Origin of the sequence: Fortiea sp. LEGE XX443 (genome assembly GCF_015206815.1) — a bacterium.
Classification (GTDB): Bacteria; Cyanobacteriota; Cyanobacteriia; order Cyanobacteriales; family Nostocaceae; genus Nostoc_B.
The window spans coordinates 57,672-103,596 of sequence record NZ_JADEXZ010000011.1; the positions used below are offsets into that span (position 1 = coordinate 57,672).

Below are 45,925 nucleotides of genomic sequence, written 5' to 3' on the forward strand. Positions count from 1 at the left end.
GTCTATTGGCTCACTTAGTTACAGAAGACCAACAAAAACAATACGCTTTAACAGAACAAAACCTGCAACGACTGATAGATTTAGGAAATCAACTAGTAACTGAACTGGGTAACAGTTTTACTGTTCGGTGGAGTATTTCGGATGCAGATTCCGTCCAGATCACAGAAGGAAGCATCCCACCATCGACAATTCCCAATTTACAGTTAATCAAAGGACTAGGTGCAGCCACAGGACGTGTAACGGCTAATGCTTATGTGATTAATGCACTACAAAAACCTGAGCAAATACCTCAAGGAGTCGTTCTTGTCGTCCCAGCGATCGCACCCGATTGGTTATCATTAATGCAACAAGTGGTAGCGATCGTCACAACCCAAGGAGGGTTGACTAGCCATGCAGCGATCCTATCCAGAGAATTAGGTATTCCCGCCGTTGTCAGTGCAAAAGATGCAACAATATTAATTCAAACTGGAGAAAAATTACTGGTGGATGGCGACAGGGGAGAAGTTTATCGCCTCAGAGAGAGCAAAGCTGGAACTGGAGAGAATCAAGAAATTAATTCCACTACATCCTTCTTACATAATCAGCTTGTTAGTCCTCACCTACCCATGATTGCTACTCAACTACTAGTTAACCTGAGTCAGCCTAGTTTAATCGAGCGATCGCAAAACTTACCTGTCGATGGCGTGGGATTGTTACGCTCAGAATTAATGTTATTAAACTTACTGCAAGGACAACATCCTCATGGTTGGCTTTTAAGCGGTCGTCGGGATGAACTTTTGGAGTTATGGTCACAGCAGATTATACAATTTGTGAGTGCTTTTAGTCCCCGACCAGTTTTCTATCGCTCTCTAGATTGGCGATTTCATGAGTTTTCATCGTTAGCACATACTCCACCATCTACGTCACATTCAATTTTGGGCGATCGCGGGACATTTAGTTATGTCAACAATCCCGCCGTTTTTGAATTGGAACTCGCAGCTTTGCTAAATGTCCAAAAAGCTGGCTACAACAATCTTCGTCTGTTATTGCCATTTGTGCGAAATGTGGCTGAGTTTACTTTTTGTCGGCATAAAGTTGAGCAAATCGGGTTAACTCAGATGTCGCAGTTTCAACTGTGGATGATGGCAGAAGTACCTAGTGTATTATTTTTACTACCAGAGTATGTGAAAGCCGGTGTAGATGGGATCTCGATTGGCACAAATGACCTCACACAACTATTGTTAGGAGTAGATCGAGAACAAGGACAGCTAACAAAAATATTTGATGAACGCCATCCGGCAGTTATGGGTGCGATCGCTCAACTCATCCAAATGGCTAAAAATGCCGGAATACCTTGCTCAATCTGCGGTCAAGCACCAGCATTGTATCCCGAAATCATTGATCAATTAGTGGAATGGGGTATTACTTCCATTTCTGTAGAACCGGAAGCAGTTAAGCGAACACATCAAGCGATCGCTCGTGCTGAACAGCGTTTGATTTTAGCAGCCGCACGCCGAACGCTTCATTGAAGAAGGCAGGAGGCAGAGGGCAGAAGGAACAATTGAACTGGAGGCAGGAGGCAGGAGGCAGAGGGCAGAAGGAACAATTGAACTGGAGGCAGGAGGCAGAGGGCAGAAGGAACAATTGAACTGGAGGCAGGAGGCAGGAGGCAGAGGGCAGAAGGAACAATTGAACTGGAGGCAGGAGGCAGGAGGCAGAGGGCAGAAGGAACAATTGAACTGGAGGCAGGAGGCAGAGGGCAGAAGGAAAGAATTTGGTGGGGGATTCAGACCCTCATCAAATAAGTACCACGGAATCATTCGCGCAAGCGTCTCTGAAAGAGAAGATTACAGTGGGGGACTCAAACCCTTGCTCCCTCTGGTCGCGGCTGTTGTAGAGGGCAGTATTCCTTGTCTACGACACGCTGCGCGATCTGCCTCCTGCCCCCTGCCCTTCCTGATAAATCATCAATTAGTCGATGCGATCGCCAAATCATGAACACCTGATGCTAAACCCCTACACTAAAAGTAGGGGTTTAAAATCCGAGGAAGGTTACTAGAGTGAACAGCAAGAATCAATTTGTCTTAGCATTAGTCTTGAAAAGCGCTCTTGTCTTTTCACCCTTGCTGCTGTCTACTGGTTTGGCTAGTGGACAAACTACACCACCCATCGCCAAAGAACAAACTGTAGCTCAAGTACTCTCTAATCAAGAGCGGGAAGAATTAACACGACTACGGGAGCGAGTTCCATCTGGTTTGAATCAGACAACTATTTTGCTCAATGTCTGGTTAGTCATATTAAGTCTATTTCCTATAGCTGTAATTGCCTTATTTTGGCTGTTAAGACGAGTAGCAATTCGGGAAATTGTTGACAGAGCAATGGGACAGCTAGAAGGGATAGAAAACTTACAAAACCAGATAACTATTGTTAAACAAGAAGCAGAAAATCTGATACAAGAAGTCAAAAAAATTAATCGCGAATTAGAGAATGAATCGGAAACTCTAAAACATAATATAAAACATGAGCAAGACAATTTATCTATTTTTGCATCTGAGATATTGCAATCAAAAAATAATATTGTGTCGGGTTTAGAAACAGAGATTAAGAGCCTACAACAAAGTCTAGAAAATTTAGAATTTGAATTTAGTAATCAATTACATCAACTCCAGCTAACTGCTCAACAAAAACGAGATACAACTTTAGAAAATATTGGCCATTTAGAATCTGAGCTTGCTTCGCAAATCTCGGAAATAAAATTAGATACTCAACAACAAAAGAATTTAACCTGGGAACAGTTAGAACACTCTAAAAATGAATTGATAGCTCAGATTGCCAATTTACAATCTGATATTCAGCAACAAAAAGATGGCTTGCTTGAGGGATTATTGCAATCACAAGCAGAATTTATATCTGAGTTAGCAGGAGTTAGAGTAGACACTGAACAACAAAAGGATAAAACACAGAGAAATATAGCAGAATTAGAACAGATCTTTAATTTGCATATATCAAGATTACACTCGGAAAGTCAGCAGCAAAAAGATACTCTGCTTGAGGAATTGGCAACAACTCAAAAAGAATTTATATCTGAGTTAGCAGGAATCAGAGTAGATGCTGAACAACAAAAAGATAAAACAATCTGCAACATAACAGAATTAGAAAACAGTATCAAAGCACAAATATCTGGTTTACAATCCCAATATGAACAACAAATATTAGAAAATCTCGAAAAATCGCAAATAGAGTCGCAACTAGATATCCAAAAGCGCAGAGATTTAATTATGGAAAATTTAGAAAAATCTGGTTTAGAGTTTGCTGCACAATTTTCAGAATTGCAATCAAATGCTCAACAACAAAAGTTATTCATTCTGGAAAAACTTGAAAAACTAGAGACAGAATTTGTGACTCAACTGTCAGAATTACAGTTAGATGCTCAACAACGCAAAGAGTTAATTCTGCAAGAAATTACAGATTCAAAAGTAAAACCAACCCAAGAACCTCAACCACAACCACTAGTATCAGCAGAGGCTGAATTGCAACAGGGTGATGATTTATTTGCCCAAAAGCAATATGAAGAGGCGATCGCCTGTTACGATCAAGCAGTCAAAATCCAGCCTGATGACGCAACTGCTTGGTTAAAGCGCGGAATAACTCTCGGAAGATTAAAGCGCTACAAAGAGGCGATCGCCTCCTATGATCAAGCAATCAAGCTGCAACCAGATTATCACCAAGCGTGGTGCGATCGGGGCGTGGCTTTCGGTAATCTTCGCCAGCACAAGCAAGCCTTTGCTTGTTTTAATAAGGCGACAAAAATCAAACCCGATGATGCAACTGCTTGGTTAAACCGTGGTCTATCTCTCATAGAATTTGAAGAATATGAAGAAGCATTAGCTTCATTTGATCAAGCATTAACATTCCAACCAGACTCTCACAAAATTTGGGATAAACGCGGTTACACTTTGGTAAGATTAGGACTGGATGATGATGCGATCGCGGCATTTAATAAAGCGTTAGAAATTAAACCAGACTATGCAATTTCTTATTACAACAAAGCAGCATGTTATGCACTCCAAAAACAAGCTGAATTAGCTATTGAATGTCTACAACAAGCAATCGAAATCAATCCTCGATATAAAGAAGATGCTGCGACAGATATAGATTTTGATGAGATTACCAATAATGAGCGCTTTCAGCAGTTGATAAGGGGCAGGGGGAACTAAAGGTACAAACCTCACCCCTTGTGTGTGAAAGCTCTCTTGCTTTTTCCCTCTGCTCTGCTCCCCTGTTCTTTCATTTCCGCTTTCCCCTCCCACTGGCGGCATAATAATCAATTCTCCTGCGGCATTCATTTCTAGATTTAAATCACGATTGGCAATACACAATTGATAAAGTTGCTCATCGGTTAAATGAGCGATCGGTTCTAGATTTAGCACAACAGTATTCATCTAAACCTCTCTTTGTGTTTTCGTTGTTACATAATCATCCTATTTGGTTTATGAAAATCCCGCTTGCTCAGATACCCGACTTCTTTGAGAAGTCGGGTATCTAAAAAATTTGCGTCTGAACTATTGACGATCGCACTTTTAACGCAGACTATTAACTATTGACTTTTGACAATTAACCAATGATAAAAATTGCAGTTATTGGGGTTGGGCGTTGGGGAGTACATTTACTGCGGAATTTTTTAGCGCATCCCCAAGTGAGTGTAGCAGCAGTACTAGATCCCAATTCAGAAAGATTAGCCGCCACCAAGCAGCAATTTAACTTAGATGACAATATATTCTTGACAACTCAGTGGGAAGATTTACAGCAAATACCAGATTTAGCAGCAGTTGCGATCGCCACACCAGCCGCTACTCACTATAATTTAATCAAAGATGCCCTGAAGCAGGGATACCATGTTTTAGCAGAAAAGCCTTTAACTTTAGACCCCAAAGAATGTGTGGAACTTTGCCAGTTGGCAGAGTTACAGCAGTTAATCTTAATGGTTGATCACACCTATTTATTTCACCCAGCGGTTGAAGCAGGACAAGCGGTAGTTCAAGCTAGTAAATTAGGTGAGTTACGCTACGGTTATGCTTCTCGCACTCATTTGGGGCCAGTCCGACAAGATGTTGATGCCCTCTGGGACTTAGCTATTCATGATATTGCAATTTTTAACAACTGGCTGGGACAAGTACCTGTGAAGGTTCAAGCCATTGGTAATGTGTGGTTGCAAAATGAAGGGAATAGCCTGCCATCTGGTTTAGCCGATTTAGTTTGGGTGACACTAACCTACCCGAATAACTTTCAAGCATATATTCATCTATGCTGGCTCAACCCTGATAAACAACGGCGATTGGTAGTTGTGGGTAGTCTTGGTAGTTTAATTTTTGATGAAATGACCGCAGCATCACCGTTAACTTTGTTACATGGTGAGTTTGAACGTCAGGAAAATCATTTTTTACCTGTTAATCAAAGCCGAGAAGTATTGGAATTAAAATCAGGGGAACCATTACAACGGGTTTGCCATCGCTTTATTCAATCCATACTCCAGAATAATCCAAACGTAGTGTCATCGGGCTGGGTAGGTACAGAGTTAGTCAAAATTCTGGCGGCTTTAACAACATCTCTCAATCAAGGCGGACAACCTGTTTTTTTGAAGAATATTTAGCATTACCAATTTTATGAAAATCTAGAGGCTCATATCCCAGATTTCTTGAAGAAGTCGGGGATCTTGTTTTTCACGAATAATTTAGGACTGCTATAGAGTGAATATATATAAACAGAAATTTTCAAATGACCATTTACTTTTACAAAGTTTGGCAGCCTTACGGTTGTTTTTCTAACTTTTCTCCCCACCCAATCCAAATCCACGGTACTTATTGGTCAACAGTTGAGCATTATTATCAAGCACAAAAGTTTGTAGGCAGCAAAGATGCGGCAATTATACCTGTTATTCATGCTGCTGCTACACCAGAAGAGGCAGCCGCTTTAGGACGCTGTAGTACACGTACACTACGTTTAGATTGGGATTTGGTGAAAACTCAAGTTATGCGTGAAGCTGTACTCAAAAAATTTGTCACTCATGCCGATATTAGGGAAATTTTACTCGCCACAGGTGATGAGACGATTGTAGAAAATTCCCCCACTGACTGTTTTTGGGGTTGTGGTCAAGATAAAACTGGTCACAACCATCTTGGCAAAATTCTGATGAGTGTGCGTGAAGAAATTCGTCGATTATGTCTTTACTCGGTAATCACTGGTGATTGTCTAACAGAATAGCTACAGATGAAGAGATAAGTAGTCATGCAAAATAAATTTTATAGTTAGGAGAGGGAACAGGGAACAGGTAAGGAATACAGACATTCTTGTTTTCAATCAATATGTACAATTAATTTTGCTTGGGTACTTATTCATGCTACGAGGGGAGTGGTATCATTCCCTAAATTAAAAATTTATACAAATTAGTTCATTGTATTTACTTAATTAATTCACTTAACAATAAAAAATTCATCAATATATATAACAATTATAGAAAAATTTTTGGAATTTGAGAATTTGCATAATTTTACCGAATACATCGTTGGATAGGAAGTATAAGATTAATTGAATATGAAAATTCTTTCTTTTAACTATTAAAAGTCAGAGATGGAAATGGCGGCTCGTATTTAGCAGGGGTTTTTAAAACAGTTTAATTATTTGTGTATAGGTTTACCCGCCAATGGCATATACTGATAACCCAAGCGGTTCGCAGCCAGTCTTTGACAAAGAAGGTTTATTGTATCGGATAACGAACCGGATTAGGCGATCGCTAGAACTACCGGAAATTTTAACAGCTACAGTTGCTGAAATCCGTTTGTTTTTGGCTACAGACCGAGTGATGATGTATCGGTTTGAGGCTGATGGTAGTGGGGAAGTTATTGCTGAATCTATAAATGAGCAGATTCTACCATCGTTATTAGGGTTGCATTTTCCGACGGCAGATATTCCACCAGAAAGTAGAAGAATGCTGCTGTTAGGACGGCAACGTGTCATTGTAGATGTATCTAACGGCAAAGTAGGATTACCGTCCCTACAGCCACGCGAAACAGAACAGCCCCTAGAAACCGAAAATATCTATGATCGACAAGTAGATCCGTGCCACATTCAATACCTAAAAGCAATGGGAGTGCAGTCTTCCCTAGTGGTGCCAATTTTGCATAGCAAAGTGCAAGGGGAATCACTAAAGCCTTTATTGTGGGGGTTGTTGGTAGCTCACCACAGTCAACCACGAGAAATTTTGCCAGAGGAATTGACATTAGTTCAGCAGGTTGTTGATCAAGTAGCGATCGCTATAGCCCAAAGTAACCTGTACACCCAAACTCTAGCTAGGCAGAAGCGTGAAGAGACAATTAATCGCGTTACTACCCTATTGCATCAATTACCAAAACTTGAATTGCAGGTAGCTTTAGAAGAAACTGTTACAGCTTTGGATGGAATCGGTGGCAGGCTTTACATCGAACAGACAGCAGAAGTTTACACTTATGGCAATCAACCACAAATTCCCTATGAGTTAGAAACTAGTATCATCGAACAACATCCTGTTTGGCAAAAATGGATGGATGAATGCAAACAAGGTCAAATTTGGGTCACTACCAACATTTATCATGAAGCACATTTGCGTGTCTTAGCATTTGCGTTTCGGTTAACCCAAATTCGGGGAATGTTAATAATGCCTTTACATTACCGACAACAATTTATCGGTGTGTTAAGTATTTTTCGCCCGGAATTCAACACCGAAATATTGTGGGCTGGACGACGTGAGCAAAATCCCCAACAACAGTTACCTCAAATTTCCTTTGATGTGTGGCGAGAGGAAAGAAAGGGACAAGCTGCTGAGTGGAAAAATGAAGAAATTTCCCTAGCGCAGGCTTTATCTTATAGCTTTTCTATGGCTATTCAGCAGCAACATATGTACCAAGAGGTACAGATGCTCAATGCCAATTTAGAACTGCGAGTACAAGAGCAAACCGCGGAACTAGAAAAATCATTATTATTTACCAAAGTAATCAAGCAAGTCTCAGAACAAATTCGCCGTTCCTTGGACTTAAAAACTACCTTACAAACCATCGTCTATGAAATTCGTTCTCTGCTAAATTCCGATCGAGTAATAATTTACCAAAAAACCAGTGAATCTCATGGTCAAGTAATTGTTGAAGAAATCAATGGTAACTGGTTATCAACATTGGGAACTACAACACCACCAGGATGTTTACCTGATGAATGTACTAGTTTTTTTCTTCAGGGTGGAGTTAAAGCAATTAACAATGTTTCGACACCTTCTTTAAATGCTTGTCACCAAAAATTTTTGCAGAGTTTGCAAGTACAAGCCAACTTAACTGTCCCAATAAATATAGGTTTACAACTTTGGGGTTTACTTATTGTTCATCAATGTGAAGCTCCCAGAAGCTGGCAAGATGGGGAAATTAATTTACTACAACAGTTAGCTGATCAAGCTGCGATCGCTATTCAACAAGCACAACTTTATGAACAAAGTTGTGTAGCTGAAACTGAAGCTAGAGCTAAAGCTACACAATTAGAACAAGCTCTATTGGAACTTCAAGAAACACAAACACAATTAATTCAAACGGAAAAAATGTCCAGTTTGGGACAGCTAGTAGCAGGTGTAGCTCACGAAATAAACAACCCCGTGAACTTTATCTACGGTAATCTGCACTATGCGAGTAAATATACCCAAGATATGTTAAAAATTATCCATCTTTATCAATTACATCATCCCCAATCCCATGATGAAATTCGGTCTATTTCTAAAGCCATTGATTTAGAATTTGTAGCACAAGATTTACCAAAAATTATTGCTTCTATGCAAGTTGGAGCCGAGCGTATCCGTTCAATTGTCTTGTCTTTACGTAATTTTTCGCGCTTAGATGAAGCGGAAAACAAACCAGTTAATTTGCATGAAGGCATAGATAACACGCTATTAATTTTGCAACACCGCCTCAAAGCAAATGCTCATTTTAATGGCATTGAAATAATCAAAGATTATGGCGATTTGCCATTGATAGAATGCTATGCGGGACAAATAAATCAAGTCTTCATGAATATTCTCACTAATGCCATTGATGCCTTAGAAGATCAAGATACATTAGAATCGAGTCAACCCAAGTTGACTGCGCCGAAGATTTGCATTTCTACTAGACTTGCTCAAGATACATCACGTATGTTGATTCGGATAGCTGACAATGGGCCGGGAATGACAGAAGCTGTGAGAAAGCGCATTTTTGATCCCTTTTTTACCACCAAGCCTGTAGGCAAAGGTACAGGATTGGGACTAGCGATTAGTTACCAGATTATTGTAGAAAAACACGGTGGTATGATGGAGTGCATTTCTGAACTAAGTAAAGGTACAGAGTTTTGGATTGAGATTCCTATTAAATTGTTACGTAAAGTTAATGCAGTAGAAAATCAAAGGGCGCTGTAACATCTCTTCATTGCTGGTTTTGAGTGGTGAAAAAGATGACATCCCTGGCTAGAATAAACAAGAAGAAAAAATAATCGCAGCCAGTAGACCCTTGGGTGTTGTTGTGTTTAGGGAAAGCAGTGTAAGCTTGTATAAAGTTAAATAAACAGTTAAATAATCAAAGACAATTAAAATAGCGCCTTATGTCAATTATTGCGCTCAGAGCATGGTACATTCAGGATTATGAGCCGATTTCAGAACTAGAAAAACGTCCACCAGATATTCGCCTTAGTAAAAAAAGCCTACTGCGATCGGCGTTGCGTGCCGATTTTTTAGAAGATAGTCATGTAGTGAAAAAATCAGTTTGGTTTGAGCGTTATCTGGAAGGGGAAAATATTGAATTTTATATTGAAGGTAGTGGCGGTTATAGTGTAGCTAACATTGACTTGATTAGTCATGAAATTTATTTTACGAAACAAGCATTATTAGCACAATTAGACCCAACAATTTTTTTATGCTACCAAACTGAGTATGGCGCAGCCAGTGATGCCTTGCGGGAAGGATTGCAAAAAAGCTTAGAAATTTTGAATATGCGATCGCGCCTTCCCTTAACATTAGTAGAATCCTATAGACCTAGCGATGGGACTCTGCGATTAAATCGGGCTATGATGCGAAAAATTCGGAAGAGTCTGTTATTTATTGCAGACACTACACCTATAACCAGTATCGACGGCAAAGAAAATCTGCAATTAATTCCCAGTCCCCATGTTTGCGTAGAAATTGGTTATGCGATACAAAGTAAACGCTCCGAGCAAATTTTGTTAGCACACATGCAGCGCCCAGAGTTAGAGGGGCAAATTCCTTTTGACTTACCTACACAACAAATTCTGCAATTCAAAAATAGTACAGAACTCAATAAAATACTCATCAAAGCATTAGAATTTCAGTTAGCACGGTTTAAATTATTTTATTGAAATTCTCTCCATCAGGCTAAAAAATCAGAAATCTTAGCGTATTTCTTGCTACCTATGATTTTGATAAATACACCAATTGTCAGAGGAAAAGTATCAGCATCAAACTTTAACTTATATACATAGTTAACTGATGTAATGTGAATCTAGAGGTCAAAATGACTCAGGAAAAAGATAAACTGATTAACTTATCAGTCCATGAATCCTCAGTTCCAAGTCTGCTAGATGTTGATAGAGATAAACAAGCCCCGGAACATATAAACGACTTGAACGATTCTGTTCCTGACAACGAAAACGTTGATGTTCCTACTCCTCAACCTTTTGATGATGTTAACAAAGAGAATTTGGGAAACAAACAAATAACTATTGCTAATTTAAGCGCTGGCTAACATACTCCAATAGTTTCGCGATGGTGTGGTTTTAACATAAACGCCATATCAGGGCCAGCAGGTACAATCCCACCAGGATTGAGCGGGAAAAGATTACCATAGTAGTCTCGCTTGACGCTTTCTAAGTCGCAAGTGCCAGCAACACTTGGTAGCTGATACAAGTCGCGTAGGTAGGCTCCCAAATTTGGATAGTCTTGAATTCGATGGCGGTTGCACTTGAACAAACCGTAATACACAATGTCAAACCGAAACAGCGTTGTGAACAAACGCACATCCGCTAAGGTGACATTATTTCCACAAAGATATCGGCTTGTATTCAGCGCTGCGTCAATCTCATCAAGAGTGTCGAATAATTCATCACAAGTTTTGTTGTAAGCTTCTTGAGTTTGGGCGAAGCCGCAGCGATATACACCATTGTTAACACTTGTGTAAATCTTTTGATTCCACCAGTCAATTTTCTCTTTGATTTCTATTGGGTAGAGATTGAGTGTGGGATTTGTGGCAAACTCATTAAATTCCGAGTTCAGCATCACAATAATTTCCGCACTCTCATTATTGACAATTGTTTTGGTTTGTTTGTCCCATAACACCGGAACTGTACTGCGCCCAGTGTAACCAGGTTGGGCAAGTTCATACAATTCGGATAAGGTTGTAAAACCTTCGTCTTCGCTGGTAAATACCCAACCCCCAGAAACCGCAGAAGGTTCAACAATAGATACTGAGATAACATTTTCTAGCCCTTTGAGCGCCCGTACAACTAGTGTGCGGTGCGCCCAAGGACAACCTAACCCAACATACAGTTTGTAACGTCCTGTTGCTGGTTGGTAAGGATTTCCTTCCGCTTGACTCACAACATTTCTAAACTGGCTGTCGGGACGAATATATTCCCCTGATTGGTTGCGGGGGGCGAGACGGGACATCATTATATGCCAAAGAGTTGTCCAAACAAGCTTACCCAAACCGATAATCAGCTTTGGTGGGAGAGACTTGGCTTTTTTCTTAGTTTTGGTATCAGTCATAGTTTACTAAACCGTTACGCCTTCCAACTCTTCATCACTCAAATCATATAACTGACGCAATTTATCTAACTTATCAGCATCAGTTTGCCAGAAACCTCGCCCATGCGCTTCTAGCATTCTGCTAACAATATTGCGGAAAGCCTCAGGGTTTGCTTGGCGTAACTTCTCCGCCATTTCTGGGTCTAAAGCGTAGGTATCAGCGGCTTGGTCATACACCCAATCATCTTTAAAATCAGCAGTACCACCCCAACCAATTAACGCTGTCATCCGTTGAGAGATTTCAAATGCACCGCCAGAACCTTGATTTGCCATTGCTTGCGCCCATTTGGGATTGAGTAATTTTGTCCGGTATTCCATCCGCAGCAAATCATCTAAATTGCGGGGTGTGGTATCTTTCGAGAAACTTTCAACAAAGCTAGTAGTTACCTTTTTACCGCCTTGTTTTTCGGCTGCTTTTTTCAAACCGCCAGTGTTAGCGTAATATTCCTGAATATCAGTTAAACCATATTCTACCGAATCGATTTCTTGGACAATGCGATCGCTCGTTTTCAACAACTGATTTAACACCTCTGGCCTAGCTTGGCCTTTATCTTGTCTCCCGTAGCTAAACACATTGCGACTTTGCCAAGTATTACCTAACTCTTCCCCGGATTCCCAATTACCATCCACCACCTGATCATTTACCAAAGAACCAAAATCACCCGCCGGATTAGAAAACAACCTCGCTGAAACATTTTCTACACCTTGCGCCTTCAAAGCCAAAGCGTGTTTTTTAATAAAATTCTGTTCTTCTGGTTCATCCGCCTCAGCCGCCCGCAAAAACAAATCATCCAACAACTCAATGATATTCACAAAACTATCGCGGAAAATTCCCGACAAATTCCCCAACACATCAATACGGGGATGTCCCACCTCAACCAAAGGTTTCAACTCATAACGAACAATTCTTCCCGTCCCTTCCTTCACAGGTTCCGCACCAACCAACTCCAGCAGAATTCCCAACGACTCACCCTTAGTTTTAATTGCATCCAAACCCCACAACAAAACCGCGATCGTCTCAGGATACTTCCCATATTCTTGTAAATGCTGGGCGATAATTTTCTGAGCAATTTCCCTACCCCTTTCATACGCCGCAGGCGAAGGCATTCGATAAGGATCTAACGCATGAATATTCCTTCCCGTTGGCAAAACCCCAGCACCATCACGCAACAAATCACCACCAGGCGCAGGTGGAATATACTCCCCATTCAACCCCCGCAACAAATTTGTTAACTCATCCGTAGTCTGTTCAAGTAGATATCTTATCCTTATCTCCTCCTCTCCGCGCCCTCTGTGCCTCTGCGGTTCGTTTCCAAAATAAGCCTCCAAATACCCCTCCATCTCCTCCTCACCCGGCGCTTCACCCAAAACATGCAGCCCAGAAGAAAACAACCGATTCTCCAAAACCTGCAAATATTCGTACAACTTCACCAAATAATCATCAAAAGCATGGGCGCTAAACATTCTGATATTTTCTGGCGTAAAAGGAATGCCCAACCTTTTCGCATCCTCAAACGGACAATCAACATCCAAACCCGTATCAACAATCTTTTTACAAATTCCTTCCTTCAGCACATAATTCTTTTTCGAGTCCTCTCGATACTCTGCAATCAAATCCCGCAACGCCACCAACTCCTTATACAAACCTGCACGACCATAAGGCGGTACATTATGCGAAATTAACACCCCATAACCGCGACGCTTTGCTAAAATTGACTCCGAAGGATTATTTGCCGCATATATATATAGATTAGGTAAATCACCTAACAAAATATCCGACCAAGAATAACCAGTATTTCCTAAAGGTGAACCCGGCAACCATTCCACTGTACCGTGCATCCCAAAGTGAACCACAGCATTAGCTTGCAATTCATGTTGCAACCATTTGTAGAAAGCTGTGTACTGGGGATGGGGAGTTAAATCTCGCTCAAACATTAACCGCATCGGATCGCCTTGAATGCCCAAAGGCGGCTGTACACCTATCCAAACATTCCCTAACTGCACACCTCCAACATGCAGTTCATCGCCATAGGTTTTAATCCCGCTACCTGTTAAAGATTTCCATTGTTTCTCAACGCGAGATGTCCGCAGATATCCTAACCATTTTTCTAATTTACGCACATTAACTGTATTAGCTGAGTCGGGAAAAGGCTTATTCTTTTCCCATCTTTCCATCTCTTCATCAGCTGCTTTAACCTGGCGAATTAATTCTTCCCCATCTTCTGGGATTTCGCCAACGTCATAACCTTGGTCTTTGAGTGCGTGAAGGAATTTGATGAGACTACGAGGTACATTCAACAATGCAGCTGTGCCGACAGCACCGTAACCAGGGGGGAAACCATATAAAATAATGGCAAGTTTGCGTTCTGATGCTGGTGTTTGCCGTAAATTAATCCAGTTTTTGACTCTACCAATTAATCGCTGTACCCGTTCTGGAACCAGATAAATATTTTCGCCTACCAAACCACCGAGGGGAACTGTATCAATTGCGCCATCAAGTTCGGGTAAAGCATATAAAACTACGCTTTGCAATCCGCCGACACCTTGACGTATCCAAGAATGAATATCTTGAATTAAAAGGGGTGCGGCGACAATGTAAGGGACATTTTTAGCAGTCAGGATGCGCTTTGCTACTTCTACTTGTCGTCCTGCTTCCATTGAACCAGCCGGGCCACCCACTAAAGGAAAGCCAATAGTGGAAACTATTGCATCAACTTTAACTGCTTCTTGGGACAGAGAGGGAGTTTCAATATTATTTAGTTGTCTTTGTTGCTGTTCATAGTCAGTCGTCATCCAATCTCGTACCGCTACATGGCCTTCTACTCCATTGATGAAGATGGGTAAGGGAATTAAACCAGCTTCTTCAAAGCAGCGAATTAGTTGGGGAATATATGGTTGTTTGGTGATGACGTGTTTGCGGTAAAGCAGTATTCCAACTACTGCCGACTGAGTATTGTTTTTCTTTCCTGTTCCCTGGTTTTGATACCAGTCTAGGTATGCTTTTGGCGATGCAAAAAACCCTTGATAGTCGGGATGGAGTAATCCCATGTTGGGGGTTTCGAGTGGCGGGGGAATGTCGCCGACTTTTAAGCCTAAGTATTTTTCTGCGAGTGTCCAGAATAAAGAAGCGACGTTTTCGGGGCCGCCAGCATTCCAGTAACCATAAATAATTAACCAGTTGCGTAAGTCTTGGACTTTCTGCACTGGAACGAATTTTAAGAGTTTCGGGCCGATTTTTAAGAAGCTGATGTAACCTGCGAGTTTGTCTTCTTCGCGTCCGTTGCTGAATTTGTCGAGGATGAATTTAACTGGTTTGGGCATTCCTTTGGGTTTGTCCCCAATGGCAAAGTCCCCCAATTTGGTTAGACTCATCAATTCTAAGGCTGATTCAAATACTAACCTGATGGGAACTTGGGTCAGGCGATCGCGCAACCACACAACTTGGTCATAATCAAATAACAAGCTGCCAAAAAATATGTCAGCGTCTTTCAGCGCTGTTTCCACTTCAGCACGTTTACTAGTAATATCGCGATCGCTATACACCCGAATCTCTAAATCAGGACAGCGAGAATTAGCCACAAAAGCCGCTTTCCTATACAAGTCAGCGTTGAACGATTCAAACCCAGCAATCAAGACGATCCGTTTCATGCCCGTAAGCTACGCAATATTTCTTTACTTAAATTCTAGTCGTGCTTTCCGGTTAATTGTTAAACATCCACGGTCAATTCCTCCCAAGTAATAGATAATCTACCTTGAGACTGATTGACGCATCATTAATAACACAAGCACAGATTTGGCATTTTGGCACATTTTCTCAGGTGTAAGTTGATATGGTGAGATCCGCGAATGTCTTTGTGCGACAATACAAACTTGCAGAATCCCTCGGCTAACCACCGGGGGTCTTTTTTATTTAACTGCCTACGGTAAAGAGTCAGTTAGTGGATGCGATCGCAAAATTGACTCATAGTTGTTACTTATAACAGCGTTTATGATGTGATTAATCTAACAACTGCTCAGTTGCAACCAATTTATACCGGAAAATTGAGTCAAAGGAAAAAAGCCGCGCCACATTCTGCACCCAGTCTCAACAGATAACTTGGCTGCATGAAGAGTGCTGAGTTGAAAGTGCTGAGTGCTGAGTTAAAAGACCACCCACTAGAAGAGAAGTGCCTTGCGGGGGTTCCCTCCGTTGTGGCAACTTCGGGGGCGGGGCTTTTACCATAGTGCTGATACCAATTCACGAAAATCTTGATACAAATTAATGGTTTTTAATTCTTTCCCTCTGCTCCCTACCCTCTGCCCCCCTGCGACCTACTTGTATCAAACTTAAAGTGAAACGGTATGAGTAGGTAAAACTGATTTGTAACAAAATCTGTAACAGCAATAGTATTTGGATTTGTACTCGATTAGATTGGTGAAAAATCTCCGGGTAAACCCTGAATATATGGGTAATGTTGCTAAAAGATATACGAGACTATCAAATTCTATTTCTTGGCTTGTTTCTGGTCTTGGGAATTGGTACAAGAGACTGGACGCTACGACCAGAATTGATTGGTGTAGCGATCGCTTCTTGTGTCTCAACGCAGTGGATTTTGTCATTTGTCACCAGTCAAGAACAAAAGATAAATCTGCGTAGTGCGTTGATTTCCGCCCTGGGACTCAGTTTACTGTTGCGGGCTGACCATTGGACAACGATGGTGTTAGCAGCAGTAAGTGCGATCGCTAGTAAATTTTTCTTCAAAGTTGGCGATAAGCATTTCTTCAACCCTGCCAATTTTGGCATCATCTCTGCCTTAATTCTGACATCCGATGCTTGGGTATCACCAGGACAGTGGGGCGAAGAGTGGTGGTATGGGTTGGTATTTGCTGGGACTGGTGGACTGATTTTGCAACAAGTTGGTCGTTGGGATACTACAGCCGCTTTTTTAGGTTCCTATTCTTTGCTAGAAGCCATCCGCAACCTCTATCTAGGTTGGACTTGGGATGTATATTGGCATCGATTAATGAGTGGTTCTTTGCTGCTGTTTGCCTTATTTATGGTGACAGATCCGCGCTCAATTCCCAACGCCAAAATCGGGCGGATAATTTGGGCAATCTGCATCGCCAGTTTAACTTTTATTCTGCGGAATTATTTCTTTATTCCCACCGCAGTTTTTTGGTCACTGTTCGCCCTAGCACCATTAACTCTACTACTTGATTGGCTCTGGTCATCTCCTAGATTTTCTTGGGTAGCAGGAAAAGGCAAGGGAGCAGGGAGCAGTGAGCAAGGGGGAGAAGAACTAATGACTATTAACTCAGCACTTTAAACAGAGGTATAACATGAAGCGATTTCGACTGATAATTTCATTATTTGTAGTACTAATAGGTGTGTTGTGCTTTGCACCAACAGCTTGGGCTTTTTGTGGATTTTATGTTGCCAAAGCTGATAGCAAATTATACAACCAAGCATCTCAGGTGATCATGGCGCGGGATGGCGATCGCACTGTTTTAACAATGGCCAATGACTTCCAAGGCGAAGTTAAAGATTTTGCAATGGTTGTACCTGTGCCAACAGTGTTGAAAAAAGAGCAAGTGCGCGTTGCTCAACCCAAAATTATCGAACGTTTAGATGCTTTTAGTGCGCCGCGCTTGGTAGAGTATTTCGACTCTAATCCTTGCGATCGAGAATATGACAGGGTATTTCAAGAATCAGCACCAGCACCAGCAGCAAGAAGAGTAGGATCGGTCAGAGGCGGTAATGCTGATTTGGGTGTCACAGTCGAAGCACGTTTTAACGTTGGTGAATACGACATTGTGATTTTGAGCGCCAAAGAATCAGGCGGACTGGAAACTTGGCTAAATCGCAATGGCTACAAAATTCCTAGAGGCGCGAGACAGTTACTTAAGCCTTATGTTCGCTCTTCGATGAAATTCTTTGTTGCTAAAGTCAACCTCGATAAATTTGAGCAATCTGGCTATCAATTTCTGCGTCCGCTACAAATTTCCTACCAATCACCCAAATTCATGCTGCCGATTCGGTTGGGTATGATAAACGCCAACTCTGATCAAGATTTGATTGTTTATGTTCTCTCACCGCAAGGACAAGCAGAAATCACTAACTACCGCACAGTGAAAGTTCCCTCCAATGCCAATATTCCTGTGTTTGTTAAAAATGAGTTTAGTGATTTCTACAAATCCATGTTCCAAACTGCTTATGTCAAAGAAGATAGAAAAGTGGCTTTCTTGGAATACGCCTGGGATATGAGTAGCTGCGATCCCTGTTCAGCAGAACCGCTCAATCCAGAAGAACTCAAACAAGCTGGTGTATTTTGGCTAAATAATAATTCCAACAATGACGCATCAGTACCACCTAATTTCCGTCGTCGGTTTCCCAGTAGTAGCGTCTTCATCACCCGCTTGCATATCCGCTACACCCGCGACAAATTCCCGGAAGATCCAATGTTTCAAGCAACCTCTAACCGCGAATCTTTCCAAGGACGATACATTTTGCAGCATCCATTTACAGGCGAACTCACCTGTCAAGCTGGTAAGGAATACAAGCGGTCTTTATCCAAGCGATTTGAACAAGAAGCTCAAACTCTGGCAAAGCTAACCAACTGGAATATTCAAGATATTCGCCGAAGAATGAAGTTGAGTGTGGGTAATTTAACTTATTCTTGGTGGGAAAATCTCATATCTTGGCTGGGGATGTAGTTGATCAGCTTAATTTTGTAGGTAAACACTGGAAGCATGTAGACCAAGACCCAATCCCCAACCCAAGAGAGGGTAAATTGCCCAGAAGTAACCAGGACTAACTACCAAATTCAACACAATTAAAAATAGATTAACCACAAGATAACTAATCAAATGTGGCTTGATTTTTTGCAGGCGGTGAGAGTTAGATGCTTGCCGCCGTTTCATTATTTCTTTCTCCTGTTGCCATTGTTGTTGAGCAGTTTGCAGAGTTATAAACGAAATACCAAGGTCTGCTGCCATTTCTTGTAACTGTTGTTCCGAAAAATTTTCTTGTTGTTTATCAGCCATTGCTCGCTGAAGAATCTGCTGCACATCTTCTGAGCCAAAGGTAGCCATAGATTTAGCCTCTTAGATTCCATTAGGGATGATGACAGAGTTACCAAGAATCTCTTTTTGGCGTTCCATCTGTCGCCATCATTGTGCAAATTGTTATAAGATTTTGTGCTTTCAGAACTTTTTCAGGACATTTCACTGGAATTAATGACTCTTTGCACTCTTTCCCTAGCAGTATCAGTGCGCTTGATGATAGGAACGGGTTTCGTTGCAGCTGCTAAACCAAAAGCTGGCATATTTCCATAAATTGCTTTGTGGTGTCCTGGTTCAATTATGTAAGTTTCATGCCAAATTCCCACACTGCCATCATTACCCACGGCTTTGTTAAAGCGTTGCCAAGCTGCTAGATGAGGATCAGAGGGATTGCGGGCAAAGTTTTCTAAATCTTCGAGCGATCGCCAATATGACAACATCAGTGTAGATATCGGCAACAGACGAAAGAAATTTTCTCCGCCCAAAAAGCCTTTTTCAGGCTGCTCTTGCAGCGTTTTCAGCATCGGAGCCATTGCTTGTACAACAGGCAACCATTTGGAAACAGACCAAAATTGATTAATCCGCATCCCAATCAAAAAAACCACAAATGGCGAGTCTATCTCAGCCGTAAAGCGTCCAGGCATTACAGTTGTCATAATCTAATTCTCCTAATCTTTGGTTTATATTCAACTTATTTACTATTCAATTAGTTGAATATAAACAATATGATATATTCACATAGTTGAATATGTCAAGAAAAAAATTATGGCTTTAGCCCATGCAATTTTGTCAGTATTGGTGAGTAGTCCTTGTAGCGGCTATGACTTAGCTAAAAAGTTTGATCAAACCGTAGAAAGTTCAGTCGGGTTTTTCTGGGAAGCCAGCTTCCAGCAAATTTATCGAGAATTAAATCGCCTAGAAGAAAAAGGCTGGTTGCAAGCTGAAAAAGTCTTGCAAGAAAACCGTCCAGATAAAAAGATTTACTCAGTCACAACCTTAGGGAAACAGCAATTGTGTGAGTGGATTGCTGAACCAGAAGAACCAACCCCATTTAAGGATGATTTACTAGTCAAGCTTTATACTGGATATTTAGTGAAGCGTGAAACTATCCTGGCAAAACTAGAAATGCACCGTCGGGAACATCAGCAAAGGCTAGTTGTTTATCAAGAAATTGAGAAAAAGTTTTTTCAAAAACCACAAGAGTTGTCAGATGAGTTGAAATTCAACTACGTCACCCTACAACGCGGAATTCACTACGAGAGGGGATGGTTAGCTTGGTGTGACGAAATGATTCCTTTTTTAAGCAGTCCAGCTAAAAACCTTTGAAAGGGGTATACAGTAGGCATTAACAAATGCTTGCCTTGACAAAATAATCTCGTCAAGAAAATCTTCTATTCATAACACAAGGTTAATATCGGAAGTGTCTTTGTAAGCAATACTTAGGATATTCTTGCTATTTTTTTGTCAAAATTGCCATGATGGAACTTGATGAAGAGCTACGCAACTTAGTTATTCAAGCTTGCGGCTATCCTCTTGGAAGTCCGCAGCGTCAGAAGCTGCTCACGCAAATCATCCGTTTAACTTCAGGTAGACTTTGGCGAGAGAGTACTCCTTATTATCAAGATGCACTACAACAAACTTGGTTATATTTCTGTCGCAACATTTGTGATGGTTTAACTGGTCAGACCTATGACCCTACCTATGGTACTGTTGTCACTTGGCTAAATGCTTATCTCAAACGCAGACTCCAAGACTTTTACATCAACCACCATCGGGAACAAGCCTTAACAATTCCTCTACAGGTGCGTCAGTCTTGGGGAAGTGGGAAGACGGACAATATCAATCTTATCGATAACTTACCTGCTACTCCCCAGACCCCTCCAATTCTCGAAAACGTAGAAATATGGGCAAAAACAGATGCAGAGGGAGAATTATCCAGTACTTACATTAAAGGTCGTCCAGATGTGAATTGTCAGGTATTGATTCTCAAACGCCTACCGCCAGAAGTTAGCTGGAAAGAATTATCAGAGGAATTCGGGCTACCCATTCCCACCTTAAGTAGTTTTTATCAGCGCCAGTGTCTGCCACGTTTGCGAAAGTTCGCGGAATCAGAAGGAATTTTATGAAGGTAGCAGATTACAAGCGAGATATCGCTTTTCAAGTCTTTACTTCATCTTTATGAATCGCTAAAAATATAGTATAAATAGTAGCAGCCATTATTTGATATTTTTCAGTTTCTCTCTAAAAAAATTAAATTTACCTTAGTGATTTTACGTAACTTAATGTACTTTATATGACTTAAATTTAATTAAAACTTGAGATGAAATTATCAACTGTGGGGAAGATCATTTTAGTTGGTTTCTATTTTGCCACTTTATGCCTAGTAAATTCCCTATACCCTGAACTTTGATTTGTAAACAAAGTTTCCCGAAGGCGTGAAATTTAATTGAATATTTGCCCAACTTCCCCTGAAAAAAGGCTGAGTTGAGCAAGGTAATGCAAATTTCCAGGTCTAAAATTGGTTTGGCTCCTGGAATTGGCATAGTTAAAAAATATGCCCTTAACGCCAGCAATGTTCCCACTACGTTCAGTAAGGATATAGTGAAACCACATGACTAACTCTCACAATCAAGAACCTCAATCCCAATCCCGCACCCGTATGCGTATGTGGTTGCTGATGTTGAGTCGTGTTGGCATTCCTTTGTTAGGTATTTTGTTAGTAGGAATTATCGTCGGTATTTGGCGGTTACAAAGTTTTGTCCAAAAAGAGTTAGCGCCGTTAGCAGAAGAAAGTATCACCAATACCATTAACCGTCCAGTGAAACTGGGAAAAGTGACAAATTTTTCCCTCACAGGTGTGCAGTTTGGGGCTTCGGAAATTCCGTCCACACCTACAGATCCAGATAAAGCAGCAGTGGCGGCGGTAGAAGTGGGTTTTAATCCGTGGCAATTAGTTTTTAATCGTCAACTCAAGCTCGATGTTACCTTAGTTAACGCCGATGTCTACATTGCACAAGACGAGCAAGGACGTTGGATTACTACCACCATCGCGCCACCAGGTCAAAGCGGATTGATTAAAACTGATTTAGATAATCTGCGACTACGTAATGCCAAGCTAATGTTACTACCCCAGAAGAAAGGAGGGGGAGTATCATCACCTGTAACATTTGCTCAACTAAACGGTTCTGCCCAACTTTTGGAGAATAACCAGCTGATTAAGTTTGATGTGGGAGGACAGGCAGAAAGCGGTGGTAATGTAGCAATTAAAGGACAGGTACGCCCGAAAACCCTAGTAGCAGATATCCAATTGCGTGGACAAGATTTACTCGCGCCTGAAATTACTAGCTTAGTTAAGTTACCACTGAACTTACAAGCAGGTAGAGTTAATGGCGACTTGCAAGTTAAATTAGCGCCAGAGCAAAAACCTTTAATATATGGCAGCGCAGATTTACAAAAAGTCACACTACAAATTCCCCGCGTACCTCAACTTTTGACCAGTACTGGAGGTGATATTTACTTCAAAGGTACAGAAATACGCCTTGACAATTTGACTACCAACTACGGCAAAATTCCCTTAATAGCCAACGGGATTATTGATAGTCAAGCAGGCTATAAGTTAACAGGACGAGTAAAAGCGGTGAGTGTCGCCAATGCTCAAACAACACTAAATGTGAAACTACCCGTACCTGTAGCTGGGCAAGCAAAAGCTGACTTGCAAATAACTGGAGCAGCAACCAACCCAATTCTTTCGGGTACAGTTGCCACAATCAACACTGCCCGGATTGATAAAGTTAATTTTAAAAGTGTTAGTAGTAAGTTCCGGTTTTCCCCCAATGCTGCCTTATTAACCTTGACCGACATTCAAGGTGAAACCACTGTTGGTGGACAAATTACAGGGGTAGGAAAAATCGCCCTAGGGAAAGCACCACTGTTGAATTTGAATTTTGCAGCTAGGGGTGTTGCGGGAGATGCGATCGCCAAAATATACGACTCCAACCCGACTTTTAAAATTGGCAAAGTCGCTGCTACAGCCCAAGTCACAGGTACTCCTACCAACGTCAAAACTTTGGTAAAGTGGCAAGTACCCCAAGCAACTTATCCCGGTACTGGTGAAACCATCGTCACAAGCGATCGCACCGTCTATTTCCAAAATGTTGCACTCAAAGTCGGTGGTGGGGTAGTCCGGGCGGCTGGTAGTTATGCTAATGAGCGTTGGCAAGCCGTCGCCACTGGTAATGGTGTAAAATTAGAACCTTTTGTCAACAAAAATCAACTGCAAAATATTTCCTTAGCTGGGGCAGAATTTAACGGTCGGTTGATCTTAGCTGGTAGTACTGCACCTTTTCAAATTGCCTCCATCCGCACCCAAGGCGCAGCAGTGCAAATTGCGGGTGGTGCGATCGCAATTAATAGTGTCCAACTTCAAGACCAAAACTTTTCGGCTGAATTAGTCGCCAATAATGTGCGTCTAGGACGCATCCTCAAACAAGCTCCCCCGGCTTTGCAAGGCTCACTAGCAGGAAAATTCCAAATTGCCGGGAACACAGAAAATATCAGCCTCAAAACTCTCCGTGGCACTGGACAAGCTAACCTCAGCGTCGCTGGTGGAACAGTTACAGCCACAAACATTCAACTGGCAAATGGCGCATATAAAGCACAACTGGTAGCAAATAATCTGGCTGTGCAGGAACTAACACCGAATACACAACAACTTCGTGGTAGATTAGCTGGTCAGTTTAATGTGGCTGGTTCTGTTGAATCCTTCCAACCGCAAACTATTCAAGCCAGTGGTCAAGCCAAGTTGACTGTCGGTGCTGGGACGATTACGGCCTCAAATATCCAAGTTAATAACGGTCGTTATCAGGCACAAGTTGTAGCTAACAACGTGCCAGTACAACGCTTGACAAAAGTACCACCACAGTTTCAAGGAGATTTAACAGGTCAATTAAATGTTGCTGGTTCGGTGACATCCTTCCAACCGCAAACCATTCAAGCTAGTGGTCAAGGAAAGTTAAATGTAGCTGGTGGGACAATTACGGCCTCAAATATTCAAGTTAATAACGGTCGTTATCAGACACAAATCCAAGCGAATAACGTACCGTTGCAAAAATTAGCAGCAGTCCCGCCACAGTTTCAAGGTGCATTAACAGGTCAATTAAATGTTACTGGTTCCGTTGCATCCTTCCAACCGCAAACTATCCAAGCCAGTGGTCAGGGACGGTTGAATGTGGTGGGTGGAACAATTACAGCCTCGAATATCCAAGTTAATAACGGTCGTTATCAAGCGGTAGTGGATGCGGCTGGTGTGCAATTAACTAAGTTGAATCAGCAATTGCGAGGTCAACTGAGTGGAAGGCTACAAGTAGCGGGGGCGCTAAATTCTGCCACATTAGCTAAGGTGAATGCCTCTGGTCAGGTGCAGTTATCCCAAGGCTTGCCAGGTTTAGAACGACCATTAACAGCTGCGATCGCCTGGAATGGTGAGAAACTAGCAATAAATCAACTCACTGCCCCTGGTTTAAATGTTAGTGGTGACATCTTAGCCAACGCCACTAAAGCAGGGATACCTGAAATTACCGCCTTAAATCTCAACGTCAAAGCCCAGGACTACAATTTGCAACAGTTACCGATTAATTTGCCTAATCAGGTGGCTGTAAAAGGCAAGGTAGATTTTGACGGCAGAGTGACAGGGAAGTTACCATTACCAAACGTCACGGGCCAAATTGCTTTGCGAGATTTGGTAGTGCAGGACATCGCTTTTGAACCATTGTTAACCGGTAATATTGATTCAGCCCAAGGACGCGGCTTGAATTTAGATTTGATAGGGAATAGCGATCGCATTGCCGTAAATTTAGATGGTAATAATCGTCCCCAATCCTTCTTGGTACAGTGGCAAAATGCCGTAGCTACAGGTCAATTTCAGGGAAATAACATCGCACTCAACGTCCAGAACTTCCCCTTACAAATCTTGAATGTGTCTGTACCACCAGCCCTCCGCTTAGGAACTGGTAAGATAGCTGGGTTAATTACTGGTGACTTGCAACTTAATCAACAAACATTTGCCGCCAATGGTAATTTAGCGATCGCCAATCCGAAACTTGGTAGAATACAAGGCGATCAGTTAACGGCTCAATTTAACTACGCCGATGGTAAAGCTACCCTTACTAGTAGCGAATTTGTCAAAGGTAGCAGTATTTACGCCTTTGCTGGCAGTTTTGGACAAACTCCTCAAGGGCCACAACTACAAGGCAAACTAAATGTTAACCAAGGTAACATCCAAGATGTCTTAACCGTAGCGCAGATATTTGACATTCAAGACTTCCAGCGTGGTACATCAGAGCCAGCTTACGGCAAAGCAGCCGATTTGACTACCTACGCCCGCGGCTTACCCAATCAACCTTTACTCGATCAATTGCGGCGATTTTACGAAATTGAGGCAGAAGTAGCACAGCAACAACAACAACGGCGTGACTCGACTCTGTTACCAGAACTAGCAGACTTGCGGGGAACCTTTAACGGGGAAGTGGCTTTAGATACTGCCACAGCCAACGGGCTATCAGTACAATTTGATATTAACGGGCAGAACTTTGCCTGGGGTAAAGAAGCAGAAAGCGATCGCTTTTACAGTGCTAAACAAATTGTTGCTCAAGGTAGTTTTGAAAATGGTGTGTTGCAGTTGCGTCCCCTACGGATTGAGTTAGATAACAGCCTACTGGCCTTTACAGGTAACATCGGCGGTAAAGACCAATCAGGTCAGTTGCGAGTTACTAATTTTCCCATCGCTTTAATTAATAACTTCGTCAAACTCCCAATTGACATCACAGGTAATCTCAACGCCACAGCAGCTTTAGCCGGCGGTATCGCCAATCCCCAAGCCCAAGGCGAATTGGAAATTACAGACGGAACCCTCAATCAAAAAGCTGTAGAGTCAGCAACAGCCAGCTTCAGCTACACCAACAGCCGCTTGAACTTTGGCAGTAACGTAACAGTTGCTGGGCCAGAACCAGTTAACATTACTGGCAGCATACCCTATCAGTTGCCTTTTGCAACTACCCCGCCAACAAGTAATGAAATTAGCCTAGATGTCAAAGTCAGAAATGAAGGATTAGCACTATTAAACCTGCTAACCGATCAGATAGCTTTTGAGAAAGGTGAGGGTGACATTGACCTCAAAGTACGTGGAACTAGACAGCGACCAGAGTTAACAGGAATTGCTAGTATCGAAGATGCCACTTTTGCCGCCCAAGCTTTACCAGGTAAGATTAGACAGGTGACAGGCAAAATACAGTTCGACTTTGACCGGATCTTAGTAGAAAGTTTGCAAGGTAAGTTTAGTCGAGGTCAAGTAGTGGCAGCTGGTGAACTTCCTGTATTTAATAATGGGGAAGTAGCGAGTAATCCCCTCAAAGTCAATCTTGATCAGCTAAATTTGAATCTCAAAGGACTGTATAAAGGAGGTGCTAGTGGCAATTTACAAATTGTTGGTTCAGCCTTGAATCCAGTAATTGGTGGTCAAATTAGTTTGTATGATGGTCAGGTTTTATTAGCAGAATCTACCGACACAAATCAAACTGTAACTAGTAATTCTCTCAAAGCCAACAAACAAAATAAAACTGAGTCCAGAAATAACCCAACGAGGTTAAATAATCTCAAACTAACATTAGGTAAAAACATCGAAATTACCCGTCCCCCTATTCTCAGTTTCCTAGCTACAGGTAATCTCATAGTTAATGGAGCTTTGACTGACCCTATCCCCGATGGTACAATCCGCCTACAAAAGGGAGGGGTGAATTTATTTACCACCCAGTTTAACTTAGTACGCGGGTATAAAAATACAGCCACATTTAGAGCAGATCAACCTCGTGACCCTATTTTAGATGTACAGCTACTTGCCAAGGTACTTGATGCAGTGCAAACTTCAGAGTTCACTAGAAGCAGTACTATAGGAGGATTGGGTTCTCTAGAAAGTGTACGAGTCGAAGCTAGAGTCCAAGGGCCTGCTAGTAAACTGAACGAAACCCTGGAACTCACCAGCAGTCCCTCACGCAGTCAGACAGAAATTGTCGCTTTGTTAGGTGGTGGATTTATAGATACTCAAGGACGTGCTGATAGCACCTTAGGCTTGATTAACATTGCAGGTTCAGCAGTATTTAACAACTTTCAGACAACTTTTAACCAAATTGCTAATTCTTTAGGGTTGAGTGAGTTCCGCGTATTTCCAACTGTCATTTCTGATAATCCCGAAGCCGGAAGAAGCAGTTCTTCATTAGAATTAGCCGCAGAGGCTGGTATTGATATTTCGACGAAGTTTTCTATTTCCAGTATTAAGATTTTAACTGCCAATGATCCCTTTCAATGGGGGCTAAATTACCGCATCAACGATGAACTGCGAGTGCGTGCTTCTACTAACTTAGAAGATGACAGCCGTGCAGTAATTGAGTATCAGACACGGTTTTAATTTGGTGTAGTACTACCTCTCTCAGTATGATGACGTAAAACTGAATTAATCAGCGCTTTATATTCGTTCGTGAGGTAAATAAAGAACTAACCGCCGATAGAAGAGGATGAAAGCAGATGAATGTAGATAAATTTTTTTCTCAGCAGATTAGGAAACGCCCAATTTTATACATAGCCATTACTAACCACGGTTTTGGTCATGCTACTCGCACAGCATCTGTGGCTGCAACTATTCAAAAGTTGTGTCCAGATGTACTGTTAATTATGGTGACAACTGCGCCACGTTGGTTACTTGAATCTTATATTGAAGGTGATTTTATCCACCGTCCCCGCGCTTTTGATTTAGGTGTGATACAGGCGGATAGTTTGACAATGGATAAAGCAGCAACTTTAGAAAAATTATTGGATATTAAAAAGCACCAGAATTCTTTAGTTGCTTCCGAGGTAAATTTTATTCGCCAAAATCGGGTTGATTTAATATTAGCTGATATACCTTTCCTCGCTCCCGTATTTGCTAAAGCAACAGATATTCCCTGTTGGATGGTGAGTAACTTTGGTTGGGATTTAATTTACAGAGATTGGGGAGGTGAATTTATAGCGATCGCCGATTGGATTAGTGAATGTTATTCTAAGTGCGATCGCTTGTTTCGTCTCCCTTTTCACGAACCTATGCAGGCTTTTAAAAATATCACAGATGTCGGTTTAACTAGTGGTTCACCTCGTTACCTTGCGGATGAATTACGTTCTATTTGGGGTATAAATACACCACAAGAAAAAACTATTTTGTTGACATTTGGTGGTTTAGGTTTACAGCAAATTCCTTACGATAACCTACAACATTTTTCAGATTGGCAATTCATTACTTTTGATAAATCTGCCCCTGATTTACCTAATTTAGTCAAAATCCAAGACAACAAATACCGTCCTGTAGATTTTATGCCAATTTGTGGACGAGTAGTTTCCAAACCCGGTTACGGTACTTTTGCAGAAGCGACACGCTGGGAAATACCAATGGTGACAATTCCACGGGAAGATTTTGCAGAAGCAAATTTTCTCTTAGAAGGAATTGCTAACTACAACCACCATCAAATTGTCACACCCACAGAATTTTTCCAAGGTAAATGGAATTTTCTGCGTGAATCACCCCAAGCACCAAAGCAAACCCAAGGAATTGCTAAGGATGGAAATGAAGCGATCGCGCAAGCTATTATTGATAAACTCACTCACAAATAAAATATAATTAACGATAGGGATACACATGGCGCATCTCAAATCGACATTGTTTCCACAGTGGTAATAACGCTTGTTTTGCTGCATTTAATTGCCCTTGAGAATAGTTAATTTTGCCATTTTCAATAATCCAAATAAACACTCGCGTGATTAAATCTGCCTTCAAACTACTTTCGTATTTACAATTATTTATCTTTACGACTTGTGTATCTAAATAATAGATAGCATCTTTAAAAGTCCAAATTTCCCATCTAAATATCTCTGCTGATGGATTTTCCCAGAGTATTTTCTGTAAATTCATTGTAATGTAATCTAAGCCTGCGATCGCAGAATCTGTATTTCGTACTAAATCTGTAAATACTTGGTAATACTGCTTCAAACATGAAGTTTCAAGGTTTTCAATGTGCATCTGTAGCCATGCTTGTATATCTCGAAGATAAGGCAACACATCTTTAATCTCATTTATCTCTTTAAGTGTTGTATTTTGACTTGGATAATTTAAGATATTTTTATTTAAGTCAAATTCTAATACTTGAAATTGCTGGGAATAATAATTAATAACTTTAGGGATATATATTTCTAATAACCAATTTTTAGTATATTTTGCTGTCCATGTTCCACGTATACCAATATCTTCTTGCCACGAATTTAAGTTACTTCTTTTTAAAGTTGCGATGTGAACATCATTTATTTCGTATAATATATCAACTTGATTATTAGAGAATACAGACCCAGAATTACTAAGCTGCGGCACAATAAAGGCATGATCTCGAATCCCACGACTCACACGAATTGAGATATTACTTTGATCAAATAAATGCCACTCTGATTTACCCTGAGCATAATTAAATTTTTTAATAAAATTGTGCATAATTTTCCATAATTTTATATCTACAGAAAATAAATGAAACCCTATTGTATTAGTAAATTTTAGAAGTTTGAAATCCCATGTTTCTAAGTAATCTTCAAATTCGATTATTGTCTTTTTATATTCTTGACAAACGGCATCTACACATAAACATAAATCGGCAACTTCTAACTCTGATAAAGTTAGCGTTGTTTGACCCAAATACACTTCAAAAGTATCTGCATCTATTTGTTTAATAAAACGACGACAACCCCATTCGGGTTTAGTATGAAGTCCTGTCATTAATTGACCTAAAATCTGTTGATGATTTAAGGTAATTGTCAAACCTCTTAAAATGACACTACTAAATTTAATTAGACAATCACCTTTACCAAATGCTTGTGGTGAATTACATTCAATTAAAACCTTCGGTTTAACAATAATTAAGCGATTACCCTCTTTAATTAAACTAGGCTCAAACTCAGCTTTTTCCAAAATATTGCCAAACGCTGCATGTCGTCTTAAATATTTCTCTATACTATTAAATTGTGGTGATTTAATATTATTAAGTATATTTTTGTTAGTTTTTGTAATGAAATTAAAATTAAGTCGCCAATAAAAATTTTCTGCTATTTCACTATTCCTCAATGTATCAATCATCAAATCAAATATAGATTCTTCTCGATGATATTGAAGATATTTAAACACTTTAATACTGTATCCATTAGTAATTATAAAAAATAAAGGTTTGAGATATCTACCATGAAATTTAGATTGAGTAATGGCTTCTTGAAAATGATGACTATTAGGTGATAGATAAATAATCATGACTAATGATGTATCTGCATTTTGCTGGATAGCATTATCAGTAGAAAAATAAATAGAAGCATTTTTTAATTGCTTTGTTGGGTTCTCTAAATCATTGTTTACTAAAGCATACTTATTTTGCCGATATGTATCTGGGTATCCTAAATGCTGAAACATCGGCAAAATAAATTTTTTTTCTACATCTTCTTCGTTTTTTAAAATCCGAATATCAAAAGCTTGTATCCACTTAATAAATAGTTGAAGCGAATTAGGAATATACATTAAAGAATCCACTGCTTGTATAATTTTGCCTTCGCCAGAATTGTGTATTAATTAGCAATTTATCAAGTCAGTTTCCAGAAAATAGTAATTGCGAATACACTGTCAGTTGCAGCAGAGATTTTAAATTTTGGCAAAAATATTAGATAAATTCTATGTGCCTTTATACAAAAATTAGGATACAAAAAAATTAGGGAACATGACTGCTCCCTTGTGCTTACTGACTATGATCGCTTAAAAAGTCAACTCTACACTACAGCAGCAACTTTCTCTAACAACCCTTGAAATAGACTTAAACCATCGCTATTACCTAGCATCGCATCCGATGCCCTTTCTGGGTGTGGCATCATTCCCAAGACATTACCTTGGCGATTACAAATCCCTGCAATGTTTCTCAGTGAACCATTGGGGTTATATCCTGCATAGCGAAATACCACCTGTCCATTGTCTTCTATTGCCGACAGAGTTGATTTATCGGCATAAAAGCGCCCCTCACCGTGGGCAATAGGCAGAGTGATGACTTCACCATTGCTGTAAGCTTGTGTCCAAGGAATATTTGCATTTTCGACTTTTAAAGGTACTCGATCGCAGATGAAATGCAAATCTCGATTTCTAGTTAATACCCCAGGTAAAAGCCCAGTTTCAGTTAATACCTGAAAACCGTTACAAATACCGATGACAAACTTACCCTTTTGGGCGTGTTCAATCACTTGCTGCATCACAGGCGAAAAGCGGGCGATCGCACCGCAGCGCAGATAATCCCCATAACTAAACCCGCCAGGGATGATAATTACATCCAAATCAGCAATATCAGTTTCTTGATGCCAAACCATGCGAGTTGGTTGGTTCAACAAATCTCTAGTGACATAAGCCACATCGCGATCGCAATTAGAGCCCGGAAAAACAATAACGCCGAATTTTGTCATTTCTCATTTATCATTTGGATACGAACAAGTAAAAAGGCAAAAGTAAAAAGGCAGAAGACTTGGTTCTTTTTACTTTTACCTTTCAACTTTTAAAACACTCCCGTCTGTGTTTCGACCTCAATTAAATCAAAACGATAGTTTTCAATTACAGGATTTGCTAACATTTGGTCACAAATGCTATTTAAGTCTCGACGCGCTCTAGTTTCATCAGGGGATATCATGGTAAGTTCTATGTACTTACCGATCCGCACTTGTTCCACAGTATCGTATCCCAGCTGCTTGAGGCCAGATTGTACAGCCACACCAGCAGGATCTAGGACTGAAGGACGAAGTGTTACGAGAATTTTGGCTAAATACTTCCGTTGCACAGGTTTTTTGCTGAATGCTGCGATCGCTATACTATAACTTTCTGTTCCAACTGAGTGAAAATAAGATTACGAAGCAGTTAAAGTTAATTTATCAGTTAGCCAGTACAACAGCTTCCACTACAGTGGCAAATATCCACAATTGTCTATGAGAGCTATACGCACCCGCAGTCAAGAGCGTATTTTAAATCTGCTGAAAAGCATCAAACAAGGCATTTCCGCCCAAGATATTTACATTGAATTGCGTAATCGCAATCTGAATATGGGTTTAGCCACAGTTTATCGCTCCTTGGAAGCTTTAAAACTTGAAGGCATGGTGCAAGTGCGGACTTTAGCAAATGGTGAAGCCCTCTATAGCCTAGCGCAGCAGGACAAACACCATCTAACTTGTCTGCAATGTGGCACATCAATTCCCATTAATCAGTGTCCCGTTCATGACCTCGAAGACCAACTACAAACCAGCCATAAATTTAAAATTTTTTATCACACTCTGGAGTTTTTTGGATTGTGTGGTAAATGCCAGGTTAGTCAATAGTCCACAGTAAAAACCATTAACAATTGACCATTGACTAATGACTATTAACTATTGCCCATTAACCTCTGGCATTTGCCTAGCAAACAACGAGTTAGAATCCCCTTGAGTATCAGAAACTATAGAGCGAATGCCTTCAAAGGTGGCAGGAATGGTGCGAGGATCCATAAACATGACCTTGCTGCTATCGCTTTTACCGATAGTCGCTCCCATATCCAGATAACCCAAAGCAAACAGCACTTCTATAGCTTTACTGGCATTAGCGTTAGTATTGATTTTCTGGGCAATAATTTCCGCCGATTCAGCAATAGCCTGGGCTTTGAGAACTTGCTGTTGACGTTCGGCTTGGGCTTTGAGAACGATCGCTTTTTGTTGAGCCTCAGCCTCTAAAACTATTGATTTTTGCCGGGCTTCTGCATCTAAAATTTGGGCTTCTGCTTTACCTCTGGCACTATTAACTGCTGCTTCCCGTTCACCCTCAGAATTTAAAATTGCTGCCCGTCTGCGTCGTTCTGCGGACATTTGCATTTCCATTGATTCTCGTACTGCTTGGGAAGGAACTAAATCTCGCAGTTCTACCCTTGTTACTTTCACACCCCAAGGATCTGTGGCAATATCTAAATCTCGTAACAAAAGTTCATTGATTTGGTTACGAGCGGTAAAGGTTTCATCTAACTCCAGTTGTCCCATTTCCGAGCGAATTTGAGTCAGTACCAAGTTTGTCATTGCCAACTGGAGATTTTCTACCTTATACCAGGCTTTTTCCATATCTACAATCCGCCAGTACACCACTGCATCTACTTCAATGCCAACATTGTCGCGGGTAATACATTTTTGTGGTGGAATATCTAAGACTTTTTCGCGGATGGTTTGTCGGTAAACAATTTTATCTAAAAAAGGTAGAACAAAATTCAGTCCTGGTTCTAGCTTTTTGTTATAGCTCCCCAATCTTTCCACCAAAGCTTCATTACCTTGATTGATAACTTTCACAGAACCTGCAACCGCAGAGCCACCAAGGGCTAAAAACACTAGTAAAAAAAACTGTTCCACTTTGAATCTCCTGGTTATTAAATATTTGAAATTTTACCCTTCATACTTCACACTTTATACTTCATATTTCAGTTAAGAATGCAAGAGGTTTTCTGGCATCACAATCAACGTAGTGCCTTCTCTTCTAACTACATAAACTCTTTGGTGAGGAGCAACATCGAGTTTGTCATCATCACATCTAGCACGCCAAGAATTGCCTTCATATATTACTCGCCCTGTTTTTCCTGCCGGAATTTCTGTTAAAGTCTCCGCTATAATGGCATCTTGAATTTTCGATTTACGTCGTCGCGGTTGTAAAAATCGCCGGGAAAGTACAATCAATGTTGCACACAGCAATAGCCAAATCGCCACTTGCAGCCATAAACTCAAACCAAATAAGGACAGTAGCGCCACTATAAAGGCACTAATGCCCATCATGAAAGCTACAAAAGCCGACGGTAAGAACAGTTCCGATAAACACAAAACCGATCCAGCTAGGAGCCAAACTAAGGTAAAACTTGGCATAGCGCCATCCTAGACACTACATTGACGAAAAGGATTTCTGAGATTAAACTTCGTCTACTTTGAGAATCGTAGTTTTTTATCGAGATGATGAGATTGCTTCCTTACGTCGCAATGACACAACAAAATAATCAAAAACTCCATATCCCAACATAGATGAGGTTTAGATCCACTCAGACGTTGATATTTTACAGAAAGCCAACCTTGGTTTTTTGAGAATTAATTTTGATTAACTTCAGCAACAAGATGTAGCCAGATGTACACAAACCCAGTCTATTCTAGGGAGCAAGTCTTTGACATCTGAATGTAATCGAAATTCACGAGTTAATTTTTTGGGAAATTTATAGTACAAGTTGACGACTGGAGCGATCGCAAAAAATCTACTAAACGCAGATGCTGAGAACTATAGTCAACCAAAGAATTTAAAAACTTAGCTGTTATTGACCGCCGATGTTGAGTAGCACGAATGATGCGATTTGATAAATCGTTGAAGCGTTTAACTACAAATTCACTAATGATTCTAATTAGCTATAGCGTAACATTAATTGCCATAGCCGCCAAGAAAACAGCGATCGCTGTTTTGCCTATTGCCCAACCATCCCCAAAAAATAGGCGATTTTGCACCAGCTAATTGGGCGATGGTTAGACAGTTTTTAGTTTCCCTGGCTCGTCAAGTTAGATTGTCGGACTATTCCCACAGCGTTAAGGCTTATGCCTAAGCTACTTCAAATGATTTTTGAGGCGCTATTTCAACACTCCAACTCCTCTTGTGGAATACCTGTGAATCCAACACTCCATAGAGAACCGTTTTTCTCTCTCAACAATTAATCCACCCTGCTCTTCCCCATCAGGGAAGGGGTTAGGTTTGAAAGAAAGTTGCACACCGCGTTACATTTATAACTTTAAACCAAAGGCAAAAGTATTTTAAATTCTGTTCCTACGCCTACCTGAGAACGGAAATTTAATTTACCGCCATGTCTGGCTGTGATAATCCGATAACTGACTCCTAGACTAGTTTCGATATCAGCCCGTTTTTCAGCAGAAAAGGATTCCATAATTTGTTTTTGAGCTTCTTCAGACATTCCAGGACTATTGTCAATAATGCTAATACAAACCCAACGAGAATCTAGTGCATTTGCTTGATTTGCTGCTTGAGAAATAACCGTTGTAGTAATTACGATTTGGGGTTGATTGGTGTTATTACCACACTCTTGATTAAATTGCTGTCGCACTGCTTCATCTAGTAAACTATCAACAGTTTGACTAAAGATATTCATTAATACTTGGTGCAATTGCCCCATAAAACAAGAAACAGGTGGAATTTTACCATATTTTTTAATAATATTAATTTCTCCTTTTAAACGGCTTTTAAGTAGTAAAACAATACCATCTATACAAGCATTAATATCTACTGGTTTGGGATAAACTTCATCAATATGACAAAAATTTTGTAAACTGGTAACGAGTTTTTTTAATCTTTCTGCACCATTACTAGCACTTGCAAGAGCTTTAGATAAATCTTCTTCTAAAAAATCAAATTCAATTTCTTCTTTAAGATGGTTAATTGCAGTTGAAGCTTGAGGTAAATCTTGAGCGTAAGCAGCAATCAGTTTGAGTAAGTCTTGACTATATTTAGATATATAAGTTAAATTGCCCCAAATAAAACCTACAGGGTCTAAAATTTCATGGGCTAGTCCATCAACTAAACGCCCTAGACGTGCCATTTTATCATTTTGAATCATTTGGGCTTGGCTACGTTCATAGCGTACTTGAGTTTCGATCCCACGAATTTGCCAAGCAGCTAAATTCAAGTCATGAATATCTAATAATCTGTAAGTATTAGCAGATGTTTGGACTACGACAGGTTCAGCAAAAATTTCTGGCGATCGCTTGAGAGTATGTTGCATCGCTGTTAAAATGGTCGTCGTCTCAGGTAGCAGCAAAATTCCTGTGCGTGTATGACTGTAAAGATCACCTAGAGTAGCTTTAGCAAATAACTCTTGTCCATAGGGACGAATGAAAAATTCCAGTAGTCGCCGCCGAGAAATCATCCCGATGTATTCCCCATGTTCTAGTAGAACCACTCCTGGTAATCGTGGGTATTTTTCTAAATAACTAGCAACTTCAGATCCAGTACAACTTGTATCTACGCAAAAGTTGTACATTGGCAGTTCTTGGAGATTCGACTCTAAACTAAGGTAGCGATCGCTAGTAACAGATAAAACTGGCGGTGATATTAGAGAAATGAATTCTTGTGTCACTGGAAACCCTGATATAAAAAAATTTAACAAGCAATCAGCTAATATTTTAGACCCTACTAATCTTGGCTTTATCAAGAGATAAACAAGTTAACCAGCTTAATTAATCAAAATATTAACTAACAATAACAGAGTTAAGAATTTATCTGATTTTTATCAAAAAATCTGTAACAATATCTGGGACTATTCTGGAGCGTGACTACAACAATATATACCAAAATAATACCAAATTGGTATTGCGGTTTCTCGATTTTTATAGTAAAGATCAACCACGGCTGATGTCCAATTTCCCGAAAACAAGATAAAACACCGATATGAGCAACTAAAAGTGATCCCCAAATGTTTAAAGACTGTAAATCCTTGATGAAAATGCGTGAAAGATAACACACTAATCAGCTAATTTATAGTAAGTATAAACATTAGGTAATTAAACGTCACCTGTCCTATGTCAACTAACCTAGAATTCGGAACTATCTCGGAAATCAGATAATCTAAACAATAGCTATCCTCAGTAAATGCACTCAGGTAAAATGAATATACTCAAACTTACGGGCGCTAAGGGGCGCTTAAGCAAGACTACGAATTTAACATGGTCTGATTGTGTCAATAATGTTTAATTGTCCATACATGATTGTGATCCCCATTTCGATAGAATGACTAGACACAACCTCAAAACTTTAAACCGCTTTTGACTGCGACACCCATGAATCAACTGAGCAATGGTTTTACGATATTTCTGAGTCTGCTAGTCGAAGCGATGCCGTTTTTGCTGCTAGGGGTTTTATTTTCTAGTTTGCTGCTGTTTTTTGTTGATGAGCGCAAATTAGTCGAAAAAATGCCCAAAAATCCACTGTTGGGTGCTTTAGTTGGTAGTCTGATCGGCTTTTTATTTCCGGTGTGTGAGTGTGGTAATGTGCCGGTAGCGCGGCGATTGCTGATTCAGGGCGTACCCACATCTGTGGCAATTGGTTTTTTACTAGCAGCACCAACTATTAACCCCATCGTGATTTGGGCAACTTGGACGGCGTTTCGCGATCAGCCAGAGATAGTAGTTTTACGCGTCGTATTTTCCCTATCAATTGCCACCATTATCGGTTTTGTTTTCAGTTTTCAACAAGATTTGAATCCTATAGTCCAGCCGGCGATCGCCCGTTATATGAAGTTTAATCCACCTGCGAAAGTGGAAACTCAACGTCGGGGAAGACGTTACCAAATTCAACAAGAGCCAACAACAACAAGCCTGTTGCAATCTGGGACATATATTTTGGGAGGTAAAGCAGGTACACCCACACGTATAGATGGAAATTTATCACCAATAGATGATGCGATCGCCAGCCCCAATAAACCACTGGCAGCTAAACTGCGTTTATTGGTGGATAATAGCATCCAAGAATTGCGGGAATTAGGAGGAGTGATGGTGATTGGGAGTGCTATTGCAGCCGCAATTCAAGTCCTCGCACCTCGTGATTTAATCCTCAGCTTAGGTGCTGGCCCTGTCAGTTCCATCATCGTGATGTTGATCTTGGCAGCAGTCGTCTCAATTTGTTCCACAGTCGATTCCTTCTTTGCACTGTCTTTTGCTTCAGCATTCAGTAGCGGCTCTTTATTGGCATTTCTGGTATTTGGCCCAATGATCGACATCAAAAGCGTTGGGTTAATGTTATCCATTTTTAAGCCCAGAACAATTTTTTACCTCTTTGCTTTAGCCGGACAATTAACATTCTTGTTCACGATTTTTATTAACTTGTACGTCTTGTAAGTAGAAAAGTGCAAATAAACCGAACTATGTAACGGAAAGTAAAGTAGCTTGAAAACCTCTTCCCTTCTGCTCTCTGCCTCCTGCCTTGTCATAACGACAATTTTTAACACCGACCTACTTAAATTAGTCAATAGTCAATAATTATTTCTTTCACCAATCAAGACTATTGATTATTGACTTTGAACTCTTCACTTGCAACCAATGACTACCCAAACTCCCAAATCTCAACGCCTAAACCTATTGTTTTCTTGGCTGGATGTTATAGCAATCACAGCTTGGGGCATTTTGATGTTGAAATACTGGCTGACTGGCAAGCTGAACCTGTTGATTCACCCAAATTACTTTGCTTTGGTATTAGTGGCGGGTATTGGCTTGATAATTGTTGGTTCCTTCAAAATGCAAGAACTTTGGCAGCATCGTCGCCGCGATATTGTGACAAATGTCCAGCACATGACTTTATTTCCCCCTGGTTGGGGTGGTGCTTTGCTCTTAACTACGGCAATTTTGGGTTTTATCATTACACCACAAGTTTTTGCCAGCGATAAAGCACTCAACCGCGGTGTAACGGATTTACTCGGAACCTCCCGCATCAAACCCCAAGCCTTTCGGTCTGCGATTCGTCCAGAGGAGCGATCGCTTGTTGACTGGGTACGCACACTCAACGTCTATCCAGAACCAGACGCATACACAGGACAAAAAGCCAAAGTTCAAGGATTTGTAATCCGCCCACAAGATTTAGGCAAAGAATATTTGTTCTTAGCAAAATTTGTCCTCTCATGCTGTGCTGCGGATGCTTACCCAATAGGATTACCCGTGAAATTGCCAGCAAATCAAGAACAATACGCCTCTGATACTTGGCTAGAAGTCGAAGGACAAATGACAACAGAAAATCTCAATGGGAAACGTCAACTAACCATTGTGGCTAACTCCATCAAAAAAATTCCGCAACCCCAGAATCCCTATAGTTATTAGTCAACCAATTTTGGAGTTTAAATTTTGGTTTTTGGATTGATATAGCAGTAGCCAAGGCAGTTAGGACATCGGCCAATGATAAAATTCATGCACTAAAAGACTTTTAACCCTGTCACATGCGGTCACTGAGCTTGCTGAAGTGTCACCTGTTCCCTGTCACCTGCTATATATTATCCAATCTAAAATTCATGGTCAAAAGTCAAAATTGCAAGCCAGCTAATAATTAAGAATTACGAATTACGAATTACGAATTATTTTGACCAATGACTAGTAAAACCCTCATTCAACCACTAGATCGCGTAGCGATCGCCATGATGCTGTTGCTGAGTTTGCTGATTGGCTTTATCATCCTCAAAGGAGATGTTGTTTCCCCGCGTATCCGCGACTTTACCTGGCAAAATCAACAAATTGGCTCAGAAGATATTGCTTTTACCCTCACCTTCAGCCGTCCAATGGACACAAAAAGCGTCGAGGATAATTTGAAGATTGAGCCGCCTCTGGCAGGTAAAATTAGCTGGGCAGGTAGGCGGATGGTTTATACATTATTAACACCTGCTCCTTACGGCACAAACTATAAGTTACAGCTACAACAAGCAAAAGATAAATTTGCTCAAGAAGAAGGTCAGATTAAAACTATACAGCCTTTTGTCGGCAATTTTCGTACCCGCGATCGCGTCATTATTTATATAGGAGCCAACCCAGAAGAACAAGGCCAATTAGTTCTTTACAACCTCACCCAAGAGCAAAAAAAGGTACTTACCCCCAAAGATATAACGGTGATGGACTTTAAACCATTTCCAGATGGGGAAAAAATCTTATTTTCGGCTCGGACTGCTAACAATGGCGATTTACTCTCAGCCCAGTTGTACACAGTGACAACCGGGATTTCTGGGAAATCAGACAGCAAACTAGAATCAGGCGGTAAAGTAGACCTAGTTTTAGATAATAAAGACTATCAAAACCTCAAATTTGACTTATCACCGGATGGAGAAACTATAGTCGTCCAACGCGGGAATAAAAATAATCCCGGTGATTTTGGCCTATGGTATTTGCCCACAACCTGGGATAAATCAGCTACAAAACCCACTCCCCAACGCTTGCAAAGTCAACCAGGGGGAGATTTTATGATCACTCCCGATAGTAAAGCCGTAGCCGTTGCCCAAGGACAGGGAGCAGCCATCTTACCACTACAAGCGGATGCCAGTAAACCCCTCGACTTTCTGCCGCAATTCGGGCTTGTGCAAGCTTTCTCGAAAGATGGCTCACAAGCAGCAATGGTCAAATTCAATACCGATTACACACGAGATTTATTTTTAGTCACCAATCAAGGCATTGAAAAACCGCTATTAAAAACCACCGGCTCGATTATCAGTTGCCAATTTGATCCAGCTTCACCCACCCTCTATTGCTTGGTTACACAGTTAATCACAAAAGCAGAATATGTAGAGCAACCTTATTTAGTTGCCATTGACCTAAAAACTGGACAACAAAAACCCCTGCTAGTGCTACCCATCGATCAGCGGAATGTACAAATGAGCTTATCACCTGATGGTTTAGGTTTGTTATTTGACCAAGTAGTACCACAACCTAATAACGTGCAAGCACCTGTAAACAGTTTAAAGACAGATGATGGCGAAGCGATCGCAACCAGCAGTGTGTGGTTAATGCCGTTATTACCTATTGCCGATGCTGCCATCACCACAATTAAACCAGAAAAGCTACCTTTGATTGGCTTCCATCCCCGTTGGTTGCCTTAATTAGGGTTTGCTGAAAAAGTTTGGGGTTTTTATAAAAGCGATCGCTCTTTTTTTGGGGGGAATCAGGCGATTGCTTTGTTCTTTGGGGAAGGAAGCGATCGCCTTTACATAGCAAAGTGCTGAGTATAAAACCAGTAACTATAAGGCTTTGAGTCATCAACACTGTCCTAAGCTCAGTGACTACGGCTATAACTAAACCGTATTAATTTTTGACTTCACACTTCATACTTCATATAGGCTTTCCCAGTCAGGAATAGCCTCACGTTGAGCAATTAGCAATTCCTGAATGCCTTTTTCGGCAAAATCTAGCAGATTATTTAACTGGCTACGAGTAAAACTGCCTTCTTCGGCTGTTCCTTGAACTTCGATAATTCCCAGGTGGTAATTCATCACGACGTTGAAATCTACTGTAGCTGCTACGTCTTCTGGATAGTTTAAATCTAAATATGGCTCTCCTTGGAGTAAACCTACAGAAACTGCTGCTACTTGTCCACATAAAGGCGATCGCTCTAATACTCCCCACTGTAATAATTGAGAAATTGCCTGAGCCAAGGCGACAAAACCGCCTGTAATTGCTGTGGTTCTGGTTCCTGCATCTGCTTGCAAAACATCAGCATCAACAGTTATGGTGCGTTCTCCTAAAGCCTCAAAATCTATTGTTGCCCTTAAGCTGCGTCCGATTAAACGTTGAATTTCTTGAGTCCTACCAGACAATTTTAACCATTCCCGTTCTTGCCGCTGTTGTGTCGCTGCGGGTAACATGCGGTACTCAGCCGTTAACCAACCTTTGCCACTTCCGGCTAAAAATCTCGGCACTCCCTCATTAACACTCACATTACAAAGTACTTGAGTATCACCGCATCTCGCCAGCACCGAACCAGGCGCAAAGCGAGTAAAGCCAGACTGAAAGCTTACAGGACGGAGTTCGTAAGGTTGTCTGCCATCAGGACGCTGCCATGCCATTGAATTTGCCTCAAAGGTTTCTTAAAAAAAGTATGAAGTAAGAAGTGTGAAGTATGAAGTCTGAAGTCTGAAATTTTATCTTCTGACTCAGCACTCAGCACTTAAAAGCAGGTTGAGGATATTTTGCTCCACCATTTCGGGTATTTGATCACCGTTGATTGTCAACAGTCGGCGGCGACGGTCGTAATATTCTAGGATGGGGATGGTGCGATCGTAAAATATTTCAACTCTACGCTGGACAATTTCGGGTTGGTCATCTGGTAAGGAACGCCCTAAGGAACGGCTCACCATGACGGCTTGTGGTACTTGTAAATAAATTGCCCAGTCTAGCTTCTGCCCCAAAATATCCAATAAAAAATCCAGTTCTTCCGATTGAAAGGCTGTGCGGGGATAACCTTCCAAAATCCAACCACAAACGACATCAGGCTTTTTGAGTCGCTGGTGAATTAATTCAATCATCATTTCATCCGGGACTAGCTCGCCTCTAGCTACGTAGGGTTGTGCGTAAAGTCCAAGTTCGCTATAGTTAGCGATCGCTTCTCGTAAAATTTCACCTGTAAAAATTTGAGGAATATCAAAGTGTCTGCCAAGCCTTTGCGCTTGAGTGCTTTTACCTGATCCTGAACCTCCCAGAATCACTAATTTCACTATAATTCACTCCCCATCTGGTAAAATTCATAACACTCTACTCTGTTGTGTCCAAATACAGAGTCTAGGTAACACTTGGCTATTTTCATCTGTTGCTCCCGGATTTTGCGATCGTGTTGCGACTAGTTTCATCTAAAAAACGAAAATGTCAATATCTAATCAAAGAGATTGTTGTAGTGACCCTTGCTACGAAGCGGTATATTTTGACCAAGGTTGAGACGGTCTACTACTTGACTCAACATACAAGGTTGGGTTGAGGAACGTAGCTTGCTTCCCGTAGAGTAACCCAACACCTCAAAGTCTTGTATTTGTTGAGTTTCACTTCGTTATACCCAACCTACTCATCTGTTTCATTTTTTTCTGGAATAATCATAAAATCAACACATTCTTGACCGGGATTGTGGTGTTTACTATTGCTATTTCATCTAGATATCTGTAGTATCTATTACTAAACAGCTAAATACTAAATTTAGATAAACTAACTGTAGATTAAGCAAAGGAGCCTGAGGTCAGTATGTGGATGGATATCTGGAATCAATGGAAACGCACTTCTTTAAAAAGCTTTGTTTCGTTGTTTTTGGTAGGACTGATTTTGAGTGTGGCGATCGCAGCCTGTGGCGGTGACAGCGAAAATGCTGCATCTACCAAAAACCCAGAAGCCAGTCCAGTTGCAGCCAACAAGCAAGATGTGGAACTGACTTTAGTCTCCTTTGCTGTGACAAAAGCAGCTCATGAGGCAATCATTCCCAAATTTACCCAAAAGTGGCAGCAAGAACATAACCAAAACGTCAAATTCAAGCAAAGTTACGGTGGCTCTGGTTCTCAAACCCGTGCAGTGATTGATGGTTTAGACGCTGATATTGTCCATTTGGCTTTGGCTTTAGATGTGAGCCGAATTGAGAAAGCTGGATTAATTCAACCAGGATGGGAAAAAGAAGTCCCTAACAATGGCATTGTTTCTAAATCAGTAGCAGCCTTAATCACCCGTCCAGGCAACCCCAAAAATCTTAACACCTGGGAAGATTTAGGGAAAGATGGTGTGCAAATAATTACTGCCGATCCCAAAACTTCTGGAATTGCGCGTTGGAACTTTCTCGCATTTTGGAATGCAGCAATTAAATCCGGTGGTGGAGAAGAAAAAGCCTTGGATCTTGTGACCAAAATTTACACAAAAAACGTACCATTGTTAACAAAAGATGCTCGTGAAGCAACGGATGCTTTCTTCAAGCAAGGTCAAGGTGATGCGTTAGTTAACTATGAAAACGAAATTATCTTGGCAGAACAAAAGGGTGAAAAAGTTAACTACATTATTCCTGAAGTGAATATTTCGATTGATAACCCCATAGCAGTAGTTGATAAAAACGTTGATAAGCATGGCACGCGCGAAGTAGCACAAGCTTTTGTAGAATATCTGTTTACCCCTGAAGCTCAAGCAGAATTTGCCAAAGTGGGATTCCGTCCAGTGGATGAAACAGCCGCACAAACCAAGGAACTGGCAGCAAAATATCCCAAAGTCAAAACTTTAGGTTCAGTAGCAGATTACGGTGGTTGGAATGCTGTGCAGAAGAAATTTTTTGATGATGAGGCTGTTTTTGACCAAATTCAATCTCAAAAAAGGTAATTGAAGGAGATAGTGCAGAAAGCAGGAGGATAAAACTTCCTGCGTTTTCTTTCTCTAGTTTCTAACTAATCCCTTCCATTGCCCAATACTTAATTTCCGAAATAGTTATGGCTGTATCAACACAATCACAACCAAGTCATCCCCACCATAAACCTAAGCCTCAGTCACTACTAGAAACTTTATCTGTGATTCCCTGGACATGGGTAGTGACTTACGTATACCTAAGCATCATGTTGTTAGTACCAATACTGGCCATGTTTGCTAAAGCTGGTACTCAACCACCAGGAGAAATTTGGAGAATTGCCACTAGCCCTATAGCTTTAGCAACTTATGATGTAACTTTTGTGACAGCAGTGTTGAGTGCTTTACTCAATGGAGTCTTTGGTACGATTCTGGCTTGGGTTCTAGTTCGTTATGAGTTTAATTTGTCAATAGGCAGATTGACGTTACCAATTAAAAATATCATTGATGCTTCTATCGATTTGCCCTTTGCCCTACCGACAGCAGTTGCAGGTTTAACCTTAGCAACAGTCTACAGTGACAATGGCTGGATTGGCTCTTGGTTTGCACCCCTGGGTATCAAAATATCTTTTACTCGTTTAGGGGTAGCGATCGCTATGACATTTATCTCCTTACCATTTGTTGTCCGCACAGTGCAACCAGTCCTCCAGGAAATGGAAAAGGAAATAGAAGAAGCTGCTTGGAGTTTGGGTGCTTCCCAATGGCAGACTTTTTGGAAAGTGATATTTCCCCCCTTGTTTCCCACAATTTTGACTGGTGTGGCTTTGGGTTTTTCCCGTGCTGTGGGTGAGTATGGCTCAGTAGTAATTATCGCTTCCAACACACCTTTTCGAGATTTGATTGCACCCGTATTAATTTTTCAGCGTCTAGAACAATACGACTACTCTGGCGCAACCGTTATAGGTGTGGTTTTGTTGCTGATTTCACTAATTATGCTGCTGTGTATTAACCTTTTACAAGCTTGGAGTAGACGCTATGACATCAAGTAATGACACAAATGTTTCAGGCAAAAAGCCGCGAAATTTCGTACCCATCATTTTGATTGGAATTTCTATCATCTATCTATCATTTATTCTGTATATCCCAGCGTTGAATGTCTTTTATTATGCCTTTAACAAAGGAATTGCCCCATTTGTTGAAAGTCTTGTTACCCCAGAATTTCTCCATGCTGCCTGGCTCACCCTTTTAATGGCTATTATCTCCGTACCTTTGAATACGATATTTGGGCTATGTGCTGCTTGGTCTATAGCTCGTAATAAATTCCCTGGACGGGCTTTACTGTTGAGTATTATTGACTTACCTTTTTCAATTTCGCCTGTCGTTGCCGGTTTAATGATAGTCCTACTATACGGACGGAATGGATGGTTTGGTGAGTGGTTACAAGACCATGACATTAGGGTGGTTTTTGCCTTTCCAGGTATTGTGTTAGCAGCAGCATTCGTCAGTATGCCTTTTGTTGCTAGAGAAGTAATTCCGGTCTTAGAAGAAATGGGCAAAGACCAGGAAGAAGCAGCAAAAACCCTAGGAGCAAATAGTTGGCAGATTTTTTGGCGCGTTACTTTGCCCCATATCCGTTGGGGAGTTCTCTATGGTTTGATTTTGACAAATGCCCGTGTAATGGGTGAATTTGGTGCTGTGGCTGTAGTTTCAGGCAACATAGCTGGTAAAACTCAGAGTTTACCCCTATTTATTGAAGACTCTTATAAACAGTACGAAACTCAAGCTGCTTTCTCCGCAGCGGTGATTTTAGCACTGTTAGCTGTGGTGACATTGATCTTAAAAGAAATTTTAGAACGGAAAACAGGCACTACTGGTGGTCGCGCACATTAATTAAGGTACAGCAGTAGCCACATAGATTAGGACATTAAAAAGTAGGGGAGCAGGGAGCAAGGGAGCAGGGGGAAAAATCACTCCACTTGCGGGTGAGGTTTCAACCAACGAGGAAAAGGAGCAAGGGAGCTTTCACGCCACTTGCGGGTGTGATACCAATTCACGAAAATCTTGATACAAATTAATGGTTTTTAATTCTTTCCCTCTGCTCCCTGCCCCCTGCCC

The 45,925-nt window shown here is 40.9% G+C and carries 32 protein-coding genes and 1 pseudogene (1 of these 33 running past the window's edge); 20 read left to right on the forward strand and 13 right to left on the reverse strand.

Annotated features, from left to right (window positions below; genetic code table 11):
* Together IQ259_RS07035 and IQ259_RS07040 are read left to right on the forward strand one after the other, a co-directional pair.
* A protein-coding gene (locus IQ259_RS07035; protein ID WP_193882976.1) for a putative PEP-binding protein crosses the window boundary here: on the forward strand, positions 1 to 1,508 show its 3' portion. 808 nt of this gene lie to the left of the window's left edge; the window shows 1,508 of its 2,316 coding nt (coding positions 809–2,316); its start codon lies beyond the left edge, outside the window; the stop codon is at positions 1,506 to 1,508.
* Positions 1,509 to 2,039: 531 nt separating this feature from the next.
* Positions 2,040 to 4,196, forward strand: a complete 2,157-nt coding sequence (locus IQ259_RS07040) for a tetratricopeptide repeat protein (RefSeq protein ID WP_193882978.1) — start codon at positions 2,040 to 2,042, stop codon at positions 4,194 to 4,196.
* Positions 4,197 to 4,265: 69 nt separating this feature from the next.
* Here the strand turns inward: IQ259_RS07040 and IQ259_RS27100 are convergent.
* Positions 4,266 to 4,421: pseudogene (locus IQ259_RS27100) on the reverse strand (Uma2 family endonuclease); the annotation flags it as partial.
* Between the two features lie 179 nt (positions 4,422 to 4,600).
* Between IQ259_RS27100 and IQ259_RS07045 the strand changes: the two are divergent.
* The 5 genes from IQ259_RS07045 (at position 4,601) to IQ259_RS07065 (ending at position 10,778) form a co-directional block, all read left to right on the forward strand.
* On the forward strand, positions 4,601 to 5,629 hold the full coding sequence (locus tag IQ259_RS07045) for a Gfo/Idh/MocA family protein (RefSeq protein ID WP_193882980.1): 1,029 nt from the start codon (positions 4,601 to 4,603) through the stop codon (positions 5,627 to 5,629).
* Positions 5,630 to 5,754: 125 nt separating this feature from the next.
* Positions 5,755 to 6,240 (forward strand): NADAR family protein, encoded by a 486-nt coding sequence (locus tag IQ259_RS07050; RefSeq protein WP_193882982.1) that lies wholly within the window; start codon positions 5,755 to 5,757, stop codon positions 6,238 to 6,240.
* Between the two features lie 439 nt (positions 6,241 to 6,679).
* Positions 6,680 to 9,439 (forward strand): GAF domain-containing protein, encoded by a 2,760-nt coding sequence (locus IQ259_RS07055; protein ID WP_193882991.1) that lies wholly within the window; start codon positions 6,680 to 6,682, stop codon positions 9,437 to 9,439.
* Between the two features lie 182 nt (positions 9,440 to 9,621).
* A complete protein-coding gene (locus IQ259_RS07060; RefSeq protein ID WP_193882994.1) occupies positions 9,622 to 10,392 on the forward strand; it encodes a hypothetical protein in 771 nt (256 codons plus the stop codon).
* Between the two features lie 155 nt (positions 10,393 to 10,547).
* Complete coding sequence (locus tag IQ259_RS07065) at positions 10,548 to 10,778, forward strand: hypothetical protein (protein WP_193882996.1); 231 nt, start codon at positions 10,548 to 10,550, stop codon at positions 10,776 to 10,778.
* On the opposite strand, the gene IQ259_RS07070 is transcribed toward IQ259_RS07065, so the two are convergent.
* Positions 10,775 to 11,797 (reverse strand): glutathione S-transferase family protein, encoded by a 1,023-nt coding sequence (locus IQ259_RS07070; protein ID WP_193882998.1) that lies wholly within the window; start codon positions 11,795 to 11,797, stop codon positions 10,775 to 10,777. The two genes, IQ259_RS07065 and IQ259_RS07070, sit on opposite strands and share 4 nt — an antisense overlap.
* A gap of 6 nt (positions 11,798 to 11,803) precedes the next feature.
* Positions 11,804 to 15,484 (reverse strand): magnesium chelatase subunit H, encoded by a 3,681-nt coding sequence (bchH, locus tag IQ259_RS07075; protein WP_193883000.1) that lies wholly within the window; start codon positions 15,482 to 15,484, stop codon positions 11,804 to 11,806.
* 803 nt (positions 15,485 to 16,287) lie between these two features.
* On the opposite strand from bchH, the gene IQ259_RS07080 reads away from it, so the two are divergent.
* Positions 16,288 to 17,142, forward strand: a complete 855-nt coding sequence (locus IQ259_RS07080; protein WP_193883002.1) for an RnfABCDGE type electron transport complex subunit D — start codon at positions 16,288 to 16,290, stop codon at positions 17,140 to 17,142.
* Positions 17,143 to 17,155: 13 nt separating this feature from the next.
* Positions 17,156 to 18,529 carry a DUF2330 domain-containing protein gene (locus tag IQ259_RS07085; RefSeq protein ID WP_193883005.1) on the forward strand — a complete coding sequence of 458 codons (1,374 nt, stop codon included), beginning with the start codon at positions 17,156 to 17,158 and terminating at the stop codon, positions 18,527 to 18,529.
* Between the two features lie 9 nt (positions 18,530 to 18,538).
* On the opposite strand, the gene IQ259_RS07090 is transcribed toward IQ259_RS07085, so the two are convergent.
* Entirely contained in the window at positions 18,539 to 18,907 is a 369-nt protein-coding gene (locus tag IQ259_RS07090) for a 2TM domain-containing protein (protein WP_193883007.1), read from the reverse strand.
* Between the two features lie 122 nt (positions 18,908 to 19,029).
* The gene (locus IQ259_RS07095) at positions 19,030 to 19,533 is read right to left on the reverse strand and encodes a DUF4188 domain-containing protein (RefSeq protein ID WP_193883009.1); all 504 of its coding nucleotides are present in this window, start codon (positions 19,531 to 19,533) and stop codon (positions 19,030 to 19,032) included.
* Positions 19,534 to 19,642: 109 nt separating this feature from the next.
* Here IQ259_RS07095 and IQ259_RS07100 point away from each other — a divergent pair, with 109 nt between their 5' ends.
* The 4 genes from IQ259_RS07100 to IQ259_RS07115 all read left to right on the forward strand — a co-directional run bounded on the left by IQ259_RS07100 (position 19,643) and on the right by IQ259_RS07115 (position 28,567).
* Positions 19,643 to 20,203, forward strand: a complete 561-nt coding sequence (locus IQ259_RS07100) for a PadR family transcriptional regulator (RefSeq protein ID WP_193883010.1) — start codon at positions 19,643 to 19,645, stop codon at positions 20,201 to 20,203.
* A gap of 149 nt (positions 20,204 to 20,352) precedes the next feature.
* Positions 20,353 to 21,003: a sigma-70 family RNA polymerase sigma factor gene (locus tag IQ259_RS07105; protein ID WP_193883012.1), complete on the forward strand. Its 651-nt coding sequence runs from the start codon at positions 20,353 to 20,355 to the stop codon at positions 21,001 to 21,003.
* 485 nt (positions 21,004 to 21,488) lie between these two features.
* Entirely contained in the window at positions 21,489 to 27,335 is a 5,847-nt protein-coding gene (locus tag IQ259_RS07110; protein WP_193883020.1) for a translocation/assembly module TamB domain-containing protein, read from the forward strand.
* Positions 27,336 to 27,451: 116 nt separating this feature from the next.
* A complete protein-coding gene (locus tag IQ259_RS07115; RefSeq protein ID WP_193883022.1) occupies positions 27,452 to 28,567 on the forward strand; it encodes a glycosyl transferase in 1,116 nt (371 codons plus the stop codon).
* Positions 28,568 to 28,574: 7 nt separating this feature from the next.
* Here IQ259_RS07115 and IQ259_RS07120 read toward each other — a convergent pair whose 3' ends face one another.
* The 3 genes from IQ259_RS07120 to purS form a co-directional block, all read right to left on the reverse strand.
* Positions 28,575 to 30,500, reverse strand: a complete 1,926-nt coding sequence (locus IQ259_RS07120) for a hypothetical protein (protein WP_193883023.1) — start codon at positions 30,498 to 30,500, stop codon at positions 28,575 to 28,577.
* A 245-nt stretch (positions 30,501 to 30,745) separates the two neighbouring features.
* Complete coding sequence (gene purQ / locus IQ259_RS07125) at positions 30,746 to 31,423, reverse strand: phosphoribosylformylglycinamidine synthase subunit PurQ (RefSeq protein WP_193883025.1); 678 nt, start codon at positions 31,421 to 31,423, stop codon at positions 30,746 to 30,748.
* A gap of 89 nt (positions 31,424 to 31,512) precedes the next feature.
* Positions 31,513 to 31,791: a phosphoribosylformylglycinamidine synthase subunit PurS gene (gene purS / locus IQ259_RS07130; RefSeq protein WP_193883027.1), complete on the reverse strand. Its 279-nt coding sequence runs from the start codon at positions 31,789 to 31,791 to the stop codon at positions 31,513 to 31,515.
* 145 nt (positions 31,792 to 31,936) lie between these two features.
* On the opposite strand from purS, the gene IQ259_RS07135 reads away from it, so the two are divergent.
* Positions 31,937 to 32,323 (forward strand): Fur family transcriptional regulator, encoded by a 387-nt coding sequence (locus IQ259_RS07135; protein ID WP_193883029.1) that lies wholly within the window; start codon positions 31,937 to 31,939, stop codon positions 32,321 to 32,323.
* A gap of 48 nt (positions 32,324 to 32,371) precedes the next feature.
* Here the strand turns inward: IQ259_RS07135 and IQ259_RS07140 are convergent, their stop codons facing one another.
* The 3 genes from IQ259_RS07140 to IQ259_RS07150 form a co-directional block, all read right to left on the reverse strand.
* Positions 32,372 to 33,370 carry an SPFH domain-containing protein gene (locus IQ259_RS07140; protein ID WP_193883031.1) on the reverse strand — a complete coding sequence of 333 codons (999 nt, stop codon included), beginning with the start codon at positions 33,368 to 33,370 and terminating at the stop codon, positions 32,372 to 32,374.
* Positions 33,371 to 33,442: 72 nt separating this feature from the next.
* Positions 33,443 to 33,874 carry an NfeD family protein gene (locus IQ259_RS07145; RefSeq protein WP_193883033.1) on the reverse strand — a complete coding sequence of 144 codons (432 nt, stop codon included), beginning with the start codon at positions 33,872 to 33,874 and terminating at the stop codon, positions 33,443 to 33,445.
* An 899-nt stretch (positions 33,875 to 34,773) separates the two neighbouring features.
* Complete coding sequence (locus tag IQ259_RS07150) at positions 34,774 to 36,132, reverse strand: ATP-binding protein (protein WP_193883042.1); 1,359 nt, start codon at positions 36,130 to 36,132, stop codon at positions 34,774 to 34,776.
* Positions 36,133 to 36,832: 700 nt separating this feature from the next.
* On the opposite strand from IQ259_RS07150, the gene IQ259_RS07155 reads away from it, so the two are divergent.
* The 3 genes from IQ259_RS07155 to IQ259_RS07165 all read left to right on the forward strand — a co-directional run bounded on the left by IQ259_RS07155 (position 36,833) and on the right by IQ259_RS07165 (position 40,617).
* The gene (locus tag IQ259_RS07155) at positions 36,833 to 37,888 is read left to right on the forward strand and encodes a permease (protein WP_193883044.1); all 1,056 of its coding nucleotides are present in this window, start codon (positions 36,833 to 36,835) and stop codon (positions 37,886 to 37,888) included.
* 201 nt (positions 37,889 to 38,089) lie between these two features.
* Positions 38,090 to 38,860, forward strand: coding sequence for a TIGR03943 family protein (locus tag IQ259_RS07160; RefSeq protein ID WP_193883046.1), 771 nt, complete (start codon positions 38,090 to 38,092; stop codon positions 38,858 to 38,860).
* Between the two features lie 263 nt (positions 38,861 to 39,123).
* Entirely contained in the window at positions 39,124 to 40,617 is a 1,494-nt protein-coding gene (locus tag IQ259_RS07165; protein ID WP_193883048.1) for a hypothetical protein, read from the forward strand.
* Positions 40,618 to 40,839: 222 nt separating this feature from the next.
* Here IQ259_RS07165 and rph read toward each other — a convergent pair whose 3' ends face one another.
* Positions 40,840 to 41,580 carry a ribonuclease PH gene (gene rph / locus IQ259_RS07170; RefSeq protein ID WP_193883050.1) on the reverse strand — a complete coding sequence of 247 codons (741 nt, stop codon included), beginning with the start codon at positions 41,578 to 41,580 and terminating at the stop codon, positions 40,840 to 40,842.
* Positions 41,581 to 41,667: 87 nt separating this feature from the next.
* Complete coding sequence (locus tag IQ259_RS07175) at positions 41,668 to 42,228, reverse strand: nucleoside monophosphate kinase (RefSeq protein WP_193883052.1); 561 nt, start codon at positions 42,226 to 42,228, stop codon at positions 41,668 to 41,670.
* Positions 42,229 to 42,742: 514 nt separating this feature from the next.
* Here IQ259_RS07175 and IQ259_RS07180 point away from each other — a divergent pair.
* The 3 genes from IQ259_RS07180 (at position 42,743) to cysW (ending at position 45,700) form a co-directional block, all read left to right on the forward strand.
* Positions 42,743 to 43,849 carry a sulfate ABC transporter substrate-binding protein gene (locus tag IQ259_RS07180; protein ID WP_193883054.1) on the forward strand — a complete coding sequence of 369 codons (1,107 nt, stop codon included), beginning with the start codon at positions 42,743 to 42,745 and terminating at the stop codon, positions 43,847 to 43,849.
* A gap of 107 nt (positions 43,850 to 43,956) precedes the next feature.
* Positions 43,957 to 44,859 (forward strand): sulfate ABC transporter permease subunit CysT, encoded by a 903-nt coding sequence (gene cysT, locus IQ259_RS07185; protein WP_193883056.1) that lies wholly within the window; start codon positions 43,957 to 43,959, stop codon positions 44,857 to 44,859.
* Positions 44,846 to 45,700, forward strand: a complete 855-nt coding sequence (gene cysW / locus IQ259_RS07190; protein ID WP_193883058.1) for a sulfate ABC transporter permease subunit CysW — start codon at positions 44,846 to 44,848, stop codon at positions 45,698 to 45,700. The genes cysT and cysW overlap by 14 nt, the downstream gene beginning before the upstream one ends.
* Positions 45,701 to 45,925 lie beyond the last annotated feature (225 nt).

What these genes read in the sequence shown, in the direction of transcription:
- rph (WP_193883050.1), bottom strand. Translation starts at nt 41,580, where the DNA reads ATGGCATGGCAGCGTCCTGATGGCAGACAACCTTACGAACTCCGTCCT.
- IQ259_RS07110 (WP_193883020.1), top strand. Translation starts at nt 21,489, where the DNA reads ATGACTAACTCTCACAATCAAGAACCTCAATCCCAATCCCGCACCCGT.
- IQ259_RS07145 (WP_193883033.1), bottom strand. Translation starts at nt 33,874, where the DNA reads ATGCCAAGTTTTACCTTAGTTTGGCTCCTAGCTGGATCGGTTTTGTGT.
- IQ259_RS07105 (WP_193883012.1), top strand. Translation starts at nt 20,353, where the DNA reads ATGATGGAACTTGATGAAGAGCTACGCAACTTAGTTATTCAAGCTTGC.
- bchH (WP_193883000.1), bottom strand. Translation starts at nt 15,484, where the DNA reads ATGAAACGGATCGTCTTGATTGCTGGGTTTGAATCGTTCAACGCTGAC.
- IQ259_RS07180 (WP_193883054.1), top strand. Translation starts at nt 42,743, where the DNA reads ATGTGGATGGATATCTGGAATCAATGGAAACGCACTTCTTTAAAAAGC.
- IQ259_RS07085 (WP_193883005.1), top strand. Translation starts at nt 17,156, where the DNA reads ATGAAGCGATTTCGACTGATAATTTCATTATTTGTAGTACTAATAGGT.
- IQ259_RS07090 (WP_193883007.1), bottom strand. Translation starts at nt 18,907, where the DNA reads ATGGCTACCTTTGGCTCAGAAGATGTGCAGCAGATTCTTCAGCGAGCA.
- IQ259_RS07045 (WP_193882980.1), top strand. Translation starts at nt 4,601, where the DNA reads ATGATAAAAATTGCAGTTATTGGGGTTGGGCGTTGGGGAGTACATTTA.
- IQ259_RS07155 (WP_193883044.1), top strand. Translation starts at nt 36,833, where the DNA reads ATGAATCAACTGAGCAATGGTTTTACGATATTTCTGAGTCTGCTAGTC.
- cysW (WP_193883058.1), top strand. Translation starts at nt 44,846, where the DNA reads ATGACATCAAGTAATGACACAAATGTTTCAGGCAAAAAGCCGCGAAAT.
- IQ259_RS07080 (WP_193883002.1), top strand. Translation starts at nt 16,288, where the DNA reads ATGTTGCTAAAAGATATACGAGACTATCAAATTCTATTTCTTGGCTTG.
- IQ259_RS07160 (WP_193883046.1), top strand. Translation starts at nt 38,090, where the DNA reads ATGACTACCCAAACTCCCAAATCTCAACGCCTAAACCTATTGTTTTCT.
- purQ (WP_193883025.1), bottom strand. Translation starts at nt 31,423, where the DNA reads ATGACAAAATTCGGCGTTATTGTTTTTCCGGGCTCTAATTGCGATCGC.
- IQ259_RS07060 (WP_193882994.1), top strand. Translation starts at nt 9,622, where the DNA reads ATGTCAATTATTGCGCTCAGAGCATGGTACATTCAGGATTATGAGCCG.
- IQ259_RS07120 (WP_193883023.1), bottom strand. Translation starts at nt 30,500, where the DNA reads ATGTATATTCCTAATTCGCTTCAACTATTTATTAAGTGGATACAAGCT.
- IQ259_RS07050 (WP_193882982.1), top strand. Translation starts at nt 5,755, where the DNA reads ATGACCATTTACTTTTACAAAGTTTGGCAGCCTTACGGTTGTTTTTCT.
- cysT (WP_193883056.1), top strand. Translation starts at nt 43,957, where the DNA reads ATGGCTGTATCAACACAATCACAACCAAGTCATCCCCACCATAAACCT.
- IQ259_RS07165 (WP_193883048.1), top strand. Translation starts at nt 39,124, where the DNA reads ATGACTAGTAAAACCCTCATTCAACCACTAGATCGCGTAGCGATCGCC.
- IQ259_RS07070 (WP_193882998.1), bottom strand. Translation starts at nt 11,797, where the DNA reads ATGACTGATACCAAAACTAAGAAAAAAGCCAAGTCTCTCCCACCAAAG.
- IQ259_RS07115 (WP_193883022.1), top strand. Translation starts at nt 27,452, where the DNA reads ATGAATGTAGATAAATTTTTTTCTCAGCAGATTAGGAAACGCCCAATT.
- IQ259_RS07095 (WP_193883009.1), bottom strand. Translation starts at nt 19,533, where the DNA reads ATGACAACTGTAATGCCTGGACGCTTTACGGCTGAGATAGACTCGCCA.
- IQ259_RS07065 (WP_193882996.1), top strand. Translation starts at nt 10,548, where the DNA reads ATGACTCAGGAAAAAGATAAACTGATTAACTTATCAGTCCATGAATCC.
- IQ259_RS07055 (WP_193882991.1), top strand. Translation starts at nt 6,680, where the DNA reads ATGGCATATACTGATAACCCAAGCGGTTCGCAGCCAGTCTTTGACAAA.
- IQ259_RS07135 (WP_193883029.1), top strand. Translation starts at nt 31,937, where the DNA reads ATGAGAGCTATACGCACCCGCAGTCAAGAGCGTATTTTAAATCTGCTG.
- IQ259_RS07100 (WP_193883010.1), top strand. Translation starts at nt 19,643, where the DNA reads ATGGCTTTAGCCCATGCAATTTTGTCAGTATTGGTGAGTAGTCCTTGT.